This is a genomic window from Pantoea sp. NGS-ED-1003, assembly GCF_000738765.1.
GTDB classification, from domain to species: Bacteria; Pseudomonadota; Gammaproteobacteria; order Enterobacterales; family Enterobacteriaceae; genus Pantoea; species Pantoea septica.
The window spans coordinates 457,082-508,566 of record NZ_JPQA01000003.1; the positions used below are offsets into that span (position 1 = coordinate 457,082).

General features: G+C 59.0%; 47 protein-coding genes (1 of these 47 cut by a window edge). 31 read left to right on the plus strand and 16 right to left on the minus strand.

Translation table 11 applies throughout. The annotated features are described in order from the left end of the window. The 4 genes in view from fhuA to fhuB are tightly spaced (at most 41 nt apart) and all read left to right on the plus strand, a layout consistent with a single transcriptional unit that may run on beyond the window. Positions 1-2,060 carry the 3' portion of a ferrichrome porin FhuA gene (gene fhuA, locus JS46_RS08310; protein WP_033749560.1) on the plus strand. It extends 139 nt beyond the left edge of the window, so 2,060 of the gene's 2,199 nt are visible here — the last part of the coding sequence; the start codon falls outside the window, past its left edge; it ends in the stop codon at positions 2,058-2,060. Between the two features lie 41 nt (positions 2,061-2,101). Further along, on the plus strand, positions 2,102-2,893 hold the full coding sequence (fhuC, locus tag JS46_RS08315; protein ID WP_033749661.1) for a Fe3+-hydroxamate ABC transporter ATP-binding protein FhuC: 792 nt from the start codon (positions 2,102-2,104) through the stop codon (positions 2,891-2,893). Between the two features lie 10 nt (positions 2,894-2,903). Next, entirely contained in the window at positions 2,904-3,779 is an 876-nt protein-coding gene (gene fhuD, locus JS46_RS08320; protein ID WP_033749562.1) for a Fe(3+)-hydroxamate ABC transporter substrate-binding protein FhuD, read from the plus strand. After that, the gene (fhuB, locus tag JS46_RS08325) at positions 3,779-5,758 is read left to right on the plus strand and encodes a Fe(3+)-hydroxamate ABC transporter permease FhuB (RefSeq protein ID WP_033749563.1); all 1,980 of its coding nucleotides are present in this window, start codon (positions 3,779-3,781) and stop codon (positions 5,756-5,758) included. Before fhuD ends, fhuB begins: the two co-directional genes overlap by 1 nt. 189 nt (positions 5,759-5,947) lie before the next feature. Here the strand turns inward: fhuB and hemL are convergent, their stop codons facing one another. After that, a complete protein-coding gene (gene hemL, locus JS46_RS08330) occupies positions 5,948-7,228 on the minus strand; it encodes a glutamate-1-semialdehyde 2,1-aminomutase (RefSeq protein ID WP_033749564.1) in 1,281 nt (426 codons plus the stop codon). A 211-nt stretch (positions 7,229-7,439) separates the two neighbouring features. Here hemL and erpA point away from each other — a divergent pair, with 211 nt between their 5' ends. Beyond that, positions 7,440-7,787: an iron-sulfur cluster insertion protein ErpA gene (gene erpA, locus JS46_RS08335; RefSeq protein ID WP_033749565.1), complete on the plus strand. Its 348-nt coding sequence runs from the start codon at positions 7,440-7,442 to the stop codon at positions 7,785-7,787. Between the two features lie 32 nt (positions 7,788-7,819). Here the strand turns inward: erpA and JS46_RS08340 are convergent, their stop codons facing one another. The 3 genes from JS46_RS08340 to mtnN all read right to left on the minus strand — a co-directional run bounded on the left by JS46_RS08340 (position 7,820) and on the right by mtnN (position 9,680). Beyond that, positions 7,820-8,071: a hypothetical protein gene (locus tag JS46_RS08340; RefSeq protein WP_033749566.1), complete on the minus strand. Its 252-nt coding sequence runs from the start codon at positions 8,069-8,071 to the stop codon at positions 7,820-7,822. Between the two features lie 123 nt (positions 8,072-8,194). Continuing rightward, positions 8,195-8,989, minus strand: a complete 795-nt coding sequence (btuF, locus tag JS46_RS08345; protein WP_033749567.1) for a vitamin B12 ABC transporter substrate-binding protein BtuF — start codon at positions 8,987-8,989, stop codon at positions 8,195-8,197. Continuing rightward, on the minus strand, positions 8,982-9,680 hold the full coding sequence (mtnN, locus tag JS46_RS08350; RefSeq protein WP_033749569.1) for a 5'-methylthioadenosine/S-adenosylhomocysteine nucleosidase: 699 nt from the start codon (positions 9,678-9,680) through the stop codon (positions 8,982-8,984). The genes btuF and mtnN overlap by 8 nt, the downstream gene beginning before the upstream one ends. A 99-nt stretch (positions 9,681-9,779) precedes the next feature. Here mtnN and dgt point away from each other — a divergent pair, with 99 nt between their 5' ends. From dgt to JS46_RS08365, 3 genes are all read left to right on the plus strand, one after another. Continuing rightward, positions 9,780-11,270, plus strand: coding sequence for a dGTPase (gene dgt, locus JS46_RS08355; protein ID WP_033749571.1), 1,491 nt, complete (start codon positions 9,780-9,782; stop codon positions 11,268-11,270). A gap of 135 nt (positions 11,271-11,405) precedes the next feature. Beyond that, complete coding sequence (degP, locus tag JS46_RS08360; RefSeq protein ID WP_033749572.1) at positions 11,406-12,833, plus strand: serine endoprotease DegP; 1,428 nt, start codon at positions 11,406-11,408, stop codon at positions 12,831-12,833. A 172-nt stretch (positions 12,834-13,005) separates the two neighbouring features. Then, positions 13,006-14,163, plus strand: a complete 1,158-nt coding sequence (locus JS46_RS08365; protein ID WP_033749573.1) for a CdaR family transcriptional regulator — start codon at positions 13,006-13,008, stop codon at positions 14,161-14,163. A 55-nt stretch (positions 14,164-14,218) separates the two neighbouring features. Here JS46_RS08365 and JS46_RS08370 read toward each other — a convergent pair whose 3' ends face one another. From JS46_RS08370 to map, 4 genes are all read right to left on the minus strand, one after another. Next, the gene (locus tag JS46_RS08370) at positions 14,219-14,611 is read right to left on the minus strand and encodes a DUF3461 family protein (protein ID WP_033749575.1); all 393 of its coding nucleotides are present in this window, start codon (positions 14,609-14,611) and stop codon (positions 14,219-14,221) included. 223 nt (positions 14,612-14,834) lie between these two features. Beyond that, entirely contained in the window at positions 14,835-15,659 is an 825-nt protein-coding gene (dapD, locus tag JS46_RS08375) for a 2,3,4,5-tetrahydropyridine-2,6-dicarboxylate N-succinyltransferase (RefSeq protein ID WP_033749576.1), read from the minus strand. A 76-nt stretch (positions 15,660-15,735) separates the two neighbouring features. Continuing rightward, a complete protein-coding gene (gene glnD / locus JS46_RS08380) occupies positions 15,736-18,390 on the minus strand; it encodes a bifunctional uridylyltransferase/uridylyl-removing protein GlnD (protein WP_033749577.1) in 2,655 nt (884 codons plus the stop codon). Between the two features lie 67 nt (positions 18,391-18,457). Further along, on the minus strand, positions 18,458-19,252 hold the full coding sequence (gene map, locus JS46_RS08385) for a type I methionyl aminopeptidase (RefSeq protein WP_033749578.1): 795 nt from the start codon (positions 19,250-19,252) through the stop codon (positions 18,458-18,460). 316 nt (positions 19,253-19,568) lie between these two features. On the opposite strand from map, the gene rpsB reads away from it, so the two are divergent. From rpsB to JS46_RS08490, 21 genes are all read left to right on the plus strand, one after another. Then, positions 19,569-20,294 (plus strand): 30S ribosomal protein S2, encoded by a 726-nt coding sequence (gene rpsB / locus JS46_RS08390; protein ID WP_033749579.1) that lies wholly within the window; start codon positions 19,569-19,571, stop codon positions 20,292-20,294. Positions 20,295-20,475: 181 nt separating this feature from the next. After that, positions 20,476-21,327 (plus strand): translation elongation factor Ts, encoded by an 852-nt coding sequence (gene tsf / locus JS46_RS08395; RefSeq protein WP_033749580.1) that lies wholly within the window; start codon positions 20,476-20,478, stop codon positions 21,325-21,327. 154 nt (positions 21,328-21,481) lie between these two features. Continuing rightward, positions 21,482-22,207 carry a UMP kinase gene (gene pyrH, locus JS46_RS08400; protein ID WP_033749581.1) on the plus strand — a complete coding sequence of 242 codons (726 nt, stop codon included), beginning with the start codon at positions 21,482-21,484 and terminating at the stop codon, positions 22,205-22,207. 141 nt (positions 22,208-22,348) lie between these two features. Beyond that, positions 22,349-22,906 carry a ribosome recycling factor gene (gene frr, locus JS46_RS08405; protein WP_033749583.1) on the plus strand — a complete coding sequence of 186 codons (558 nt, stop codon included), beginning with the start codon at positions 22,349-22,351 and terminating at the stop codon, positions 22,904-22,906. 145 nt (positions 22,907-23,051) lie between these two features. After that, the gene (ispC, locus tag JS46_RS08410) at positions 23,052-24,254 is read left to right on the plus strand and encodes a 1-deoxy-D-xylulose-5-phosphate reductoisomerase (RefSeq protein ID WP_033749584.1); all 1,203 of its coding nucleotides are present in this window, start codon (positions 23,052-23,054) and stop codon (positions 24,252-24,254) included. Positions 24,255-24,422: 168 nt separating this feature from the next. Further along, positions 24,423-25,175 (plus strand): (2E,6E)-farnesyl-diphosphate-specific ditrans,polycis-undecaprenyl-diphosphate synthase, encoded by a 753-nt coding sequence (gene ispU, locus JS46_RS08415; RefSeq protein WP_033749586.1) that lies wholly within the window; start codon positions 24,423-24,425, stop codon positions 25,173-25,175. Between the two features lie 18 nt (positions 25,176-25,193). After that, positions 25,194-26,051 (plus strand): phosphatidate cytidylyltransferase, encoded by an 858-nt coding sequence (gene cdsA, locus JS46_RS08420; protein ID WP_033749587.1) that lies wholly within the window; start codon positions 25,194-25,196, stop codon positions 26,049-26,051. 12 nt (positions 26,052-26,063) lie between these two features. Then, a complete protein-coding gene (gene rseP / locus JS46_RS08425; protein WP_033749588.1) occupies positions 26,064-27,413 on the plus strand; it encodes a sigma E protease regulator RseP in 1,350 nt (449 codons plus the stop codon). 51 nt (positions 27,414-27,464) lie between these two features. Next, positions 27,465-29,876: an outer membrane protein assembly factor BamA gene (gene bamA, locus JS46_RS08430; protein ID WP_033749589.1), complete on the plus strand. Its 2,412-nt coding sequence runs from the start codon at positions 27,465-27,467 to the stop codon at positions 29,874-29,876. A gap of 113 nt (positions 29,877-29,989) precedes the next feature. Further along, positions 29,990-30,487 (plus strand): molecular chaperone Skp, encoded by a 498-nt coding sequence (gene skp / locus JS46_RS08435; RefSeq protein WP_033749591.1) that lies wholly within the window; start codon positions 29,990-29,992, stop codon positions 30,485-30,487. 3 nt (positions 30,488-30,490) lie between these two features. Next, positions 30,491-31,516 (plus strand): UDP-3-O-(3-hydroxymyristoyl)glucosamine N-acyltransferase, encoded by a 1,026-nt coding sequence (gene lpxD, locus JS46_RS08440; protein ID WP_033749592.1) that lies wholly within the window; start codon positions 30,491-30,493, stop codon positions 31,514-31,516. Positions 31,517-31,667: 151 nt separating this feature from the next. After that, on the plus strand, positions 31,668-32,123 hold the full coding sequence (fabZ, locus tag JS46_RS08445; RefSeq protein ID WP_013507953.1) for a 3-hydroxyacyl-ACP dehydratase FabZ: 456 nt from the start codon (positions 31,668-31,670) through the stop codon (positions 32,121-32,123). A 3-nt stretch (positions 32,124-32,126) separates the two neighbouring features. Next, positions 32,127-32,915: an acyl-ACP--UDP-N-acetylglucosamine O-acyltransferase gene (lpxA, locus tag JS46_RS08450; RefSeq protein WP_033749595.1), complete on the plus strand. Its 789-nt coding sequence runs from the start codon at positions 32,127-32,129 to the stop codon at positions 32,913-32,915. A 3-nt stretch (positions 32,916-32,918) separates the two neighbouring features. After that, positions 32,919-34,067 carry a lipid-A-disaccharide synthase gene (gene lpxB, locus JS46_RS08455; RefSeq protein WP_033749596.1) on the plus strand — a complete coding sequence of 383 codons (1,149 nt, stop codon included), beginning with the start codon at positions 32,919-32,921 and terminating at the stop codon, positions 34,065-34,067. Next, complete coding sequence (rnhB, locus tag JS46_RS08460; protein WP_033749598.1) at positions 34,060-34,686, plus strand: ribonuclease HII; 627 nt, start codon at positions 34,060-34,062, stop codon at positions 34,684-34,686. Before lpxB ends, rnhB begins: the two co-directional genes overlap by 8 nt. Before the next feature lie 31 nt (positions 34,687-34,717). Beyond that, positions 34,718-38,200, plus strand: coding sequence for a DNA polymerase III subunit alpha (gene dnaE, locus JS46_RS08465; RefSeq protein WP_033749599.1), 3,483 nt, complete (start codon positions 34,718-34,720; stop codon positions 38,198-38,200). 12 nt (positions 38,201-38,212) lie between these two features. Beyond that, positions 38,213-39,169 (plus strand): acetyl-CoA carboxylase carboxyl transferase subunit alpha, encoded by a 957-nt coding sequence (gene accA, locus JS46_RS08470; RefSeq protein WP_033749600.1) that lies wholly within the window; start codon positions 38,213-38,215, stop codon positions 39,167-39,169. A gap of 147 nt (positions 39,170-39,316) precedes the next feature. Continuing rightward, positions 39,317-41,455 carry a lysine decarboxylase LdcC gene (locus JS46_RS08475; protein ID WP_033749602.1) on the plus strand — a complete coding sequence of 713 codons (2,139 nt, stop codon included), beginning with the start codon at positions 39,317-39,319 and terminating at the stop codon, positions 41,453-41,455. Between the two features lie 88 nt (positions 41,456-41,543). Continuing rightward, positions 41,544-41,933, plus strand: a complete 390-nt coding sequence (locus tag JS46_RS08480) for a VOC family protein (protein ID WP_033749603.1) — start codon at positions 41,544-41,546, stop codon at positions 41,931-41,933. 50 nt (positions 41,934-41,983) lie between these two features. Continuing rightward, complete coding sequence (gene tilS / locus JS46_RS08485) at positions 41,984-43,303, plus strand: tRNA lysidine(34) synthetase TilS (protein ID WP_033749604.1); 1,320 nt, start codon at positions 41,984-41,986, stop codon at positions 43,301-43,303. After that, positions 43,300-43,608 (plus strand): cytochrome c, encoded by a 309-nt coding sequence (locus JS46_RS08490; protein WP_033749605.1) that lies wholly within the window; start codon positions 43,300-43,302, stop codon positions 43,606-43,608. Before tilS ends, JS46_RS08490 begins: the two co-directional genes overlap by 4 nt. 37 nt (positions 43,609-43,645) lie before the next feature. On the opposite strand, the gene rof is transcribed toward JS46_RS08490, so the two are convergent. After that, entirely contained in the window at positions 43,646-43,906 is a 261-nt protein-coding gene (gene rof / locus JS46_RS08495) for a Rho-binding antiterminator (protein WP_033749607.1), read from the minus strand. Further along, positions 43,893-44,093 (minus strand): YaeP family protein, encoded by a 201-nt coding sequence (locus tag JS46_RS08500; RefSeq protein ID WP_033749608.1) that lies wholly within the window; start codon positions 44,091-44,093, stop codon positions 43,893-43,895. The genes rof and JS46_RS08500 overlap by 14 nt, the downstream gene beginning before the upstream one ends. Before the next feature lie 208 nt (positions 44,094-44,301). Between JS46_RS08500 and arfB the strand changes: the two genes are divergently transcribed. After that, positions 44,302-44,712 (plus strand): alternative ribosome rescue aminoacyl-tRNA hydrolase ArfB, encoded by a 411-nt coding sequence (gene arfB, locus JS46_RS08505; RefSeq protein WP_033749609.1) that lies wholly within the window; start codon positions 44,302-44,304, stop codon positions 44,710-44,712. 34 nt (positions 44,713-44,746) lie between these two features. Here arfB and proS read toward each other — a convergent pair whose 3' ends face one another. The 6 genes from proS to metN form a co-directional block, all read right to left on the minus strand. Next, complete coding sequence (proS, locus tag JS46_RS08510) at positions 44,747-46,465, minus strand: proline--tRNA ligase (RefSeq protein ID WP_033749610.1); 1,719 nt, start codon at positions 46,463-46,465, stop codon at positions 44,747-44,749. A 69-nt stretch (positions 46,466-46,534) separates the two neighbouring features. Next, positions 46,535-47,263, minus strand: a complete 729-nt coding sequence (gene tsaA / locus JS46_RS08515) for a tRNA (N6-threonylcarbamoyladenosine(37)-N6)-methyltransferase TrmO (protein ID WP_033749611.1) — start codon at positions 47,261-47,263, stop codon at positions 46,535-46,537. Continuing rightward, positions 47,260-47,655, minus strand: coding sequence for an Rcs stress response system protein RcsF (rcsF, locus tag JS46_RS08520; RefSeq protein ID WP_033749612.1), 396 nt, complete (start codon positions 47,653-47,655; stop codon positions 47,260-47,262). The genes tsaA and rcsF overlap by 4 nt, the downstream gene beginning before the upstream one ends. A 132-nt stretch (positions 47,656-47,787) precedes the next feature. Then, the gene (locus tag JS46_RS08525) at positions 47,788-48,603 is read right to left on the minus strand and encodes a MetQ/NlpA family lipoprotein (RefSeq protein WP_033749614.1); all 816 of its coding nucleotides are present in this window, start codon (positions 48,601-48,603) and stop codon (positions 47,788-47,790) included. Between the two features lie 37 nt (positions 48,604-48,640). After that, the gene (locus JS46_RS08530) at positions 48,641-49,294 is read right to left on the minus strand and encodes a methionine ABC transporter permease MetI (RefSeq protein ID WP_033749615.1); all 654 of its coding nucleotides are present in this window, start codon (positions 49,292-49,294) and stop codon (positions 48,641-48,643) included. Further along, positions 49,287-50,318 carry a methionine ABC transporter ATP-binding protein MetN gene (gene metN / locus JS46_RS08535; protein ID WP_033749616.1) on the minus strand — a complete coding sequence of 344 codons (1,032 nt, stop codon included), beginning with the start codon at positions 50,316-50,318 and terminating at the stop codon, positions 49,287-49,289. The genes JS46_RS08530 and metN overlap by 8 nt, the downstream gene beginning before the upstream one ends. Before the next feature lie 200 nt (positions 50,319-50,518). On the opposite strand from metN, the gene gmhB reads away from it, so the two are divergent. Beyond that, on the plus strand, positions 50,519-51,079 hold the full coding sequence (gene gmhB / locus JS46_RS08540; RefSeq protein WP_033749617.1) for a D-glycero-beta-D-manno-heptose 1,7-bisphosphate 7-phosphatase: 561 nt from the start codon (positions 50,519-50,521) through the stop codon (positions 51,077-51,079). The last annotated feature ends 406 nt before the right edge of the window (positions 51,080-51,485 follow it).

The window sequence follows — 51,485 nt, forward strand, 5'->3', positions numbered from 1 at the left end:
CCGCCTCCGGCGCGGCGCAGGAGAGCGCGTGGGGCCCGGCGCCGACCATCGCCGCGAAACAGAGCGCCACCGGCACCAAAACTGACACCCCGATCGAGAAAAACCCGCAGTCGGTTTCGGTGGTCACGCGCGAAGAGATGGAAAAGCGGCAGATAACCACGGTAAAAGAGGCATTCAACTACACGCCGGGCGTACTGACCGGCAACCGCGGCAGCTCGCAGGTGATCGACGCGCTGTCGATTCGTGGCTTCAGCGAGACCAACACCAACCAGTATCTTGACGGCCTGAAGCTGCAGGGCGACAACTATTCCGAATTCGCCATCGATCCTTACTTCCTTGAGCGCGCCGAGCTGCTGCGCGGCCCGGTTTCTGTGCTCTACGGCAAGAGCAATCCCGGCGGCGTGGTGGCGCTGGTGAGCAAGCGCCCGACTCAGGAAACGCTGCGCGAAGTGCAGTTTCAGATGGGCAGCGACAACCTCTTCTCGACCGGATTCGATTTCGGCGGCGCGCTGGATGACGACGGCGTCTACAGCTACCGTCTGACCGGCCTCGCGCGCAGCGCCGATGCGCAGCAGGAGAGCAACAAAGAGAAGCGCTATACCATTGCGCCCGCGTTTAGCTGGCGCCCGGACGCGAATACCCGTTTCGACCTGCTGACCTATTTCCAGAATGAGCCGGAGACCGGCTATTACGGCTGGCTGCCGCGTCAGGGCACGGTGGTGCCGATTACGCGCGCGGACGGCAGCGAGTACAAACTGCCGACCAATTTCGACGAAGGCGAGCAGAGCAATAAAATTTCGCGCAACACCAAAATGGTGGGCTACAACGCTGAGCACAGCTTCAACGACACCTGGACGGTGCGCCAGAACCTGCGCTACGCCGATCTGCGCACCGACTACCGCAGCATTTACGGCAACGGGTTCGACGCCGCTACACAGTCGATTACGCGTGCTTCCGCAGTGTCGCAGGAGAGGCTGAATCAGTTCGCCGTCGATACCCAGGCGCAGGCGAAATTCGCCACCGGCGCGCTGGATCATACCCTGCTGCTGGGCGTGGATTTCCAGCGCACGCGCAACGATATTGATGCGCAGTTTGGCACCGCCAGCAGCCTGAACGCCGTTAATCCGCAGTATGGCGATGAGAGCAGTATCCCGTTCGATCCCTATCAGCATCTTAATAAACAGCGTCAGACCGGCCTGTATGCGCAGGATCAGATGGAGTGGAATCGCTGGGTGCTGACGCTGGGCGGCCGCTACGATTACGCCATGACGTCGGTATACGATCGTTATAAAGGAACAACCGATCGCCAGAACGATCAGGCCTTTACCTGGCGCAGCGGTTTGAACTACGTATTCGATAACGGCATCGCGCCTTACTTCAGCTACAGCGAAGCCTTTATTCCCAACTCCGGTTCTACCTATGAAGGGCAGGCCTTCGATCCGTCGCGCGCGAAACAGTATGAGGCGGGCGTGAAGTATGTGCCGAAGGATCGCCCGATTACGTTAACCGCCGCGCTTTATCAGCTGACCAAGACCAAAAACCTGACGGCGGATCCGGTAAATTCATCCTTCAGCGTGCAGAGCGGCGAAATCCGTTCGCGCGGCGTTGAGCTGGAAGCCAAAGCGGCGCTAAACGCCAATATCGACCTGACGGCCGCCTACACCTATACCGACGCGGAATATACCGAAGACAATAAATTACGCGGCCGTACGCCGGTGCAGGTGCCTAAGCATATGGCGTCGCTCTGGGCCGATTATACCTTCCATGAGACCGCGCTTTCCGGCGTTACCGTCGGCGCAGGCGTGCGTTACGTCGGCGAAAGCAAAGGGCTTTACAGCACCGGCACGCAAAACAACCAGAACTTCGACGTCGCCGGATACACCACGGTGGATGCGATGCTGAAATATGACCTTGACCGCTTCGGTCTGCCTGGCTCGTCGGTGGGCGTCAACGTGAAAAATCTGTTCGACCGCGACTATGTCGCCAGCTGTTACCGCGACTCCGCCTGCTACTGGGGCGCAGAGCGTCAAATCGTCGGCACCGCCACTTTCCGTTTCTGATACAACCGGGCGCCGCGGCGCCCGTTTAACCTGGGATGATCATGCAGCCTCCGCACGACGCAGCCACTTTTACGCTGGATAATGTCAGCTTTCACGTGCCCGGCCGCACGCTGCTGCATCCGCTCTCGTTAACCTTTGCGCCGGGCAAAGTGACCGCGCTTATCGGCCATAACGGCTCCGGCAAATCCACCTTGCTGAAAATGCTGGGACGGCATCAGAGCCCCAGCGAGGGGCGCGTGCTGCTTAACGCGACGCCGGTCGAGGCGTGGAACGGCAAAGCCTTCGCGCGCGAAGTCGCCTATCTGCCGCAGCAGCTGCCCGCCGCCGAAGGTATGACGGTGCGCGAGCTGGTGGCGATAGGCCGCTATCCGTGGCACGGCGCGCTGGGCCGCTTCAGCCACGAAGATCGCGCGCGGGTCGAAGAGGCGATTGCGCAGGTGGGGCTGAAGCCGCTGGCGGCGCGCCTGGTGGACAGCCTCTCCGGCGGCGAGCGTCAGCGCGCCTGGCTGGCGATGCTGGTGGCGCAAAACAGCCGCTGTCTGCTACTGGACGAACCGACCTCGGCGCTGGATATCGCGCATCAGGTGGAGGTGCTGGCGCTGATCCAGCGGCTCAGCCGCGAGCGCGGCCTGACGGTGATCGCCGTGCTGCACGATATCAATATGGCGGCGCGCTACTGCGACCATCTGGTGGCGCTGCGCGATGGCAAGATGATTGCCGAAGGCGCGCCGGACGTCATTATGCAGGCCGAGGTGCTGGGTGCGATTTACGGCATTCCTATGGGCATCCTGGCGCATCCGCAGGGCGGCGCGCCGGTCAGCTTTGTCTACTGAGGGCCTGAGCATGGAGATCACTCGTCGTCGCCTGCTGGCGGCGCTGGCGCTGACGCCGTGGCTGAATGCACTGCCGCTGCGGGCCGCCCTGCCTGAGCAGCAGCGTATTATTGCGCTGGAGTGGCTGCCGACCGAGCTGCTGCTGGCGCTCGGCGTCGCGCCTCTGGCGGTCGCCGATACGCGCAACTACAACATCTGGGTCGGCGAGCCGCCGCTGCCGCCACAGACTGTGGACGTCGGGCTGCGCACCGAACCCAATCTGGAGCTGATGACCCAGCTACAGCCCTCGCTGATCCTCTGCTCGAACGGCTACGGTCCGCCGCCGGAAAAACTCAAGCGCATCGCGCCGATCATGGGCTTCGACCTCAACCGCGGCGACGGCAAACCGCTCTCCGCTGCGCGCGATTCGCTGCGCGCACTGGCGACGCGTATCGGCCGCGAAGCCGAAGCAGAGGCGCATCTGCAGCTGCTGGATCGTGAACTGGCCGCCGCGCGCCAGCGTCTGGCACCCTATGCCGCGCGTCCGGTGCTGCTGATGTCGCTGATGGACAGCCGGCATGCGCTGGCATTCGGCAAAAACAGCCTGTTTCTGGAGGTGATGGAGCAGCTGGGGCTGACCAACGCGTGGCAGGGCGAAACCAACTTCTGGGGCAGCGCGGTGATCGGCATTGAGCGGCTGGCGCATCTGCGCGACGTCGAGGCGATTTGCTTCGATCACGCTAACGACGCCGATATGGCGCAGCTCAGCCGCAGCCCGCTGTGGCAGGCGCTGCCGTTTGTTCGTGCCGGACGCTTTCAGCGTGTTCCGGCGGTGTGGTACTACGGCGCGACCCTGTCGGCGCTGCACTTTGTTCGCGTGCTGGAACGCGCGCTGGAGACGCGCTGATGCGCCATCGTTATTTCCCCGCCGCGCTGCTGAGCCTGCTCTTCCTGCTGGCGCTGCTGTTGAGCGTTATCAACCTGCGCGCGGCGCTGCCGTCGGCGCAGTGGGCGCAGGCGCTACTGTCGCCGGATCTCAATAACATCGATCAGATGCTGTTTCACTACAGCCTGCTGCCGCGGCTCGGGCTGGCGCTGCTGGTCGGCGCCGGACTGGGGCTGGCGGGCCTGCTGTTCCAGCAGGCGCTGCGCAATCCGCTGGCGGAGCCGACCACGCTGGGCGTCTCTTCCGGCGCACAGCTCGGCATTACCGTCGCCACGCTGTGGCAGCTGCCGGGCGGCGCGGCCACTACGCAGCTGGCGGCGCTGATCGGCGCGCTGGCGGTTGGGGCGGTAGTGTTCGGCGTCGCCTGGGGCAAACGGCTGTCGCCGGTCACGCTGATCCTCTCGGGGCTGGTGCTGAGCCTCTACAGCGGGGCGGTAAACCAGATCTTCGCCATTTTCAATCACGACCAGCTGCAGACAATGTTTCTGTGGAGCACCGGCACGCTCAACCAGATGGGCTGGGAGAACGTCAGCCTGTTGTGGCCGCGTCTGCTGCTCGCCTTCGCGCTGGCGCTGGCGCTGCTGCGTCCGCTCACGCTGATGGGGCTGGATGACGGCGTGGCGAAAAATCTCGGCCTGGCGCTGGCGCTGGCGCGTGTCGGCACGCTGGCGCTGGCGATCCTGCTCAGCGCGCAGCTGGTGAGCGTGGCGGGCATTATCGGCTTCATCGGTCTCTTCGCGCCGCTGCTGGCGAAGCTGCTGGGCGCGCGTCGGCTGCTGAGCCGCATGCTGCTGGCGCCGCTGATCGGCGCGCTGCTGCTGTGGCTGGCGGATGCCTGCGTGCTGTGGCTCACCGCCCACTGGCGCGAAGTTTCTACCGGCACCCTGACCGCGCTGACGGGCGTGCCGCTGCTGCTCTGGCTGCTGCCGCGCCTGCGCACCGGCTCGGCGCCGCCCCCGCTCGATATGGGGGATAAGGTGCCGGCGGAGCGGCATGCGGTGCGGCGCTGGTCGCTGGTCGGTCTGGCGCTGCTCGGGTTACTGGCGTGGATCGCGCTCGCCTTCGGCCGCGACGCGCACGGCTGGGTATGGTCAGGCGGCGAACTGTTCCATCAGCTGCTGCCGTGGCGCGCCCCGCGTCTGCTGGCGGCGCTGGCGGTCGGGCTAATGCTCGGCGTCGCGGGCTGCTTGATTCAGCGACTGACCGGCAATCCGATGGCCAGCCCGGAAGTGCTGGGCATCAGCTCCGGCGCAGCGTTCGGCGTGGTGGTGATGCTGTTTTTCGTGCCGGGCGACGCGCTGGCGTTTCTGCTGCCGGCGGGCGCGCTGGGCGCGGCGGGAACGCTGATGATTATTATGCTGGTGGCGAGCCGCGGCGGTTTTTCGCCGGAGCGTATGCTGCTGGCGGGCATGGCGCTGAACAGCGCGTTCGTCACGCTGCTGATGCTGCTGCTGGCGAGCGGCGATCCGCGTATGGGCGGCTTGCTGAGCTGGATTTCCGGCTCCACCTACAATATCAGCGCAAAGGCGGCGATGCAGAGCGCCATGCTGGCGCTGGTGTTGACCGCGCTGGCGCCGCTCGCCAGCCGCTGGCTGACGCTGCTGCCGCTGGGCTCCGCTACGGCGCGTTCGGCGGGCATGGCGCTCAACGCCTCGCGTCTGGCGCTGATGCTGCTGGCGGCCGCGCTGACCGCCGCGGCGACGCTGACCATCGGGCCGCTGAGTTTTGTCGGTTTGATGGCGCCGCATATCGCGCGCATGCTCGGCTTCCGCCGCGCGCTGCCGCAGATGGCGATGGCGGGGCTGTTCGGCGCAGGGCTGATGCTGCTGGCTGACTGGTGCGGACGCATGCTGGCGTTTCCGGATCAGCTGCCGGCGGGACTAATGGCGACCTTTATCGGCGCGCCTTATTTTATCTGGCTATTGAGACGCTCGCGGTAAAAAAAGACGGGCAATATGCCGGTCTGACGTTGTTGACTGCGTGCTCACGCGGATGACAGGGTCTGATCGCAAAGTCGCTCAAGGCATCCCTGCTCGCTCGGCCCGCGACATCCTTGTCGCGGGACGCTTTGCTCTTCAGCCCCTGTCATCCGCTTTTTGACAGGCTAGCCGTCTGAGCGAATAACGCGTTTACAATTTTGCAAAACAGCGACGCGCGGCGTCGACGGTGCGGTCAATGTCCTCGGCGCTGTGCGCCAGCGACATAAAGCCCGCTTCGAAGGCGGAAGGCGCAAGGTAAACGCCTTCTTCCAGCATCAGGTGGAAGAAGTGCTTAAAGCGCTCAACGTCGCACTTCGTCACGTCGGCGTAGCAGGTCACGCTGTCGGCGTCGGTGAAGAAAATGCCGAACATGCCGCCGACGTGATTCACCACCAGCGGAATATTTTCCGCCTCTGCCGCCGCCAGCAGACCCTGCGCCAGCTGCGTGGTGCGCTCGGTCAGCGTTTGATGGGTGCCTGGCTGGGCGATCTGCGTCAGGCAGGCGAAACCAGCCGCCATCGCAATCGGGTTGCCGGAAAGGGTGCCCGCCTGATAAACCGGCCCGGTCGGCGCCAGCGCATCCATCACTTCGCGGCGTCCGCCGAAGGCGCCCACCGGCATACCGCCGCCGATGATTTTGCCGAGGCAGGTCAGATCCGGCTTCACGTTGTAATATTCCTGGGCACCGCCCAGCGCCACGCGGAAACCGGTCATCACTTCATCGATAATCAGCAGCGCGCCGAATTCGTCGCACAGCGCGCGCAGGCCCGGCAGGAAGTCCGGCTGTGGCGGAATACAGTTCATATTGCCCGCGACCGGCTCGACGATAATACAGGCGATCTCTTCCGGATACTGCTCGAACGCGGCGCGCACCGAGTCGAGATCGTTATAGGTGCAGGTCAGGGTATGGCGGGCGAAATCGGCCGGCACGCCAGGGGAGTTCGGCTGGCCCAGCGTCAGCGCGCCGGAGCCCGCTTTCACCAGCAGACAGTCGGCATGGCCGTGATAGCAGCCTTCGAACTTTACGATCTTGTCGCGGCCGGTAAAGCCGCGCGCCAGGCGAATAGCGCTCATGGTCGCTTCGGTGCCGGAATTCACCATGCGCACCATATCCATGCTCGGTACCAGCTCGCACACCAGCTGCGCCATCTTTACTTCCATCTCGGTGGGCGCACCGAAGCTCAGGCCGCGCGTGGCGGCTTCGATCACCGCGTTGCGGATCGCGACGTTGTTGTGGCCCAGCACCATCGGTCCCCATGAACCGACATAGTCGATATAGGCTTTGCCGTCGGCATCATACAGCCAGGCGCCGTCGGCGCGCTCGATGAACAGCGGCGTGCCGCCTACGCCGTTAAACGCGCGCACCGGCGAGTTAACGCCGCCGGGGATCAGGCGTTGCGCTTCGGCAAACAGGTTTTCGGACTTACTCATTTATTCGGCTCCAGCGGTTCATAAAAAATCTCGCGCCATTCTACGGGAAGAGTACGGCAGGACGAAAGGCCGGAAAGGGCGCGCTATACTTACCTTAGCTGAAGGCCGGCGGCACAGAGTGCGAAGGGCAAAACTTGATTGCGCTATCGCGCTGGCGGATAATACGGCAATTGAGGTCGTTTTATGGCCTGGACCTTTACCGGAGTATAAGATGAGTGATGATGTTGCAGCACTGCCGTTACAGTTTACCGATGCGGCGGCCAGCAAGGTAAAGAACCTGATTGCCGACGAAGAGAATCCCGATCTGAAACTGCGCGTCTATATTACCGGCGGCGGTTGCAGCGGCTTTCAGTATGGTTTCACCTTTGACGACAAAATGAACGACGGCGACATGACCATTGAGAAACAGGGCGTGGCGCTGGTGGTGGATCCGATGAGCCTGCAGTACCTGGTCGGCGGCTCGGTTGACTACACCGAGGGTCTGGAAGGATCGCGATTTATCGTTACCAATCCAAACGCCAAAACCACCTGCGGCTGCGGCTCCTCTTTCAGTATCTGATGCAAAAAGGCCGTCTTGCGACGGCCTTTTTCTTACCATTCAACGGTTACCAGCTTCGCCGTTTCCTTACGCATACTATCCTTCTTTAGCACGCTTTCCGTTACGCGCGGCTGCGCGTTGATGCGGCGACCGCAATCGATCTGCGGCATTGCCCGTTGCGGCTGGCTGTTAACTTCACAGCGCGAATAGATAATCAGCTGAACGCCTATCGTTCCCGTGGTCGACGCTGCCGCAAAGGGCGCGGCGAGTGCGAGCGCGAAGGCCAGCAGCAAGGCTCTGGTCATGTTTGATTCCTGGTGTGCAAAATGCGCGGTGCGCATAAAAGGACGCTGAGCTTACGTGGCGTCGGCGTCTCGTTTATTGATTAACGGCAAAAGTAGCGGGATCTTTAATCGCTTTCTGCTGATTTATTGTTCTGGGTGCAGGGCGGCGCAGAGCTGTTTTGCCGCCAGCAGCATACGCGGGCCGGGGCGACTGATCCAGTCATCCTCGATGGCGATGACCGGCACGGTGAGTTGAGGCTGCCAGAAGCGCGCCACGCTCTGCGCCTGTGCGGCATCGCCAGCCACCACAATCGCCTGCGGATGACGCATCAAAACCTGCTCGCGGCTGACCTGCGGCCAGCTGACGCGACTGTCGGCGAAAATATTCTTTCCGGCGCACAGCGTGATGATGTCGTTTTGCAGAGTATCGCGCGCGGCGGTAAACAAGGGTTGCTGACCGAACTGCAGAAAAAGCGGCACGGCGGGCAGGGCGACATAGCGCGCGCGCAGGGAATTTTCCTGCTGCTTCAGCTGTTGCGCGCTCTCCAGCGCCTGCTGCGGATGCGGGCTCCAGCGCTGCAGCGCCGCGACGGCGTCCGCCATCTCGTCCAGCGAGCCGGGATCGAGCCACTCGACCTTAACGCCGAGCCGCTGCAGCTGATCGATCTGGCGCTGCGGATTGCCGCCGCGCCAGGCAAGCACCACATCCGGCTTCAGCGCCAGAATGCGCTCGACCTTGACGCCTTGCCAGTTGGCGACCTGTTCCAGCGCTTTCGCGGCGGGCGGATAGTCGGACCAGGCGCTGACCGCGACCGGCGTGATGCCGGCGGCGAACGCCATTTCGGTGAGATGGGGGGCGAGCGAGATAACGCGCGGAGCGGCGGCGAACAGGCTGCCGCAAAACAGCAGCAGCCCGATCGGCCAGAGCGATTTAGCCACGCGCCAGGCGCGCCAGCAGCTTCTCCACCATCAGCGACGACTGCTGCGCCGCGACGCTGAGAAACTCTTCAAAGCTCAGATGCGACGCTTTGTCGGCCACGTCGGAAATGGCGCGCACCACCACGAAAGGCACCTTGAACTGATGACAGACATGGCCGATGGCGGTGGCTTCCATCTCCACGGCGATCGCCTGCGGGAAGGTAGCGCGAATGCGCGCCAGCGGTTCGGCGCCGTTGATAAAGGCGTCGCCGCTGACCACCAGGCCGCGCACCGCGTTCAGGTTCAGCTCGCTGATGCAGGCTTCCGCGGCGGCAATCAGCTGCGCATCGGCGGTAAAGGCCGCCGGACAACCCGCCATCTGGCCTGGCTCGTAGCCGAAGGCGGTAACGTCGGCGTCGTGATAGCGCACCTCGTCCGAGACCACAATATCGCCGACCGAGAGCGTCGGCGCCAGGCCGCCGGCCGATCCGGTGTTGATCACCAGGTCCGGCTTGCACAGTTCAAGCAGCAGAGTAGTACCCAGCGCCGCCGAGGTTTTACCGATACCCGATTTCAGCAAAGCGACCTCAACGCCGTTCAGCGTGCCGGTGTAAATTTCGCAGCCGGCCAGCGTCAGGGTCTGGCGGTTCTCGATTTTGTCACGCAGCAGGGTCACTTCCTGCTCCATCGCGCCAATAATGCCTGCTTTCATAAAAGAGTCTCGCTAATGTGGTGGAAGTGGTCGTAAAAAGTGAGGCATAGTCTAGCATGGCTGGCAGGGGATTGATTCACGAAGGTATAAGGGGAAACGATGGCGACGGTTAATTTCAGGAAGAAGATCAGTTTTACTCGCCCTTATAACACGCGCAAAGAGCCGGAAGGGGAATACTATATTACCCGCCACTTTGAGAGCGATCGCGGCCGTATTATCAACTCGGCGGCGATTCGCCGACTGCAGCAAAAAACGCAGGTTTTTCCGCTGGAGCGCAACGCCGCGGTACGCTCGCGCCTCACCCATTCGCTGGAAGTACAGCAGACGGGACGTTACATCGCCAAAGAGATCCTGCAAACCCTGAAAAATCAGGGCGGTCTGGCGCAGTACGGGCTGGACGAAATGGAGGGCGCGTTCGAAAGTCTGGTGGAGATGGCCTGCCTGCTGCACGACGTCGGCAATCCGCCGTTCGGCCATTTCGGCGAGGCGGCCATTAACGACTGGTTTGAAGAGCACCTTCCGCTGGAGCTGGTGGACCCGCTGGTGGCCGGCGTCGAAGGCGAGCAGCAGCATGCCGATTTCAGCCAGCTCAACGCCATGATCCGCCAGGATCTGTGCCACTTCGAAGGCAATGCGCAGGCGATCCGCATGGTGCATACCCTTCTACAGCTAAATCTCAGCTATTCGCAGGTCGCCTGCATCCTGAAATATACCGCGCCCGCCTGGTGGCAGGGCGAGAAGCCCGAGCAGTTCAGCGCACTAATGAAAAAGCCGGGCTTTTACCTCTCCGAACGCGACTATATCGCCGATCTGCGCGCAGCGACCCATATGGACGAGCATCATCGTTTTCCGCTGACCTATATTATGGAAGCGGCGGATGATATCTCTTACTGCATCGCCGATCTGGACGACGCCGTCGAAAAAGATATATTTAACATTGATGCGCTTTATGACTATTTATGTAAGAACTGGGGGCCGATTAAAAATAATGACGCCTTCAGCCGAACGGTCGGCGATGCCTGGCGCGAAGCCTGTAACAAAAAGCGTCGCAGCAGAAGCGATCAGTTCTTTATGTCATTGCGCGTTAACGTACAGAACGTCCTGGTCAGCCATGCGGTAAAGCGTTTCGTCGATAATCTACCTGCTATTTTCAACGGCGATTTTAATCATGCGCTATTAGAAGACGATGGCGAAGAGGGCAGGTTATTACAGATGTTTAAAACGGTGGCGCGCCGCCACGTATTTAACCATGCCGAAGTTGAACAGCTGGAATTACAAGGTTATCGTGTCATTAAGGGATTGTTAGAAATATATCAGCCTTTGATGACGCTAACGTACGAAGCCTTTACTACGCTGATTAACGAGGACTTTCTGCGACAGCACCCAATTGAAACGCGGCTATTCCATAAACTTTCCGGAAAACACCGTAAAGCCTATCAGCAAAAAATGCGCACGCTGGTGGTCGAGCATAAATATCAGCGACTGTTATGGGAAAGATATTATCGCTTTCGCCTGATTCAGGATTATATTAGCGGCATGACCGATCTTTATGCGTGGGATGAGTATCGCCGTCTGATGGCGGTAGAATAACTGGACTTTTGTAAAGCGCGTGCATAAATTTTTACCTTTGCCGCAAACTTTTGCTGGAACTTCGCGTTAAAAGATTAATCTCATAACTGACCACAGCAAGGGTCTGGCGTTTATTACTGGATGAGACTAATACGAATGAAAAAAAACACCCTAACGTTGAGCGCGCTGGCGCTCAGTCTTGGCCTGGCGTTAAGCCCTGCCGCCGTTTTCGCCGCTGAATCGGCTTCTTCTACCAGTCAGCAGCTGCCGAGCCTGGCGCCGATGCTGGAAAAAGTGATGCCGTCAGTGGTCAGCATCAGCGTCGAAGGCAGCACCACGGTAAAAACGCCGCGTCTGCCGCCGCAATTTCAGCAGTTCTTTGGCGATAATTCGCCGTTCTGCCAGGAGGGCTCGCCTTTCCAGAGCTCGCCGATGTGTCAGGGCGGCGCGGGCGGTGCTGGCCCCAACACTCAACAGGAAAAATTCCGCGCGCTTGGCTCCGGCGTCGTGATCAACGCCGAAAAAGGCTATGTGGTGACCAACAACCACGTTGTCGACAACGCGACCAAAATTCAGGTGCAGCTCAGCGACGGCCGTCGCTATGACGGTAAAGTGATTGGCAAAGATCCGCGTTCCGATATCGCGCTGGTGCAGCTGATCGACGCGAAAAACCTGACGGCGATTAAAATCGCCGACTCCGACAACCTGCGCGTCGGCGACTACACCGTCGCCATCGGCAACCCGTACGGCCTGGGCGAAACCGTCACTTCAGGCATCGTTTCTGCGCTGGGACGCAGTGGGCTTAACGTCGAAAACTATGAAAACTTTATTCAGACCGATGCGGCGATTAACCGCGGCAACTCCGGCGGCGCGCTGGTGAACCTTAACGGCGAGCTGATCGGCATCAACACCGCGATCCTCGCGCCGGACGGCGGCAATATCGGCATCGGCTTTGCTATCCCGAGTAATATGGTGAAAAACCTCACCGGACAGATGGTGGAGTTCGGTCAGGTGAAACGCGGCGAGCTGGGTATTCTGGGCGCTGAACTGAACTCCGAGCTGGCGAAAGCGATGAAGGTCGACGCGCAGCGTGGCGCCTTCGTCAGCCAGGTGCTGCCGAACTCCGCCGCGGCGAAAGCGGGCGTGAAGGCGGGCGACGTGGTGGTGTCGATGAACGGCAAGCCGCTGAGCAGCTTTGCCGCCCTGCGCGCCGAAGTCGGTTCGCTGCCGATCGGCACCAAACTGCAGCTCGGCCTGCTGCGCGACGGCAAACCGGTGAGCGTGACCGTCGAGCTGCAGCAGAGCACGCAGGATAAAGTGCAGTCTGCCACCATCTACACCGGCATCGAGGGCGCCGATCTGAGCAACGACAGCGGCAGCGATAAAGGGGTGCGCGTAGACAACGTGAAGCCTAACAGCGCCGCAGCGCGTATCGGCCTGAAAAAAGGCGACATCATTCTTGGCGTCAACCAGCAGCGCGTCGCCAACCTGGGCGAACTGCGTAAAATCCTCGACACCAAACCGTCGGTGCTGGCGCTGAACGTTAAGCGCGGCGACAGCAGCATCTATCTGCTGATGCAGTAACGCTATTTAGCTTATCAGGCGGACTTCGGTCCGCCTTTTTTATGGGCGCGGTTCAGAGTGTGACCAGAGCCGCAAAACCTGTAAATCCCCGTCTGGCTCTGTGCATTTGCACAATGCCTGGCCTCGCCGCCATGCGTATGCTGTAGCATCCACTCTCTGTCAGGATTTACAGATGGCAACCTATCATCTCGATGCGCGCCTTGCGCAGGATATCGTGGCGCGCACCATGAAGATTATTGACAGCAATGTCAACGTGATGGATGCGCGCGGCCGTATCATCGGCAGCGGCGATCGCGAGCGTATTGGCGAATTGCACGAAGGTGCGCTGCTGGTGCTCTCCCAGGGGCGCGTAGTGGACATCGACGAGGCGGTGGCGAAACATCTGCACGGCGTGCGGCCAGGCATCAATCTGCCGCTGCGCATCGACGGCGAGATCGTAGGGGTGATCGGGCTGACCGGCGATCCGGTCGCGCTGCGCCACTACGGCGAGCTGGTCTGCATGACGGCGGAGATGATGCTGGAGCAGACCCGACTGCTGCATATGCTGGCGCAGGACAGCCGTTTGCGCGAGGAGCTGGTGCTGAACCTTATCCGCAGCGAAAGCCTGACGCCGCAGCTAACCGAATGGGCGCAGCGTCTCGGTATCGATCTCAATCAGCCGCGCGTGGTGGCGGTGGTAGAGGTCGACAGCGGCCAGCTCGGCGTCGACAGCGCTATGTCGGAGCTTCAGCAGTTGCAAACGCTGCTGACTACCCCGGAGCGCGATAACTTGATCGCCATTGTTTCCCTGACGGAGATGGTGGTGCTGAAGCCGGCGTTGAATACGCATGGGCGCTACGATCAGGACGATCATCGCAAGCGCGTTGAACAGCTGCTGCAGCGTATGAAAGAGAGCGGCCAGGTGCGGATGCGTATCGCGCTCGGCAACTATTTTACCGGGCCGGGCAGCATAGCGCGCTCGTATCGCACCGCGCGCACCACCATGATGGTGGGCAAGCAGCGTATGCCGGAGCTGCGCAGCTATTTCTATCAGGATTTAGTCTTGCCGGTGCTGCTCGACAGCCTGCGCGGCGGCTGGCAGGCGAACGAGCTGGCGCGTCCGCTGGCACGGCTGAAAAGCATGGATAATAACGGTCTGCTGCGGCGCACGCTGGTCGCCTGGTTTACTCATAACGTGCAGCCCAGCGCTACGGCACGCGCGCTTTTTATCCACCGCAATACGCTGGAGTATCGGCTGAACCGCATTTCTGAGCTAACCGGGCTGAATCTTAGCCAGTTTGACGATCGTCTGCTGCTCTATGTGGCGCTGCAGTTGGACGAGCAGAGCTGAGACGACAAAAAGGCCAGCGTTGGCTGGCCTTCTGTAGCAAGCAACAGCAGGCGCGTTACCGGTTATTGCGCGTCAGCTTGTCCAGATCGCCTTCAATCTCAGCAATTTTGTTGGTCACCACGCTCTCCAGATGGCGCAGATCCGCCAGGATCTTACGCTTCAGATCCACTTCCACCTGATCGCGCTGGCAGATCTGATCCAGTTCGTCGATCACATAGCGCAGGTTCGGGCTGATCTCCTGAACCTCTTTGTAACCTTGATTGATATTGTCTGCGACCACGGTTTTGCGCTGGCGCGGATATTTAAACTTCACGCTCTTGGCGAAGAACTCGCCTTTGTCTTTGCGAAAGTAAATTTTAAGAATGTCGTTGTTGGCTTCCTGACGCAGGCTATAGCGATCGATATCGTCCGGGTTATTAATGCCTAAGCTTTTAAGGTTGTCATACATAGCGATTTTTCCACCAAAAAGAGAGAAGCGCGCATCTGTGTTCATGGCACAAAAATAACTGTAGACAAAAAACGGATTGAACACTGCGCGACGGGAGATAACTGGCGCGGATTATGACCTGGGTAAAAAGTAAACGCACCTGTTAATTCGTTTCGCGAATCAGGTTGTAAGAGAGAGAAGTGTAAAGAAAAAATGACGGGCCGGATGGGCCCGTCACAGAGGCTTAGTCGATGGTGCGCAGCAGTTCGTTGATGCCTACTTTACCGCGCGTTTTCGCGTCGACTTTCTTCACGATAACCGCGCAGTAGAGGCTGTAGCTGCCATCTTTAGAGGGCAGGTTGCCGGACACCACCACGGAACCCGCCGGTACGCGGCCGTAGTGCACTTCACCGGTTTCGCGATCGTAGATTTTGGTGCTCTGGCCGATGTAAACGCCCATCGAAATCACCGCGCCTTCTTCCACGATCACGCCTTCGACGATCTCGGAGCGCGCGCCGATAAAGCAGTTATCTTCGATGATGGTCGGGTTCGCCTGCAGCGGCTCCAGCACGCCGCCGATGCCGACGCCGCCGGAGAGATGAACGTTTTTACCAATCTGCGCGCAGGAGCCTACGGTCGCCCAGGTATCGACCATGCTGCCTTCGTCGACATAAGCACCGATGTTGACGTAGGACGGCATCAGCACGGTATTGCGTGCGATATAGGCGCCCTGGCGAACCGCCGCCGGCGGCACGACGCGGAAACCAGCCGCTTTAAAGCGCGCATCGTCCCAGCCGGCGAACTTCATCGGCACCTTGTCGTAAAAGCGGGTTTCTGCGCCTTCCATCACCTGGTTTTCGTTAATGCGGAACGACAGCAGAACCGCCATCTTCAGCCACTGATGCGTTACCCACTGACCGTCGATCTTTTCTGCTACGCGCAGCGCGCCGCTGTCCAGCTGAGCGATCACCTGGTTGATAGCTTCACGGGTCACCGGATCGACGCTTGTCGGAGTAATCTCGGCGCGACGCTCGAAGGCCGTTTCAATAACGCTCTGTAACTGTTGCATAATTTTTTTCCTGATCTGTCTGGTGCATGCCGGACCACGTCCCGGCACAAAGAGTAAATAAGTAAATCGATTGCGGTCACACTTTATCGTTTGGATTAAGGGCTTCTGTCAACCGTTGTTGCAACGCTTTGCGCATTTCCGCGTCAAGCGCGCGCCGCTCGCTGTTGGCGAGAATAAACAAATCCTCGACGCGCTCGCCGATAGTGCTGATGCGTGCGCCGTGCAGCGAGACGCCCATATCGGCGAAGACTTCACCCACGCGCGCCAGCAGGCCGGGCTGATCGAGCGCCACCAGCTCCAGATAGCTGCGACGATCGGTATGGGTCGGCAAAAAGTTGACTTCGGTATCGACGCTGAAGTGGCGCAGCTTCGCCGATGGACGGCGCGTGCGCGGCGGATTCCAGCTGGTCTGAGCGATCGCCTGCTCCAGCGCCTGGCGGATCATCAGGTGGCGATCGGGCGCCAGCGGACTGCCGTCCGGCTCCAGCACGATAAAGGTATCCATCGCCATGCCGTCGCGGCTGGTGAAAATCTGCGCGTCGTGCACGCTGAGATTGCGACGGTCCAGCTCGCCCGCCACGGTCGCAAAGAGATAAGGGCGGTCGGGACTCCAGATAAAAATCTCGGTGCCGCCGCGCGTCGCCTGCGGGCTGACCAGCACCAGCGGCTGGCGCAGATCGTGCTCCATTAAATGACGCGCATGCCACGCGAGCTGGTTCGGCGTGTGGCGCAGGAAATAGTCGGCGCGGCAGCGGTTCCAGATATTGTGCAGCCGCTCTTCGTCGATATTGTCCATGCGCAGCAGCGCCAGCGCCTGCAGCCGGTGATGACGCACGCGCTCGCGCAGATCCGGGCTGTTCTCCATGCCGCGCCGCAGCTGCTTCTCGGTGGCGAAGAAGAGCTCGCGCAGCAGACTCTGCTTCCAGCTGTTCCACAGCGTTTCGTTGGTGGCGCAGATATCGGCCACGGTCAGGCAGACCAGATAGCGCAGCCGGTTCTCATTCTGCATCACTTCAGCGAACTGCTGGATCACGGTGGGATCCTGAATATCGCGGCGCTGCGCCGTCACCGACATCAGCAGATGATGGCGCACCAGCCAGGCGACCAGCTGGGTCTCGCGCGAATTGAGGCCGTGCAGCTCGGCGAACTCCAGCGCGTCCTGCGCGCCGAGAATCGAGTGATCGCCGTTGCGGCCTTTGGCGATGTCGTGCAGCAGCGCCGCCATCAGCAGCAGCTCCTGCTGCGGCAGACGCGGCCAGAGCTCGACGCAGAGCGGATGCATCGGGCGCGTCGTCTCGCTGGCGAAGCTCTCCAGCTTTTGCAGCACGCGGATGGTGTGCTCATCGACGGTGTAAGCGTGGAACAGGTCGAACTGCATCTGTCCGACGATATGTCCCCACAGCGGCGTGTAGGCCCAGAGCACGCTGTGGCGGTGCATCGGCAGCAGCGCGCGCTTGACCGCGCCCGGATGACGCAGAATCGACATAAAAAGCTGGCGCGCCTCCGGAATCTGACACAGCGGCTGTTTGAGATGACGACGCGCGTAGCGCAGCTGGCGCAGCGTGGTGGAGTAGATGCCGCGAATGTTTTCGTTGCGCACCATCACGTAGAACATGCGCAGGATCGCCTGCGGTTCGCGCTCGAACAGCGTTTCGTCGCGCAGGTCGATCAGGTTGCCGCGCAGCTGAAAGGTGTCGTCCAGCGGACGCGGCTTTTCGGTGGTGGAGAGCGCCAGGATCGCTTCGTCGAACAGCTGCAGCAGCATCTGGTTCAGCTCGCCGATGCGGCGCGTGACGCGGAAGAAATCCTTCATCATGCGTTCCACCGGCTCGTTGCCTTCGCCCTGATAGTTAAGGCGCTGTGCGACGTTGAGCTGACGGTCGAACAGCAGCCGGTTGTCGTAGCGCGTCAGCGTCAGATGCAGCGCGAAGCGGATGCGCCAGAGAAAGGCCTGACATTCGTTAAGCTCGTTGCGCTCCGCTTCGGTGAGGAAGCCGAATCCCACCATTTCATCCAGCGTGGTGGCGCCGAAGTGACGGCGCGCCACCCACTGCAGCGTATGGATATCGCGCAGGCCGCCTGGGCTGCTTTTGATGTCAGGTTCAAGGTTATAGCTGGTGCCGTGATAGCGCTGATGGCGCGCCTGCTGCTCTTCGATCTTGGCGGCGTAAAAGGTCGCCGACGGCCAGAAGCCTTCGCTGAAGATGTTCTTCTGCATCTCCAGAAACAGGGCGACATCGCCGGTCAGCATGCGCGACTCGATAAGGTTGGTGGCGACGGTCAGGTCGGCCAACCCTTCCAGCAGACACTCTTCCAGCGTGCGCACGCTGTGGCCTACCTCTAGCTTGAGATCCCACAGCAGCGTCAACAGTTCGCTGGTTTGCTGCGCGCTCGCGTCGTCGAGCGGATCGCGGCTGAGGATCAGGATATCGACGTCGGAAAGGGGATGCAGCTCGCCGCGGCCGTAGCCGCCGACCGCCACCAGCGCGATAGCGGGCAGGGCGTCGAAGCCGTAAAAGCGCCACAGGCGGCGCAGCAGACGGTCGATAAACAGGGTGCGCGCGTCAATCAGCGTTTCTGCCGATTCGCCGGCGTCGAACGCCGTGGAGAGAAAGGCGTTAAAGGTTTCCAGCTTCTGCTTCAGGGTGTCGCGGGTCAGCACCGCGTCATCCCAGTGCGCCGGGGAGTCTTGCAGGCCGTCAATGACCTCATCCGTCAGGATAGCGCTCATACCGCTTCTCTCTTCTTGAGCCATAAAAAAACCGGCGCAGGGCCGGCTTTTTATCTGTGGGGGACGATTACCCTTCGTTGACCAGCATCGCGTCGATGGTGTCGTCGCTACGCAGGGTCAGGATTTCGCAGCCGTTATCGGTCACCACAATAGTATGCTCGTACTGCGCGGACAAGCTGCGATCTTTGGTTTTTACCGTCCAGCCGTCTTTCATGGTGCGGATGCGGTAGTCGCCGGCGTTGACCATCGGCTCCACGGTAAAGGTCATGCCCGCCTGCAGCACCACGCCGCCGTCGTCTGCATCGTAGTGCAGCACCTGCGGCTCTTCGTGAAAGCCTTTGCCGATGCCGTGGCCGCAGTACTCGCGCACGACGGAGAAGTCGTGCGATTCGACATATTTCTGAATGGCGCGGCCCAGCTCGCGCAGACGAATGCCCGGCTTCACCAGACGCAGCGCCAGGTAGAGGCTCTGCTGGGTGATGTGGCACAGACGCTCGCCCTGGATGGTCGGCTTGCCGACGATAAACATCTTCGAGGTGTCGCCGTGGTACTCGTCTTTAATCACGGTCACGTCGATGTTGATGATGTCGCCATCTTTCAGCAGGCGATCGTCGCTGGGAATGCCGTGACACACCACTTCGTTAACCGAGATGCAGACCGATTTCGGGAAGCCGTGATAGCCAAGGCAGGCGGAGACGGCGTGCTGCTCGTTGGTGATGTAATCGTGGCAGATACGGTCCAGTTCGCCGGTAGAGACGCCGGGTTTGACGTGCGGGGCGATCATCTCCAGCACCTCGGCGGCCAGTCGGCCGGCGACGCGCATTTTTTCGATTTCTTCAGGGGTTTTAATTGAAATTGCCATTAAATTAATCCGCAGTTGCCGAAAATTTCAGCAATAATGAACGATGTGCTGTCATGTTAGCAGCCGAAAACAAGGCCGCCAAACAGTTCGCGTCGCGCGGCCGCGCGCTGAACAAATTCTGGCTTCAGCAGCGTGGTTGTGATATAAAGCGCGCCGACGATTCTCTGTCAGGCCGTTATGGTCGACGAGAAACGCGAAAAACTCACTTTGTGTACTAAAACACACATGTATCGACACATACGCCGGGGTGCTTCGAAAGAGGTCGGTCGTATGGGATACATGGAGGCCCAACCCCAAACTTAATCTAGAGGTAATCATGGCAACTGTTTCCATGCGCGACATGCTCAAGGCTGGTGTTCACTTCGGTCACCAGACCCGTTACTGGAACCCGAAAATGAAGCCGTTCATCTTCGGTGCGCGTAACAAAGTTCACATCATCAACCTTGAGCAGACTGTACCGATGTTCAACCACGCTCTGGCTGAGCTGAACAAAATCTCTGCCCGTAAAGGCAAGATCCTGTTCGTCGGTACCAAGCGCGCTGCCAGCGAAGCGATTAAAGAGTCTGCACTGAGCTGCGACCAGTTCTTTGTAAACCACCGCTGGCTGGGTGGTATGCTGACCAACTGGAAAACCGTTCGTCAGTCTATCAAACGTCTGAAAGATCTTGAGACTCAGTCTCAGGACGGCACCTTCGACAAACTGACCAAGAAAGAAGCGCTGATGCGCGGTCGCGAACTGGCCAAGCTGGAAAACAGCCTGGGCGGTATCAAAGACATGGGCGGTCTGCCGGACGCGCTGTTCGTTATCGACGCCGATCACGAGCACATCGCGATCAAAGAAGCGAACAACCTGGGCATCCCGGTATTCGCGATCGTTGATACCAACTCTGATCCAGACGGCGTTGACTTCGTTATCCCGGGTAACGACGATGCGATCCGTGCTGTTAGCCTGTACCTGACTGCCGTTGCCACTACCGTGCGCGAAGGCCGTTCACAGGACCTGGCTGAGCAGGCTGAAGAAGCGTCTTTAGAAAACGCTTAATAAGGTTCGCTCTGACAAAGAGCCCTTAGTCATCAGATGTAATCTGTTAAGGGGCCAGTCTTGGCCCCTTTATTTTATCTCCGTCTGTCACGCCTCCTTATCAGGCGGGCGGGACAGAGTAAATTTTCCGCAACAGGTGCCTTAGTGCGTAAGCACAGGGGTACGAACCGAGGATTCTGGAATGGCTGAAATTACCGCTGCACTGGTAAAAGAACTGCGCGAGCGTACTGGCGCGGGCATGATGGACTGCAAAAAAGCGCTGACCGAAGCGAATGGCGACATCGAGCTGGCGATTGAGAACATGCGTAAGTCCGGCGCGATCAAAGCGGCGAAAAAAGCAGGCAACGTGGCTGCTGACGGCGTGATCAAAACCAAAATCGACGGCAACTACGGCGTGATCCTGGAAGTTAACTGCCAGACTGACTTCGTTGCGAAAGACGCTGGTTTCCAGGCCTTCGCTGACAAAGTGCTGGACGCGGCGACCGCAGAACGCATCACCGACGTTGAAGCGCTGAAAGCGAAATTCGAAGAAGAGCGCGTTGCGCTGGTAGCGAAAATCGGCGAAAACATCAACATCCGTCGTATCGCAGTGCTGGAAGGCGAGCAGCTGGGTTCATACCTGCACGGCGCGCGTATCGGCGTACTGATCTCCGCTAAAGGCGCTGACGAAGAGCTGATCAAGCAGATCGCTATGCACGTTGCAGCCAGCAAGCCGGAATTCGTTAAGCCGGAAGACGTCTCTGCCGACGTGGTTGAGAAAGAGTACCAGGTTCAGCTGGACATCGCGATGCAGTCTGGCAAGCCGAAAGAGATCGCAGAGAAGATGGTTGAAGGCCGCATGAAGAAATTCACCGGCGAAGTCTCTCTGACCGGTCAGGCTTTCGTTATCGATCCGAGCAAAACCGTTGGCCAGGCGCTGAAAGAGCAGGGCGCTGACGTCATCAACTTCATCCGCTTCGAAGTGGGCGAAGGCATTGAGAAAGTCGAAAGCGACTTCGCTGCTGAAGTAGCGGCAATGTCCAAACAGTCTTAATGCTGTGAAAGGAACCGCCAGAAGGCGGTTCTTTTTTGTCTGCTACGCTAAGCAGACGCTTTTCAGTCTCATCCCAATAGTAATTTACGCGCGCTAAGCGGATGATCGATCAGATTTAACTTCTCCTTTTCAACTCTTCCAGGAAGAACCGACCATGGCGACCAACGCAAAACCTGTATATCAACGTATCCTGCTGAAACTGAGTGGCGAAGCACTGCAAGGTGCCGAAGGTTTTGGTATCGACGCGAGCGTGCTTGACCGCATGGCGCAAGAGGTGAAAGAACTGGTCGAGCTGGGCATTCAGGTAGGCGTGGTGATTGGCGGCGGCAACCTGTTCCGCGGCGCAGGACTGGCGCAGGCGGGAATGAACCGCGTCGTAGGCGACCATATGGGCATGCTGGCGACCGTAATGAACGGCCTGGCGATGCGCGATGCGCTGCATCGTGCCTATGTCAACGCGCGCCTGATGTCCGCTATTCCCCTCAACGGCGTGTGCGACAACTACAGCTGGGCCGAAGCGATCAGCCTGCTGCGCAACAACCGCGTGGTGATTTTCTCCGCCGGCACCGGCAACCCGTTCTTCACTACCGACTCGGCGGCCTGCCTGCGCGGCATCGAGATCGAAGCGGACGTGGTGCTGAAGGCGACCAAAGTCGACGGCGTTTACTCCGCCGATCCGGTGAAAAATCCGGATGCGACGCTCTACGATCAGCTCTCCTACGCCGAAGTGCTGGAACGCGAGCTGAAAGTAATGGATCTGGCGGCCTTTACGCTGGCGCGTGACCACCAGCTGCCGATCCGCGTATTTAATATGAACAAACCTGGCGCGCTGCGTCGCGTAGTCATGGGCGAAAAAGAAGGCACCCTGATTACGCATTAATACCCGACGCAAGATAAAATAAGGTATATTCTGTCGGCGCGGTGAACGTCACCGCGCACCATTCAGGATTATCGCTCAACAGCGATACCGCTTCCGGCGCCGCCGGAATGGCCAGGTCAAACCGAATCCAAGGGTTTCAACGTGATTAACGACATCAAAAAAGATGCTGAAACGCGCATGGACAAATGCGTCGAAGCGTTTAAAAACACCATCAGCAAAGTGCGCACCGGTCGCGCTTCACCTTCACTGCTCGACGGTATCGTGGTCGAATACTACGGTACGCCGACGCCGCTGCGTCAGCTCGCTTCCGTCACCGTAGAAGACTCACGCACGCTGAAAATCAACGTGTTCGATCGCTCTATGGGTCCGGCAGTGGAAAAAGCCATTATGGCTTCTGACCTCGGCCTGAACCCGAACTCAGCCGGTAGCGACATTCGCGTTCCGCTGCCTGCGCTGACCGAAGAGCGTCGTAAAGATCTGATCAAGATCGTACGCGGCGAAGCCGAGCAGGGCCGCGTTTCCGTGCGCAACGTGCGCCGCGACGCCAACGACAAAATCAAAGCCTTGCTGAAAGATAAAGAGATCAGCGAAGACGATGAGCGTCGTACTCAGGAAGAGATCCAGAAAATGACCGATGCGCGCATCAAGAACGTCGATGCGGCGCTGGCCGAAAAAGAGAAGGAGCTGATGGAGTTCTAATCCCATCGGTTGCTCTCTATACCCGATATCCTTGGGTATAAAACGCCGTTCAGGGCTGTGTTCATTGCGAATGCGCTCTGGCGGCGTTTTACATTATACCTTCCGCGCTTGCGGAGTTATTCGACGTCTTCACAGGGATAGCTTAATGAAGCGATTAACCTTGCTGGGTTCTACCGGATCAATCGGCGCCAGCACGCTGGCGGTGGTTCGCGCCAATCCTGAGCTCTATCAAATCACCGCGCTGGTGGCCGGACAGAACGTTGCGCTGATGGCGGAACAGTGTCAGGCCTTTCAGCCGCGCTATGCGGCAATGGCGGATGAAGCTTCCGCGCAGGCGCTGCGTGAACGACTGAAAGCACTCAACGTCTCTACCGAAGTGCTCTCCGGCGTTCAGGCCGCGTGTGAGCTGGCGGCGCTCGACGAGGTCGACCAGGTGATGGCGGCGATCGTCGGCGCCTCGGGTTTGCTGCCGACGCTGGCGGCGATCCGCGCCGGGAAAAGCGTGCTGCTCGCCAATAAAGAGTCTCTTGTCACCTGCGGCCGTTTGTTTATGGAGGCTGTACGCCATCATCAGGCGCAGCTGCTGCCCGTCGACAGCGAGCATAACGCGATTTTTCAGAGTTTGCCCGCTTCCATCCAGCATCAGTTAGGATACGCTGACCTGCGAGAAAATGGCATTGAGTCCATTATCCTTACGGGATCGGGTGGTCCTTTTCGTGACACGCCGCTGGCTGACCTCGCGACCATGTCGCCAGAGCAGGCCTGCGCGCATCCGAACTGGTCGATGGGACGTAAAATCTCCGTCGACTCGGCCACCATGATGAATAAAGGTCTCGAATACATTGAAGCCCGCTGGTTATTTAACGCCAGCGCAGCGCAAATGGAGGTGATCCTGCATCCGCAGTCGATGATCCACTCCATGGTGCGCTACTGCGACGGCAGCGTGCTGGCTCAGCTCGGTTCACCGGATATGCGCACCCCCATTGCACACTGCATGGCCTGGCCCGCGCGTATTTCGGCAGGCGTCACGCCGCTGGACTTCACCCGCATGTCCGCGCTGACGTTCGCTGAACCTGACTTTGCCCGCTACCCTTGCCTGAAACTGGCGATAGATGCCTGCGAGGCAGGGCAGGCGGCGACCACGACGCTGAACGCGGCCAATGAGGTTGCGGTGGCGGCCTTTCTGGATAACCAGATCCGCTTTACCGACATCGCGGCGATCAACAGCGAAGCGCTGGCGGCGCAGACGTTTGCGGAGCCGGACTCGGTGGACGCCGTACTGGATATCGACCGCGCCGCGCGCGCCAGCGCCACAGAGATGCTGCCGCGTTTCGCGACCTCGCGTTAACGCGCGCCGCTATTTGTTCGCCTGTAGCGAAAATGGTATAGTCGCTCGCTCGCGTTTCCGGGTATGGCATCGCATCTGATGCGCCTCGCCCCTTTTGGGTGAGAGAAGACCGGGCGCAATGTATTCAGAAACCACAGCATTTCTGACAACAGGAATTAATTACGCGTTATGTCGTCCAATAATCACAACAAAACCGATGACCAACAGGGAATAGGCCCGCGTCACGTGGCTATCATTATGGATGGCAATGGTCGTTGGGCTAAAAATCAGGGAAAACTGCGTATTTCCGGCCATAAAGCGGGCGTTAAAGCGGTACGCCGCTCCGTCAGCTTCGCCGTCAGCAATAATCTTGAAGCGCTGACGCTCTATGCCTTCAGCAGTGAAAACTGGAGCCGACCGGCTTCGGAAGTCACGGCGCTGATGGAGCTGTTTGTCTGGGCGCTCGACAGCGAAGTGAAGAGCCTGCACAAGCACAACGTGCGTCTGCGCGTTATCGGCGACGTAAGCCGTTTCAGTAACCGTATTCAGGAGCGTATTCGTCGCGCCGAGGAACTGACTCAGCAAAATAGTGGACTGACTCTCAATATTGCCGCGAACTATGGCGGACGTTGGGATATTATCCAGGGAGTGAAAAAACTCGCTGAGCAGGTTCAGGAAGGTTTGCTGCGTCCTGACCAGATCACCGAGGAAAACCTGTCTGCCCATCTGTGCATGCAGGGACTGGCTCCAGTGGATCTAGTGATAAGGACCGGGGGAGAGCATCGGATTAGCAACTTCCTGCTGTGGCAGATCGCCTATGCTGAGTTTTATTTCACCGATGTTCTCTGGCCTGATTTTGATGAACACGTTTTTGAAGGTGCACTGAATGCATTCTCTCTGCGGGAGCGTCGTTTTGGCGGCGCTGCACCAGGCGGCGCCTGAGCAAACAGGGGGTAACCTTTGCTGAAGTCTCGTCTGATTACCGCGCTTATTCTCATTCCGCTGGTGATTGCTGCGCTTTTCTGGTTACCGCCCGTTGGTTTTGCGATTACGACGATTATCATCTGCATGCTCGGCGCCTGGGAATGGGGCCAGCTTGCGGGCATGGCGTCGCGCCAACAGCGCATCTGGCTTTCTCTGCTGTGTGGGCTGCTGCTGGCGGGGATGCTCTTTACTCTTCCTCCCTATCAGCGTGACGTACATCTGCCGCAGGTCGCCACGTCGCTCTGGGCGTCGCTGGCGTGGTGGATTGTGGCGCTGTTCCTGGTTCTCTCTTATCCCGCCTCGGCCTCTCTGTGGCGCCATTCGCGCCCCTTGCGCCTGGTATTCGGCATTCTCACGCTTATCCCCTTTTTCTGGGGCATGATGGCGCTGCGTCAGTATCACTACGAGAGCGATCATTACGCCGGCTCATGGTGGCTGCTGTTCGTGATGTTCCTGGTGTGGGGCGCGGATTCCGGCGCCTACATGTTCGGCAGGCTGTTCGGCAAACATAAGCTGGCGCCTAAGGTCTCGCCCGGTAAAACCTGGGAAGGCTTTTTCGGCGGCCTGGTTTCTTCCGCGCTGATCGCCTGGCTGTTCGCCAGCTTAGCGCCGCTGACCGTTTCCGCCGGTACGCTGATCGTCTGCGCCGTGCTGGCGACGCTCGCCTCGGTGCTGGGCGATTTAACGGAAAGCATGTTCAAACGTGAAGCGGGCATTAAAGACAGCGGCAGCCTGATCCCGGGTCACGGCGGCATACTCGATCGCATCGACAGCCTCACCGCGGCGGTGCCGGTTTTCGCCTGTTTACTGCTGCTGGTGTTCCGCACTCTCTGAGGACAGGCGTAGATGTTGAGTATATTGTGGAGTTTTGTCGCCTTTATCATCGCCCTTGGCGTGCTGATCACCGTTCACGAGTTCGGCCATTTTTGGGTAGCGCGCCGCTGCGGCGTGCGCGTTGAACGCTTCTCTATCGGCTTCGGCAAGGCGCTCTGGCAGCGTCGCGATAAGCAGGGCACCGAATACGTTATCGCGCTGATCCCGCTCGGAGGCTATGTCAAAATGCTCGACGAGCGCGTGGAAAGCGTGCCCGCCGAACTGCGTCATCAGGCTTTCAACAATAAAGCCATCTGGCAGCGCGCCTCGATTATCGCCGCCGGTCCCGTCGCCAATTTCATCTTCGCCGTGTTCGCCTACTGGGTCGTGTTTATTCACGGCGTTCCGGGTGTGCGCCCGGTCGTTGGCGAAATTGTGAACGGATCGGTGGCGGCGCAGGCGCAAATTGTCAGCGGGATGGAACTTAAAGCAGTCGACGGTATCGAAACGCCTGACTGGGATGCCGTGCGTATGGCGCTGATCGGCAAAATCGGCGACGCGCAAACGGTGCTGACCGTCTCGCGCTTCGGCGAAGAAGCGACGCAACAGAAAGCGGTCGATCTGCGCAACTGGCAGTTCGAGCCAGACAAAGAGGATCCGGTTGTGGCGCTGGGCATTCGTCCGCGCGGGCCGCAAATCGAAACCACGCTGGCGGAGGTGCAGGCTGACTCGCCCGCAAGCGTCGCCGGTTTGCAAGCGGGCGACAGGATCGTTAAAGTCGATGGTCAGCCGTTAACGCAATGGCAAAGTTTTGTCATGCAGGTGCGGGATAATCCTGGCAAAGAGATGGTCCTGGACGTGAATCGCAACGGCGAAACGGTGCAGCTGCACCTGACGCCGGAAGCCAGGCCGGGCGCGAAGGCAGAGGGTTTCGCCGGGGTTATCCCGCGCGTAGTCCCGCTGCCGGAAGCCTACAAAACGGTAAGGCAGTATGGCGCGTTTGACGCTGTCGGTGAAGCCAGCGCGAAAACCTGGCAACTGATGAAGCTGACGGTCTCCATGCTGGGCAAGTTAATTACCGGCGATGTAAAGCTGAACAACCTGAGCGGGCCGATTTCGATTGCGCAGGGCGCAGGATTGTCAGCGGAATACGGGATGATTTACTACCTGATGTTTCTGGCGTTGATTAGCGTCAACCTTGGAATCATCAATCTCTTCCCACTGCCGGTGTTAGATGGTGGGCATTTGCTCTTCCTGGCGATCGAAAAGATCAAAGGTGGACCGGTGTCCGAGCGAGTTCAGGACTTCAGTTATCGCATTGGCTCAATCCTGCTGGTGTTGTTAATGGGGCTTGCACTTTTCAATGATTTCTCACGTCTGTAATCGCTGGAACGCAGACAGACGCGGGATGTGTTAGGAAAACGCATAATAACGATGGCGATGAAAAAGTTGCTCATAGCGTCGCTGCTGTTTAGCAGCGCCACCGTTTACGGTGCAGACGATTTCGTGGTGAAGGATATTCATTTCGAAGGGCTGCAGCGAGTCGCCGTCGGCGCGGCTCTGCTGAGCATGCCGGTACGAGTTGGCGATACGGTTAATGACGAAGATGTCAAAAATACCATTCGTTCACTGTTCGCTACCGGCAACTTTGAGGATGTTCAGGTCCTGCGCGACGGAACTACGCTGATTGTTCAGGTAAAAGAACGTCCTACCATTGCCAGCATTACCTTTACCGGCAACAAAGCGGTGAAAGAGGAGCAGCTCAAGCAGAACCTTGAGGCCTCTGGCGTACGCGTAGGCGAAGCCCTGGATCGCACCACCATCTCTTCGATTGAAAAGGGACTGGAGGATTTCTACTACAGCGTCGGTAAATACACCGCCAACGTGAAGGCCGTAGTGACGCCGCTGCCGCGCAACCGCGTCGACCTGAAACTGGTCTTCACCGAGGGCGTCTCCGCCAAGATTCAGCAGATTAACATCGTCGGCAATAAGGCGTTTAGCTCTGACGAGCTGATCTCTCGTTTCCAGCTGCGCGACGAAGTGCCGTGGTGGAACGTGGTCGGCGATCGCAAATATCAGAAGCAAAAACTGGCGGGTGACCTTGAGACGCTGCGCAGCTTCTATCTCGATCGCGGCTATGCGCGCTTTAACATCGATTCGACGCAGGTCAGCCTGACGCCGGATAAAAAAGGCATCTACATCACCGTTAACATCACCGAGGGCGATCAGTACAAAATCGCCGGCGTGATCGTCAATGGCAGCATGGCGGGCCACTCGGCAGAAATCGAACATCTGACGCAGATTCCATCGGGCGAGCTCTATAACGGCACCAAAGTCACCCAGATGGAAGATGATATCAAGAAGCTGCTGGGCCGTTACGGCTACGCCTATCCGCGCGTTATGACGCAGCCGGAAATCAACGACGCCGATAAAACGGTGAAGCTGCATATCAGCGTCGATGCCGGCAACCGTTACTACGTGCGCAAAGTGCGCTTCGAAGGCAACGACACCTCGAAAGATGCGGTGCTGCGTCGCGAAATGCGCCAGATGGAAGGCGCATGGCTGGGCAGCGACCTGGTGGAGCAGGGTAAAGAGCGCCTGAACCGCACCGGCTACTTTGAAACCGTTGATGTGGACACCCAGCGCGTGCCGGGCGCGCCCGATCAGGTAGACGTGGTCTACAAGGTGAAAGAGCGCAACACCGGCACCTTTAACTTCGGCGTCGGCTACGGCACCGAAAGCGGCGTCAGCTTCCAGGTTGGCGTCACCCAGGACAACTGGCTGGGCACCGGCAACACGGTGAGCATCAGCGGTACCAAAAATGACTATCAGACCTATGCCGAATTCTCGCTGACCGATCCGTACTTTACGGTCGACGGCGTGAGCCTGGGCGGCCGCGTCTTCTATAACGACTTTAAAGCAGACGATGCCGACCTGTCCGACTACACCAACAAAAGTTACGGCGTAGACGGCACCCTGGGCTTCCCGGTCAACGAAAACAACACGCTGCGTGTGGGCCTGGGCTATGTGCACAACGACCTTTCCAACATGCAGCCGCAGGTGGCGATGTGGCGCTATCTCGATTCGGTCGGCAAGCCGCAGGAGCTGAACGACAAAGGCGATTTCTCGGCAGATGACTTCACCTTCAACTACGGCTGGACGTACAACACCCTGGATCGCGGCTTCTTCCCGACCTCGGGTAACCGTACCAACCTGAACGGCAAGGTCACCATCCCGGGATCGGACAACAGCTTCTACAAAGCGACGCTCGATACCCAGCAGTACGTGCCGCTTAACCGCGATCGCACCTGGGTGGTGTTAGGCCGCGGCCGCGTCGGTTACGGCGATGGTTTGGGCGGTAAAGAGATGCCGTTCTATGAGAACTTCTATGCGGGTGGCTCGAGCACGGTGCGCGGTTTCCGCTCTAACACCATCGGTCCGAAAGCGGCTTACCTGAACGACCGTTCGTCTACCTGTACGCTGAGCGATCCGAACGGCATTTGTAAGTCGGACGACGCGGTCGGCGGCAACGCGATGGCGGTGGCCAGCCTGGAGCTGATTACGCCGACGCCGTTCCTGAGCGAGAAATACGCCAACTCGGTACGCACCTCGCTGTTCGTGGATGCGGGTACCGTCTGGGATACCAAGTGGGAGAATACGGCTGAAACCCGTGCCGCCGGCATCCCGGACTATAGCGATCCAAACAATATCCGCGTTTCAAGCGGTATTGCGCTGCAGTGGATGTCCCCGCTGGGGCCGCTGGTCTTCTCTTATGCCCAGCCGGTCAAAAAAGTGGAAGGGGACAAATCAGAACAGTTCCAGTTTAACATTGGTAAAACCTGGTAGGGTTCTGAGCAAGGAAGCATAAGCTGAAGTCTTGCTACCGAACCGCGGTTTTTAGTGCGGTTCGGAGCAAACACTGTGTCGCTGACACAAACGTTGATGGTAAGGAGTTTATAGTGAAAAAGTTGTTGTGTGCCGCAGGACTGGGTCTTGCTTTAGCTGTATCCGCAGGCGCTCAGGCTGCTGACAAAATCGCAGTGGTAAACGTGTCCAGCATTTTCCAACAGTTACCGCAGCGTGCGACCGTTGCTAAACAGCTGGAAAACGAATTCAAAGGCCGCGCAACCGAGCTGCAGAGCCAGGAACGCGATCTGCAAACCAAAATGCAGCGCCTGCAGCGCGACGGTTCAACCATGAAGGCCAGCGATCGCAGCCGCATGGAAAAAGACGTCATGTCGCAGCGCGAAGCCTTCTCTTCTAAAGCCCAGGCTTTCGAGCAGGATAACCGCCGCCGTCAGATGGAAGAGCGTAACAAACTGCTGAGCCGCATTCAGGACGCCGTGAAGAAAGTCGCGAGCGACGAAGGTTATGACGTGGTGATCGACGCCAACGCGGTGGCTTACGCGGCAAACGCGAAAGACATTACTGCTGACGTGCTGAAACAGGTTAAATAATCGATGTCATCAATTCGACTGGCTGATTTAGCCCAGCAGTTGGATGCAGAATTGCACGGAGATGGCGACCTCGCCATCTCCGGCATTGCTTCTATGCAATCCGCCCAAACCGGCCAAATCACATTTCTCAGCAACAGCCGCTACCGCGAGCAGCTCGCCCAGTGTCAGGCTTCGGCCGTGGTGCTGACGGAAGCGGATCTGGAGTGGTGCCACTCGGCCGCGCTGGTAGTAAAGAATCCCTATCTGACCTATGCGCGCATGGCTCAGCTGCTGGATACCACGCCGCAGCCTGCGCAGAATATCGCGCCCAGCGCGGTAATCGATCCCAGCGCGAAGCTGGGGCAGAACGTCTCTGTCGGCGCCAACGCGGTGATTGAATCGGACGTGGTGCTTGGCGATAACGTCGTCATCGGCGCAGGCTGCTTCGTTGGCAAAAAGACGCGCATCGGCAACAATAGCCGCCTGTGGGCCAACGTCACCGTCTACCATGAAATCGAAATCGGTCAGGATTGTCTGATTCAGTCCGGCACCGTGATCGGCGCGGACGGTTTCGGCTACGCCAACGATCGCGGCAATTGGGTGAAAATCCCGCAGCTTGGCGCTGTAATTATCGGCGATCGGGTAGAAATCGGCGCCTGTACCACTATCGATCGTGGCGCGCTGGATAACACTCTGATCGGCAATGGTGTTATCATAGACAACCAGTGTCAGATCGCACACAACGTGGTTATTGGCGACAATACCGCGGTTGCGGGTGGTGTGATCATGGCGGGTAGTTTGAAAATTGGACGTTACTGTATGATTGGCGGCGCCAGCGTCATTAACGGCCATATGGAAATCTGTGACAAGGTGACTGTTACCGGTATGGGCATGGTTATGCGTCCTATCACAGAGCCTGGGGTATACTCCTCCGGCATTCCGCTACAACCCAATAAAACCTGGCGCAAAACTGCAGCGCTGGTGATGAACATCGATGACATGAGCAAGCGCTTAAAAGCCATCGAGCGGAAGGTCGGCAAAGACGACTAAACGCCATCCCACATGCGACCGGCTTGCTAATAAAAACTGTTAAGCAGGCAAGCCAGGCGCCATTGAACCGATTTCGGCCTGCGGAGGATCATATTGATCTGTGCAGGCCGTGTTATTGATGTCATCAGATTTTTAGGACAGGAAGAGTATTTTGACTACTGAAACTCATACTCTGAAAATTGAAGAAATTTTAGAGCTGCTGCCGCACCGCTACCCGTTTCTGCTGGTTGATCGCGTGCTGGAGTTTGAAGAGCACAAGTATCTGCGCGCGGTAAAGAACGTCTCTGTTAACGAACCGTTTTTCCAGGGGCATTTCCCTGGTAAACCGATTTTCCCTGGCGTTCTGATCCTCGAAGCGATGGCGCAGGCTACCGGTATCCTGGCGTTTAAAAGCGTGGGTAAACTGGAGCCGGGTGAGCTCTACTATTTCGCCGGCATCGACGAAGCCCGTTTCAAGCGTCCGGTCGTACCGGGCGATCAAATGATCATGGAAGTGACTTTCGAGAAAACCCGCCGCGGTTTGACGCGTTTTAAAGGCGTTGCTACCGTTGACGGCAAGATCGTCTGTGAAGCGACCATGATGTGTGCCCGTAGCCGGGAGGCATAATCTGTGATTGATCCAACCGCCACCATCCATGCCAGTTCCGTCATCGAAGATGGGGCCATCATCGGCCCCAACGTCCACATCGGCCCGTTCTGCTTTATCGGCGCGCATGTGGAAATCGGTGAAGGGACGGTCCTGAAGTCGCATGTGGTCATCAATGGCCACACGCGTATCGGGAAAGATAACCAGATCTATCAGTTCGCCTCTATCGGCGAAGTGAACCAGGATCTGAAATATGCCGGCGAGCCGACGCGCGTTGAAGTAGGCGACCGCAACCGCATCCGCGAAAGCGTGACCATTCACCGCGGCACCGCGCAGGGCGGTGGCGTCACCACTATCGGCAGCGATAACCTGCTGATGGTGAATGCGCACATCGCGCACGACTGCGTGATCGGCAACCGCTGCATTTTCGCCAACAACGCCACGCTGGGCGGTCACGTCACCGTGGACGATTTTGCGATTATCGGCGGAATGACGGCGGTGCATCAGTGGTGCACCATCGGCGCGCATGTGATGGTCGGCGGGTGTTCAGGCGTCGCGCAGGATGTGCCGCCGTACGTTATCGCGCAGGGCAACCACGCGACGCCGTTCGGTATCAATATCGAAGGCCTGAAGCGCCGCGGCTTCAGCAAAGAGGCGCTGCACGCTATTCGCAACGCCTATAAAGTGCTGTACCGCAGCAACAAAACGCTGGAAGAAGCCAAGCCGGAAATCGAAGCGCTGGCGAAGCAGCATAGCGAAGTGCAGCCTTTCTACGACTTCTTCGCTCGTTCTACGCGTGGGTTGATTCGTTAATTCATGTCAGTGCGTCCCCTTACGATAGCCCTGGTCGCCGGAGAAACTTCCGGCGATATTCTTGGTGCCGGTCTGATCCGCGCGCTCAAAGCGCGTCATCCTGATGCCCGTTTCGTCGGCGTAGCTGGCCCGCGCATGCAGGCCGAAGGCTGCGAAACCTGGTATGAGATGGAAGAGCTGGCGGTGATGGGCATCGTGGAAGTGCTCGGCCGTCTGCCGCGCCTGATGAAAATCGGCCGCGACCTGACGCAGCGCTTTACCGAGCTCAAGCCGGATGTCTTTGTCGGCATTGATGCGCCCGATTTTAATATCCGGCTGGAAGGGCGACTGAAGCGCAACGGCATTCGCACCATTCACTACGTCAGCCCCTCGGTCTGGGCGTGGCGACAAAAGCGCGTATTTAAAATTGGTCGTAATACCAATCTGGTGCTCGCTTTCCTGCCGTTTGAAAAAGCCTTTTACGATCGCTTCAACGTGCCGTGCCGCTTTATCGGCCACACCATGGCGGATGCGATGCCGCTGCAGCCGGATAAATCTGCCGCACGCCGCACGCTAGGCATTAGCGACGAGGCGCTCTGCCTCGCACTGCTGCCCGGCAGCCGACATGCGGAAGTCGAGATGCTCAGCGCCGATTTTCTGCGGGCGGCCCAGCTGCTGCGGGTACGCTATCCGGCGCTGGAAATCGTCGTGCCGCTGGTCAACGCGAAACGTCGCGCGCAGTTCGAACAGATCAAAGCCGACGTCGCTCCTGAAGTACCGATGCATCTGCTGGACGGCCAGGGACGCGAGGCGATGATTGCGAGCGACGCCGCGATTCTGGCATCAGGCACCGCCGCGCTGGAGTGTATGCTGGCAAAATGCCCGATGGTGGTCGGCTATCGTATGAAGCCTTCGACCTTCTGGCTGGCGAAGCGGCTGGTGAAGACGCCTTACGTCTCGCTGCCCAATCTGCTGGCGGGGCGCGAGCTGGTGAAAGAGCTGCTGCAGGAGGAGTGCGAACCGCACGCGCTGGCGGCGGCGCTCGAGCCGCTGCTGCATGCCGGTGCGCAACGCGATGCGCTGCTCGCGACCTTCACCGAACTGCATCAGCAGATCCGCTGGAACGCAGACGAACAGGCAGCGGACGCCGTACTGGAGATCGCCAATGGCTGATTTTATCTATCCCAATGCCCGCCTGATTGCGGGCGTTGACGAAGTGGGCCGCGGCCCGCTGGTCGGCGCGGTCGTCACGGCGGCGGTGATTCTCGATCCGGCCAACCCGATTCAGGGTCTGGCTGACTCGAAGAAACTGTCGGAAAAGCGCCGTCTCGCTCTGTTCGACGAGATCAAAGAAAAAGCGCTGGCATGGAGCCTGGGCCGCGCCGAGCCGGAGGAGATTGACCGGCTCAATATTCTGCACGCCACCATGCTGGCGATGCAGCGCGCGGTCGCCGGCCTGGCCATCGCGCCCGATTTCGTGCTGGTGGATGGCAACCGCTGCCCGGCGCTGCCGATGCCTTCGCAGGCGGTAGTGAAAGGCGATAGCCTGGTCGCGGAGATCAGCGCGGCGTCGATTATCGCCAAGGTGTCGCGCGATAGCGAAATGGCAGAGCTGGATCGGCTCTTTCCCCAGTATGGCTTCGCGCAGCACAAAGGCTATCCTACCGCGCTGCATATGGAAAAACTGACGCAGCACGGCGCCACGCCGCACCATCGCCGCAGCTTTGCGCCGGTGCGCAACGCCCTGATCGACGCTGAAGTTCTGGCCGCAGGCCAGCCAGCTACGCTTTAATAGCCTGACGCTGTTTTAACCGGAAACCGATATGGCTGAACCCCGTTTTATACATCTGCGTGTCCACAGTGACTACTCTATGGTCGATGGCCTGGCGAAAACCGGGCCGCTGGTCAAAAAGGCGGCTGCGCTTGGCATGCCGGCCCTCGCTATCACGGACTTTATGAACCTGTGCGGGCTGGTGCGTTTCTACGGCAGCGCGCACGGCGCGGGGATCAAACCGATTATCGGCGCGGACTTCAAGGTCGCCAGCGAACTCATGGGCGACGAGCTGACCCAGCTGACGGTGCTGGCCGCCAACAATACCGGCTATCAGAATCTGACGCTGCTCATCTCGCGCGCCTATCAGCGCGGTTACGGCATCGCCGGTCCGGTTATCGATCGCGACTGGCTGCCAGAGCTGGGCGAAGGATTGATTCTGCTCTCCGGCGGACGCTGCGGCGACGTGGGCCGCAGCCTGCTGCGCGGCAACAGCGCCCTGGTGGCGCAGTGCCTCGACTTCTATCAGACCCATTTTCCCGATCGCTACTACCTTGAACTGACGCGCACCGGCCGCGCCGACGAGGAGAGCTATCTGCACGCCGCGGTTGAGCTCGCCATCGCCGAAGGCGTGCCGGTGGTCGCCACCAATGAAGTCTGCTTCCTGAATGAAGAGGACTTCGACGCCCATGAAATCCGCGTGGCGATCCACGACGGTTATACGCTGGACGATCCCAAACGCCCGCGCAACTACAGCCCTCAGCAATATATGCGCAGCGAAGAGGAGATGTGCGAGCTGTTCTCGGACATCCCGGAAGCGCTGGAAAACAGCGTAGAGATTGCTAAGCGCTGCAACGTCACGGTCCGCCTCGGCGAGTACTTCCTGCCGCAGTTCCCGACAGGCGATATGTCCACCGAAGATTTTCTGGTGATGAAGTCGCGGGAAGGGCTGGAAGAGCGCCTTGAGTTTCTCTTTCCCGATCCGGCCGTGCGCGCGGAGAAGCGGCCGGAATATGACGAGCGTCTGGAAATCGAGCTCAACGTTATCAACCAGATGGGCTTCCCTGGCTACTTCCTGATCGTGATGGAGTTTATCCAGTGGTCGAAAGATAACGGCATTCCGGTCGGTCCGGGACGCGGCTCCGGCGCCGGTTCGCTGGTCGCCTACGCGCTGAAGATCACCGACCTCGATCCGCTGGAGTTCGATCTGCTGTTCGAACGATTCCTTAACCCGGAACGCGTCTCGATGCCTGACTTCGACGTCGACTTCTGTATGGAGAAGCGCGATCAGGTGATCGATCACGTCGCCGAGATGTACGGGCGCGAGGCGGTATCGCAGATCATTACCTTCGGCACCATGGCGGCGAAAGCGGTTATCCGCGACGTCGGCCGCGTGCTGGGTCATCCGTACGGCTTCGTCGATCGCATCTCCAAGCTGATCCCGCCGGATCCCGGCATGACGCTGGAAAAAGCCTTCGCCGTCGAGCCGCAGCTGCCGGAAATGTACGACGCGGACGAAGAGGTCAAAGCGCTGATCGATATGGCGCGCAAGCTGGAAGGCGTCACGCGTAACGCCGGCAAGCACGCCGGCGGCGTGGTGATCGCCCCGACGCAGATTACCGACTTCGCGCCGCTCTACTGCGACGAGAACGGCAACCATCCGGTCACGCAGTTCGATAAGAATGACGTCGAATACGCCGGTCTGGTGAAGTTCGACTTCCTCGGTCTGCGCACGCTTACCATCATCGACTGGGCGCTGAAGATGATCAACCCGCGCCGGGAGAAGCAGGGGCTGCCGCCGATCGATATCGCCGCTATCCCGCTGGAGGATAAAAAAAGCTTCGACATGCTGCAGCGCGCGGAAACCACGGCGGTGTTCCAGCTTGAATCGCGCGGCATGAAAGACCTGATCAAACGTCTGAAGCCGGACTGCTTTGAAGATATGATCGCGCTGGTGGCGCTGTTCCGTCCCGGTCCGCTGCAGTCGGGCATGGTGGATAACTTTATCGACCGTAAGCACGGGCGCGAGGCGATCTCCTATCCCGATATTCAGTGGCAGCATGAAAGCCTGAAGCCGGTGCTCGAACCCACCTACGGCATTATCCTCTATCAGGAACAGGTGATGCAGATCGCCCAGGTGCTTTCCGGCTATACCCTGGGCGGCGCGGATATGCTGCGCCGCGCGATGGGTAAAAAGAAACCGGAAGAGATGGCCAAGCAGCGCTCGGTGTTTAAAGAGGGCGCGGAGCGCATGGGCATCGACGGCGAGCTGTCGATGAAGATTTTCGACCTGGTGGAGAAATTCGCCGGCTACGGCTTTAACAAATCGCACTCCGCCGCCTATGCGCTGGTTTCCTATCAGACGCTGTGGCTGAAGGCGCACTATCCGGCCGAGTTTATGGCGGCGGTGATGACCGCCGATATGGACAACACCGAGAAGGTGGTTGGCCTGGTGGACGAGTGCTGGCGCATGGGGCTGAAGGTGCTGCCGCCCGATATCAACTCCGGTCTCTATCAGTTCCACGTCAATGACGACGGCGAGATCGTCTACGGCATCGGCGCGATCAAAGGCGTCGGCGAAGGTCCGATCGAGGCGATCCTCGAAGCGCGCAACCAGGATGGCTATTTCCGCGAACTGTTCGATCTCTGCGCGCGCACCGACACCAAAAAGATCAATCGTCGCGTGATGGAGAAGCTGATCATGTCCGGCGCCTTCGATCGTCTCGGGCCGCATCGCGCGGCGCTGATGAGTTCGCTCGGCGACGCGCTGAAGGCAGCGGATCAGCATGCAAAAGCAGAGGCGATCGGCCAGGCCGACATGTTCGGCGTGCTGGCGGAAGAGCCGGAGCAGGTAGAGAAATCCTACGCCAGCGTGGCGCCCTGGCCGGAGCAGGTGCAGCTCGACGGCGAGCGGGAAACGCTCGGCCTCTATCTCACCGGCCATCCGATCAATCAGTATCTGAAAGAGATTGAACGCTACGTAGGCGGCATGCGCCTCAAGGACATGCATCCTACCGAGCGTGGCAAAATTACCGTCGCCGCCGGTCTGGTGGTGGCGGCCCGCGTGATGGTGACCAAGCGCGGCAACCGAATTGGTATCTGTACTCTGGACGATCGTTCCGGTCGTCTTGAGGTGATGTTATTTACCGATGCGTTAGATAAATACCAGCAGTTGCTGGAGAAAGACCGTATCCTGATCGTCAGCGGACAGGTCAGCTTTGATGACTTCAGCGGCGGCCTTAAAATGACCGCTCGTGAAGTCATGGACATTGACGAAGCGCGCGAAAAATACGCGCGCGGACTTGCTATCTCGCTGACGGACAGGCAAATTGATGACCAGCTATTAAACCGGCTCCGCCAGTCTCTTGAGCCCCATCGCTCGGGGACGATACCGGTGAATCTCTACTATCAGAGAGCCGACGCGCGAGCGAAGCTACGCTTTGGTGCAGCGTGGCGTATTTCGCCCAGCGATCGCCTGCTCAACGAACTGCGTTCGTTGATAGGGTCGGAGCAGGTTGAACTGGAGTTTGACTAAAACAGGAACATTATGAGTCTTAATTACCTGGATTTTGAACAGCCGATCGCGGAACTTGAAGCGAAAATTGATTCGCTTACGTCGATTGGTCGTCAGGATGATAAACATATTAATCTGGACGAAGAGGTGCAGCGCCTGCGCGAAAAAAGCGTCGAGCTGACCCGTAAAATCTTCGCCGATTTGGGCGCATGGCAGGTCGCGCAGCTGGCGCGCCATCCGCTGCGTCCTTATACGCTTGACTACGTTCGCAACGCTTTTGACGACTTTGACGAGCTGGCTGGCGATCGCGCCTATGCCGACGACAAAGCGATTGTCGGCGGTATCGCCCGTCTCGACGGCCGCCCGGTCATGATCATTGGTCATCAAAAAGGTCGCGAAACCAAAGAGAAAATCCGCCGCAACTTCGGTATGCCGGCGCCGGAGGGCTACCGCAAAGCGCTGCGCCTGATGGAGATGGCCGAGCGCTTCAAGATGCCGCTGATCACCTTTATCGACACGCCGGGCGCCTATCCGGGCGTGGGCGCGGAAGAGCGCGGCCAGTCGGAAGCAATCGCCCGCAACCTGCGTGAAATGTCCGGCCTGAAAATCCCGGTGATCTGCACCGTGATCGGCGAAGGCGGTTCAGGCGGCGCGCTGGCCATCGGCGTGGGCGACAAAGTGAATATGCTGCAGTACAGCACCTATTCGGTAATCTCGCCGGAAGGCTGCGCCTCGATTCTGTGGAAAAGCGCGGATAAAGCCCCGCTGGCGGCAGAAGCGATGGGCATCACGGCCAACCGTCTGAAAGAGCTGAAGCTGATCGACTCGATCATTCCTGAACCGCTGGGCGGCGCGCATCGTCAGCCGGTGGATATGGCGCTGTCGCTGAAAAACCAGCTGCTGGCGGATCTGGCCGATCTCGACACCCTGAGCACCGAAGAGCTGCTCGATCGTCGCTATCAGCGTCTGATGAGCTACGGCTACGCTTAAGGGCGTACAGCGGTGAAAAAGCGGACTCCGGTCCGCTTTTTTTATGCCTCTGATTTGCCGATCGGCAACAGAGTAGAGCATTCCGACAGCACCCGACCGCTATCCTTCGCTATGATTAGCCCTGCCACACTAAAAGGGAGGTGCGCATTGAATATTCTGGCGATCATGGGTTCACACGGCATGTTCTACAAAGACGAGCCGCTGCGCGAACTGAATACCGCGCTGACGCAGCAGGGCTTTCAGCTGATTTATCCGACGAACATCGACGACCTGCTGAAGCTGATAGAGCACAACCCGCGTATCTGCGGCGTGATCTTTGACTGGGACGCGCACAACAGTCCGGCGCTCTGCGCCGATATCAATCAGCTCAATGAACACCTGCCGCTCTACGCCTTTATCAACACCCATTCCCAGATGGATGTCAGCATCAATGAGATGCGCATGGCGCTGCACTTCTTTGAATATGCGCTGAGCGCCGCGGACGATATCGCGCTGCATATCCGTCAGTACACCGACGACTATATCGACCACATTACTCCGCCGCTGACCAAAGCGCTGTTCACCTACGTGAAAGAGGGGAAATACACCTTCTGTACGCCCGGTCATATGGGCGGCACCGCTTTTCAAAAAAGCCCGGTCGGCAGCCTCTTTTACGACTTCTTCGGCGCTAATACGCTGAAGGCGGATATTTCGATCTCCGTGACCGAGCTCGGTTCGCTGCTCGATCATACCGGCCCGCACCTGGAGGCCGAAGAGTACGTCGCCAGAACTTTCGGCGCCGAACAGAGCTATATGGTGACCAACGGCACCTCGACCTCGAATAAAATCGTCGGCATGTATGCGGCGCCGACCGGCAGCACGGTATTGATCGACCGCAACTGCCATAAGTCGCTGACGCATCTGCTGATGATGAGCGATATTGTGCCGATCTGGCTAAAGCCGACGCGCAACGCGCTGGGCATTCTCGGCGGCATCCCTAAGCGGGAGTTCACCCGCGCCAGCATTGAGGAGAAGGTGGCGAACACCGCGCGCGCCAGCTGGCCGGTGCACGCCGTGATCACCAACTCCACCTACGACGGTCTGCTCTATAACACCCAGTACATCAAGGAGACGCTGGAGGTGCCGTCGATACACTTCGATTCCGCCTGGGTGCCCTATACCAACTTCCATCCTATCTATGCCGGCAAAAGCGGCATGAGCGGCGAGCGTACGCCTGGCAAAGTGATCTATGAGACCCAGTCGACCCACAAGCTGCTGGCGGCCTTCTCGCAGGCGTCGCTGATCCATATTAAAGGCGATTACGACGAGCACACCTTCAATGAAGCCTACATGATGCACACCACCACATCGCCCAACTACGCGATTGTGTCGTCGATTGAAACGGCGGCGGCGATGCTGCGCGGCAATCCCGGCAAGCGGCTGATCAATCGCTCGGTCGAGCGCGCGCTGCATTTTCGCCGGGAGATTCAGCGCCTGCGGGAGGAGTCCGACAGCTGGTTCTTCGATATCTGGCAGCCGGAGCATATCGACGAAGCGGCGTGCTGGCCAATTCAGCCGGGCGAGGAAGAGTGGCACGGCTTTACCCAGGCGGACGCCGACCATATGTATCTCGATCCCATTAAGGTCACCATTCTGACGCCCGGTATGAGCGAGCTGGGCGAGATGGCGGAAGAGGGGATTCCGGCGGCGCTGGTGGCGAAATTCCTCGACGAGCGCGGCATTGTGGTAGAGAAAACCGGGCCTTATAACCTGCTGTTTCTGTTCAGCATCGGCATCGACAAGACCCGTGCGATGAGCGTGCTGCGCGGCCTGACCGAGTTCAAGCGCGCCTACGATCTCAATTTGCGGGTGAAAAACATGCTGCCGGATCTCTACGCCGAAGATCCCGACTTCTACCGCAATATGCGCATCCAGACGCTGGCGCAGGGGATCCACCAGCTGATCCGCCAGCACGATCTGCCGCGCCTGATGCTCAAGGCGTTCGACGTGCTGCCGGAAATGAAGATGACGCCGCATCAGGCGTTCCAGCAGCAGGTGCAGGGCAGAGTAGAGACGGTGGATCTGAAGCAGCTGGTGGGACGCGTCTCCGCCAATATGATCCTGCCCTATCCGCCAGGCGTGCCGCTGGTGATGCCAGGGGAGATGATCACCGAAGAGAGTCGCGCGGTGCTCGACTTCCTGCTGATGCTCTGCACTATCGGACGCCACTATCCCGGTTTTGAGACCGATATTCACGGCGCGACGCTGACGGAAGAGGGCGATTATCGCGTTCGGGTGCTGAAATAATGGAAAAAGGCTGCGGCTTCAGACAATTGCGCATTGCAAGCCGCCGCCGCACGTCTCAGGATAGACAAAACAGTTACGGAGTCTTTTCATGTTGCAGTTATCTTCTGTTCACCATATCGCCATCATCGCCACCGATTATGCGCGCAGTAAGGCTTTTTACTGCGATGTGCTCGGCTTTAGCCTGATGGGCGAGGTTTACCGCGAAGCGCGCGATTCGTGGAAAGGCGATCTGGCGCTGAACGGCCAGTACACCATTGAGCTTTTCTCCTTTCCTTCGCCGCCGGCGCGCGTCAGTCACCCTGAAGCCTGCGGCCTGCGTCATCTGGCCTTTACCGTGCCGGACGTGGGCGCAGCGGTTGCAACGCTGGCGGAAAAAGGCGTAGTGTGCGAACCGATCCGCATCGACGATCTGACCGGCAAGCAGTGCACCTTCTTTGCCGATCCGGATGGTTTGCCGCTGGAGCTCTATCAGGCGTAAAATAGCGCGCGCAGGGGCCGCATCCGGCGGCCCTGATTCTGGAACGCGTCATGCCTTTGTCTCATCTCGCTTCGCTGTTGCCCGACGATGCCGCGCTGGTGGTGGCGTTTAGCGGCGGTCTCGATTCCACCGTGCTGCTGCATCAGCTGGTTAGCTGGCAACAGGCGCACCCACAAGCGCGCCTGCGCGCCCTGCATGTCCACCACGGATTAAGCCCCAACGCCGACAGCTGGGCCGCGCACTGCGTGGCGATCTGCGAATCCTGGCAGCTGCGTTGCGAAGTGCTGCGCGTGCAGGTCGACGCGCGCGAGCAGGGCGTCGAGGGCGCAGCGCGCACGGCGCGCTATCAGGCGCTGACGACGGCGATGCAGCCTGACGAGTGGCTGCTGACCGCACAGCATCTCGACGACCAGTGCGAGACGCTGCTGCTGGCGCTGAAGCGCGGCAGCGGACCGGCCGGGCTGGCGGCGATGCCGGTGCGGCATCAGCGCCACGGCCGCGTGCTGCTGCGTCCGCTGCTCGGGCAGTCGCGTCAGCAGCTTGAAGCCTACGCGCGGCAGCATCAGCTGCGCTGGATCGAAGATGAAAGCAATCAGGACGCGCGCTACGATCGCAATTTCCTGCGCCAGCATCTGCTGCCGACGCTGCAGGCGCGCTGGCCGCACTTCGCTGCCGCGTGCGCGCGCAGCGCGGCGCTGTGCGGCGATCAGGAGCAGCTGCTGGACGAACTGCTGGCGGAGCAGCTGGCCGGTCTGATGCATCCAGACGGCAGCCTGCATTTCCCGCCGCTTTTACAGATGAGCGAGACGCGAGCGAACGCGCTGCTGCGACGCTGGATCGGCTGGCAGGGCGCGCCGATGGTGTCGCGCGCCGCGCTGACGCGTCTGCGCGAGGAGGTGATGCTGAGCCGCGAAGACGCGCAGCCGCGTTTACGCTTTGGCGAGGCCGAGGCGCGCCGCTATCGCGATCGGCTCTACTGGGTGCCGCGCTGCGCGTCGCTAAAGGATCGGCTGCTGCCGTGGCCCGATCGCCGCGCGCCGCTGGTGCTGCCGCAGCGGCTCGGCGTGCTGCATGCCTACCGCGCGCCTTCGGCGCTGCGTCAGCCCGACGCGCACGAAGAGGTGAGCGTACGTTTTCATGCGCAGGGCTATTTTCATCTGGCGGGCCGCGCTGGCGGCCGCGAAATCAAAAAGCTGTGGCAGGAGCTGGCGATCCCGCCGTGGCAGCGCGGACGTATTCCGCTGATCTACTACAATCAGACGCTTGTCTGCGCGCCCGGTCTGTTCGTCACCCGGGAAGGCGCCGCCGTTGACGACAGCGGCTGGCAGGCGATCTGGCAAAATAACGAGAGTGCTGGAGAGCAACCATGAAGAGATTACTGGCCGCCTTACTGCTGGCGGCGGCGCTGCCGACGCTGGCCGACGGCGACGTCAACGCGGGGGCGCAGAAGTCGGCCGCCTGCGCCGCCTGCCATGGCGCGCAGGGAAAAAGCAGTATGCCGCTCTATCCCAACCTTGCGGGACAGAATGCCGCTTACCTCAACCATGCGCTGCAGGCTTATAAAAAGGGCGAGCGCAGCGGCGGGCAGGCGGAAGTCATGAAAGCGTTTGTGGCTGGATTAAGCGATGAGGATATGTCGGATCTGTCGGCTTACTATGGGTCGCTGAAACCTTAGGGAAGGGGGCGGGAATATCCCGCCCGAGGCGCTGTCGTTATTCTTCGCTGACGACAACGGTGCCCAGCTCAGGATGGCTGAAGCTGGCGATGTGATCGAGGCGCAACTCGCGCGTTTCGCCGGAGAGATCGATAGAAAGGTATTCGACGTTTTTACGTGAAACCATATCCGTCGCTTTCGCCTTCAGCGCTTCCCCGTTTTTCAGAGTCAGCTCAAGCGTCCAGCGTTTCGTGCAGGCGAGTTCCAGGTTGTCGTAATCATCGCAGTTGATGGGTCTATAAGCTTCATTCGTCAACATAGTCGCTCACCAGTAAGTTTGCAGCGGCATAGGCTGCCTGTTCCCTGACAGAAGAGTTTAGCGCAGAATTTGCGGCAATATCATCGAGTGCCTTTAAAACGCATCCGATCGCATCGGGCACATATCCCAGTTCGCCGCTGCCGATCTCGGCATACTTCTGACGAACCAATTCACAATATTTTTGCACTTTCACCTCCTCAGCAGAGCAAGAATACTCTGGTTGCCTGAGGAACTATATCACAGGCATTTCCAGGATTTCAGCCAGACCAAAGCAGGATCGTAGCGTCGAAAGAGGCTAAAGTGACAGAATCCGCTGGCTACGCGCCACAAACAGCAAGCACAAAAGGTTAAGTTGATGAACAGGTTAAACGAGACGACGTTGTCTCAGGTGACAGATGATTAAAGTTTCACATACGGTTGAGCTGCCTGACAGCGAAGTCGAGCTAAGCGCCATTCGCGCCCAGGGCGCAGGTGGGCAGCATGTGAATAAAACCAGCACCGCTATCCATCTGCGTTTCGATATCGCCGCGTCGTCACTGCCGCCGTTTCACAAACAGCGCATGCTGGCGGCGAAGCATCATCTGATTACGCCGGAAGGCATAGTGATTATCAAAGCGCAGGAGTATCGCAGCCAGGAGATGAACCGCGAGGCGGCAGTGCAGCGGCTGGTCAATTTGATTCAGGAGCTGACGCGGGTAGAGAAGGCGCGGCGCGCCACGCGGCCGACGCGCGCGTCGAAAGAGCGGCGGCTGGAAGGGAAAGCGCGGCGCAGTTCGACCAAATCGATGCGGGGAAAGGTGCTGTAAAAAAACGCCCCCGAAAACGGGGGCGGGAAGGATCTTACTTGTTAAGCGCTTTCAGCAGGAAGTCGACGATTTCGCTCTGCTTGATCATCTCTTTCTCGCCGGCGCGGCGCGCTTTGTACTCAATCTCTTCGTTATCGAGATTGCGGTCGCCGATGACGATAGTGTGCGGCACGCCAATCAGCTCCATATCGGCGAACATCACGCCCGGGCGCTCTTTACGGTCGTCGAGGATCACTTCGACGCCTTTGGCGCGCAGGGTGTGGTAAAGCTCTTCCGCCAGCTCTTTCACGCGGAAAGATTTGTGCATGTTCATCGGCAGAATCGCAACGTCGAACGGCGCCAGCGCCGCAGGCCAGATAATGCCGCGCTCGTCATGGTTCTGCTCGATGGCTGCCGCGACGACGCGCGTAATGCCGATACCGTAGCAGCCCATGGTCAACACCTGATTGCGGCCATCTTCGCCCTGAACCGCCGCTTTCATCGCTTCCGAGTATTTGGTGCCGAGCTGGAAAATATGGCCGACTTCGATGCCGCGTTTGATCTGCAGCGTGCCTTTACCGTCCGGGCTCGCATCGCCTTCTACCACGTTGCGGATATCGGCCACGATCGCCTGCGGCAGATCGCGTTCCCAGTTAATCCCGACATAGTGTTTGCCGTCGACGTTGGCGCCGGCGCTGAAGTCGCTCATCTTGTCGACGCTGCGATCGGCGATAATCGGCATCGCCAGACCCACCGGGCCAAGCGAGCCTGGACCAGCGCCTACTGCGGCGCGGATCTCTTCTTCGGTGGCGAACGCCAGCGGCGAGGCGACGATGTCGAGCTTCTCCGCTTTAATCTCGTTCAGCTCGTGATCGCCGCGCACCAGCAGCGCAACCAGCGTATGGCCGCTCTCTTCGCTGGCTTTCACCATCAGCGTCTTCACGGTTTTCTCAATCGGCAGCTGGAACTGCTCTACCAGCTCGGCGATGGTTTTCGCGTTCGGCGTGTCGATCTGCGCCAGCGCCTGAGTCGGCTGCGGGCGATCGCCAGCCGGCGCCACCGCTTCGGCCATTTCGATATTGGCGGCGTAGTCCGATTCGGTAGAGAAGATCACATCATCTTCGCCGCTCTGCGCCAGCACCTGGAATTCGTGCGACGCGCTGCCGCCGATCGAGCCGGTGTCCGCCTGAACCGCGCGGAAGTCGAGGCCCATACGGCTAAAGCTGTTGCTGTAGGCGCGGTACATCGCGTCGTAGGTTTCCTGCAGCGACTCCTGCGAGATGTGGAAGGAGTAGGCGTCTTTCATGATGAACTCGCGCGAGCGCATCACGCCGAAGCGCGGACGCACTTCATCGCGGAATTTAGTCTGGATCTGATAGAGGTTCAGCGGCAGCTGCTTATAGGAGCTGAGCTCGTTGCGGATCAGATCGGTGATCACTTCTTCATGCGTCGGACCGAGCACGAACGGGCGCTCGTGGCGATCGGCCACGCGCAGCAGTTCCGGACCGTACTGTTCCCAGCGACCGCTCTCCTGCCACAAATCGGCAGGCTGAACCACCGGCATAGAGATCTCAATCGCGCCCGCGTTGTTCATCTCTTCGCGCACGATGTTTTCGACTTTTTTCAGCACGCGTAAACCGGTCGGCAGCCAGGTGTAGAGACCTGAAGCCAGTTTGCGGATCATCCCGGCGCGCAGCATCAGCTGGTGGCTGATCACTTCCGCGTCGGAGGGCGTCTCCTTAAGGGTGGAGAGCAAATATTGAGTAGTACGCATTGATTAAGGTTCCAGTTGAACGGAGAGTCACTGACAAAAGTTTTGTTGGCGGCTAGTGTACCAGCGAGATCACGGGCTCAAAAGCGCGTTTTCGCGCGGCTCGATGCCGGTTACCTCGGTACCGCTTTCATCGACGCGCCAGCGCACATTGAAATCGAGCAGCCAGACGGCATATTCGCGCGACTGCGCTTCGCCTTTGCGGTAGGCGGGACGCGGATCCTGCGCCAGCACGTCGCGGATAAAACGCGCCAGATAGGGATAGCGCTGCTGCTGCTGCGCCAGCTGCTGTTCCGCCTGCGGCGAGAAGCGCACCGGCATATCGGCCGCGGGCGCTTCCTGCGCGAAACCGGCCCTTGCCTGCGGCAGCGCCTCGGCGAAGGGGAGGTAGGGCTTGATATCCACGACCGGCGTGCCGTCCACCAGATCCAGGCTGCCGAGCTGCAGGATCACCTGATTCTTCTCGCAGCGTATGGCTTTCAGCTCAACCAGCGACATGCCGATAGAGTTTGGGCGAAAGGTCGAGCGCGTCGCGAACACGCCCATGCGGGCATTGCCGCCCAGGCGCGGCGGGCGCACCGTGGGCCGCCAGCCGCCTGCCATGGTCTGATGAAACACGAACAGCACCCAGAGATGGCTGAAACTCTCCAGGCCGCGTACCGCCTCCGGCTGGTTATAGGGCGCCATCAGATGTAGCTCGCCGCGACCATCCTGCACCAGGCCAGGCTGGCGCGGAACGGCGAATTTTTCTTTCCACGGTGAACGGATTACGCCGATCTGCTCGAAGGCGAAAGCGCTCATTGATTCACTTTCAGCGCGGAGCCCTGACAGATCGCCTGACGATAGCAGCCTGGCGTGCTGCTGACGATTTCACATTTATGCAGCAGAACGGCATTGGCTTTCAGATAAGAGGCTTTAATCTGCAGACGCTTGCGCGCGGTGGCGATATTCGGCGGCGAATCCTGGCGGCTGCTCTGACAGTCATCGCCGGCGACTTCGCCCAGATCGCGGAACGGCTTGCTGACCAGATCGGCGGCGTCGGTATAGACTTTGACCGGCGCGGGACGCGGCGCGGGCTTGCGCGCGGGCTCGCGGGATGGCTGCGAATGAGCGGGTGCGCTGCTTATCGGGTGATATTCGTGAACGCACCCGGTCAGCATCAATGCTAACAAGCAGAGCGGTAATAAACGCATGGCAACATCCTCAAGGTTGTAAAAAGTGGCGTTATTGAAACAAGGACCAGGCGAAATAACAAGTCGCGCCGGATGCGGCGCAAAAGAAAGGGCGGCTAAGCGCCGCCCTGGTCAGAAGTGTCAGGAAAGAGATTACCAGCCTTTCACTGCGCCGCCGTTAAAGATCTTGTTCGCAGCTTCCGCGACTTCGTCAGACTGATAAGCCTGAACGAATTTTTTCACGTTTTCAGCATCTTTGTTATCTTCGCGGCTGACGAGCAGGTTCACGTACGGCGAATCTTTATCTTCAACGAAGATGCCGTCTTTGGCCGGCGTCAGGCCGATCTGGCTGGCGTAGGTGGTGTTGATTACCGCCAGCGCGATCTGCTGGTCATCCAGCGAACGCGGCAGCTGCGGCGCTTCCAGCTCGACGATCTTCAGGTTTTTCGGGTTCTCGACGATATCCAGCGAGGTCGGCAGCAGGCCGACGCCATCCTTCAGCTTGATCAGGCCCACTTTCTGCAGCAGCAGCAGAGAACGGCCAAGGTTGGTCGGATCGTTAGGGATAGCGACCTGCGCGCCGTTCTGCAGCTCGTCCAGCGATTTGATTTTTTTCGAGTAGCCAGCAATCGGATAAACGAAAGAGTTGCCGACCGGCACCAGCTTGTAGCCGCGATCTTTGATCTGCTGATCCAGATAAGGTTTGTGCTGGAAGGCGTTGACGTCGATATCGCCCTTGCTCAGCGCTTCGTTCGGCAGCACGTAGTCGTTAAAGGTCACCAGCTCGACGTCGAGGCCATATTTATCCTTCGCGACTTTCTGCGCCGCTTCGGCGACCTGCTGCTCTGCGCCGACAATCACGCCCACTTTGATGTGGTTCGGATCTTTGGCTTTCTGATCGCATCCTGCCAGCGCAATCGCGCCAATCAGTGCACCCACAGCGGCAATCTTTTTAAATGTAGAAGTCATATCTCTTCCTTAATGGAGACGTAATGATATTGCTGACTTATTTATGGGACACGGCACGCACGATGCGGTCGCCACAAAACTGAATTAAATACACCAGAACGACCAGTAACACGAGCACCGTATTCATCACCGTCGCGTTATAGCCGATATAGCCGTACTGATAGCCAATCTGCCCCAGCCCGCCCGCGCCGACGGCGCCGCCCATGGCGGAGTAGCCGACCAGCGTAATCAGCGTGATGGTCGCGGCGTTCACCAGGCCCGGCAGCGCTTCCGGCAGCAGCACCTTGCGCACAATTTGCAGCGGCGTGGCGCCCATGGCGCGCGACGCTTCGATCAGTCCAGTCGGCAGCTCAAGCAGCGCGTTCTCAACCATACGCGCGATAAAAGGCGCGGCGCCGACGGTCAGCGGCACGATAGCCGCCTGCAGGCCGATAGAGGTGCCGACGATGGCGCGAGTAAAGGGAATCATCCAGACCAGCAGAATGATAAAGGGAATAGAACGGAAAATATTCACCAGCGCGGAGAGGATGCGATAGAGCGTCCGGTTTTCCCGAATCTGTCCCGGACGAGTGACGTAGAGCAGCACGCCGACCGGCAGACCCAGCACGAAGCCAAAGAAGCCGGAGACAAAGGTCATCATCAGCGTTTCCCAGACGCCGCGCGCCAGTAAAGCCATCATCGCCTCAGACATAACCCAGTACCTCTACTTTTACATGATTTTCCTGCAGCCACGCGATAGCGGCGTTGGCGTCGCTCTCAGCGCCGTCCATTTCGGCCAGCATAATGCCGAACTTCACGCCGCCGGCGTAATCCATCTGCGCGCTGATAATATTGTTATTGACGTTAAAGCGTCGCGCGGCTTCAGAGAGCAGCGGCGCGTCGACCGACTTGCCGGTGAATTCAAGACGCAGCAGCGGCACGCGCTCGGCAGCAGGCTGCGACACCATGCGCTGCTGATAATCCTCAGGGATATCGAGGTGCAGCGTCGACTGGATAAACTGCTGCGCCAGCGGCGTTTTCGGATGCGAGAAGACTTCGCTGACGCTGTCTTTTTCAATCAGCTCGCCCTGGCTGATTACTGCAACCTGATCGCAGATGCGCTTCACCACGTCCATCTCATGCGTAATCAGCAGAATGGTCAGGCCGAGGCGACGGTTAATGTCTTTCAGCAGCTCGAGAATAGATCGGGTGGTAGCGGGATCGAGCGCGCTGGTGGCTTCGTCGCACAGCAGCACTTTGGGATTGCTGGCCAGCGCGCGGGCGATGGCGACGCGCTGTTTCTGACCGCCGGAAAGATTGGCGGGCCAGGCGTCATGCTTATCAGCCAGGCCGACCAGCTCCAGCAGTTCCGTTACGCGCTGTTTAATCGCTTCGCGCGACAGACTGCCCAGCTCAAGCGGCAGCGCCACGTTGCCGAAGACGGTACGCGAGTTCATTAAATTAAAGTGCTGGAAGATCATGCCGATTTGACGGCGCGCCTGAGTCAGCTGACGTTCGCTCAGGGCGGTTAACTCCTGGCCGTCAACCAGTACGCGGCCTGACGTCGGGCGTTCCAGCAGGTTAACGCAGCGGATAAGCGTACTTTTACCGGCGCCGGACGAGCCGATAACGCCATAAATCTGTCCTGCAGGCACATGCAGGCTCACATCAGAGAGCGCCTGAATAGTGCGTGAGCCTTGCTGGAACACTTTGGTAATATTTTCGAGTTTAATCATTAGGTTATTTATTATCGTCTTGCGTTGTCCGTGGTGTGGAACCTTTCGCGCTGAACTCCGGTGCGAAAGCTGAACGGATGGTAAGGCATCCAGACGTCTAAATCAATCAAAGTCATCTCATCTGCCATTCTCTCTTTTATTGCAATCATGCAATACTAGGCGGCAATTTTAGTAGCATCTTTAGTAGCAGGAGTTTCTCAGTGGCGAATAAAGTCCCGGCTGTATTTCTCGATCGTGATGGCACCTTGAACGTGGATCACGGCTATGTCCATGAAATCGACAACTTCCAGTTTATCGACGGCGCCATCGAGGCGTTGCAGGAGCTGAAGAAGATGGGATTCGCGCTGGTGCTGATCACCAATCAGTCCGGCATCGCCCGCGGCATGTTCAGCGAAGACCAGTTCATGCAGCTGACGGAATGGATGGACTGGTCGCTGGCGGACCGCGATGTCGATCTCGACGGCATCTATTTCTGTCCGCATCTGCCGGACGCGCCGGTGGAAGCCTATCGTCAGGAGTGCGACTGCCGCAAGCCGCATCCTGGCATGCTGCTCTCAGCGCAGAAGCATCTCGATATCGACATGGCGGCTTCTTATATGGTGGGTGACAAAACAGAAGACGTGCTGGCCGGCAAAGCGGCGGGCGTAGGCATAAACGTGCTGGTGCGTAGCGGCAAACCCGTCACGGCGGAAGGGGAAGCGGCCGCAGATTGGGTACTTAATAGTATCGCCGAGCTGCCTCAGGCGATTAAAAAGCGCTAAAAACACGCGTTTTGCGCATTAATCAGACGAACGACACAAAACTTTAAAAAAGGGTCTTGCGCTCTCTGAACGACTCCCTATAATGCGCCTCCATCGACACGGCACAACGGCTTACGGAATGCGGTGTTGAGGTGATGAAAGTCACCGTCGGTCAGAGCGAAAATAAACGCTTGACTGACACAGAGAGTAGCGTAATATACGCCACCTCGCAGCAGCAGGCTCCGCCGCTGACTGCACCGCTCTTTAACAATTTATCAGACAATCTGTGTGGGCACTCGAGAGCAGATATCAAAGCCTTCGGGCTTAAAAAATATCAAGCCTCACGAGTGGACACATAATGACATTCATTATGACGTTTTACAGATGAGCACCGCTTAACTGGTTTAAGCAAATCAAACTTAAATTG

What these genes read in the sequence shown, in the direction of transcription:
- fhuC (WP_033749661.1), top strand. Translation starts at nt 2,102, where the DNA reads ATGCAGCCTCCGCACGACGCAGCCACTTTTACGCTGGATAATGTCAGC.
- fhuD (WP_033749562.1), top strand. Translation starts at nt 2,904, where the DNA reads ATGGAGATCACTCGTCGTCGCCTGCTGGCGGCGCTGGCGCTGACGCCG.
- fhuB (WP_033749563.1), top strand. Translation starts at nt 3,779, where the DNA reads ATGCGCCATCGTTATTTCCCCGCCGCGCTGCTGAGCCTGCTCTTCCTG.
- hemL (WP_033749564.1), bottom strand. Translation starts at nt 7,228, where the DNA reads ATGAGTAAGTCCGAAAACCTGTTTGCCGAAGCGCAACGCCTGATCCCC.
- erpA (WP_033749565.1), top strand. Translation starts at nt 7,440, where the DNA reads ATGAGTGATGATGTTGCAGCACTGCCGTTACAGTTTACCGATGCGGCG.
- JS46_RS08340 (WP_033749566.1), bottom strand. Translation starts at nt 8,071, where the DNA reads ATGACCAGAGCCTTGCTGCTGGCCTTCGCGCTCGCACTCGCCGCGCCC.
- mtnN (WP_033749569.1), bottom strand. Translation starts at nt 9,680, where the DNA reads ATGAAAGCAGGCATTATTGGCGCGATGGAGCAGGAAGTGACCCTGCTG.
- dgt (WP_033749571.1), top strand. Translation starts at nt 9,780, where the DNA reads ATGGCGACGGTTAATTTCAGGAAGAAGATCAGTTTTACTCGCCCTTAT.
- degP (WP_033749572.1), top strand. Translation starts at nt 11,406, where the DNA reads ATGAAAAAAAACACCCTAACGTTGAGCGCGCTGGCGCTCAGTCTTGGC.
- JS46_RS08365 (WP_033749573.1), top strand. Translation starts at nt 13,006, where the DNA reads ATGGCAACCTATCATCTCGATGCGCGCCTTGCGCAGGATATCGTGGCG.
- JS46_RS08370 (WP_033749575.1), bottom strand. Translation starts at nt 14,611, where the DNA reads ATGTATGACAACCTTAAAAGCTTAGGCATTAATAACCCGGACGATATC.
- dapD (WP_033749576.1), bottom strand. Translation starts at nt 15,659, where the DNA reads ATGCAACAGTTACAGAGCGTTATTGAAACGGCCTTCGAGCGTCGCGCC.
- glnD (WP_033749577.1), bottom strand. Translation starts at nt 18,390, where the DNA reads ATGAGCGCTATCCTGACGGATGAGGTCATTGACGGCCTGCAAGACTCC.
- map (WP_033749578.1), bottom strand. Translation starts at nt 19,252, where the DNA reads ATGGCAATTTCAATTAAAACCCCTGAAGAAATCGAAAAAATGCGCGTC.
- rpsB (WP_033749579.1), top strand. Translation starts at nt 19,569, where the DNA reads ATGGCAACTGTTTCCATGCGCGACATGCTCAAGGCTGGTGTTCACTTC.
- tsf (WP_033749580.1), top strand. Translation starts at nt 20,476, where the DNA reads ATGGCTGAAATTACCGCTGCACTGGTAAAAGAACTGCGCGAGCGTACT.
- pyrH (WP_033749581.1), top strand. Translation starts at nt 21,482, where the DNA reads ATGGCGACCAACGCAAAACCTGTATATCAACGTATCCTGCTGAAACTG.
- ispC (WP_033749584.1), top strand. Translation starts at nt 23,052, where the DNA reads ATGAAGCGATTAACCTTGCTGGGTTCTACCGGATCAATCGGCGCCAGC.
- ispU (WP_033749586.1), top strand. Translation starts at nt 24,423, where the DNA reads ATGTCGTCCAATAATCACAACAAAACCGATGACCAACAGGGAATAGGC.
- rseP (WP_033749588.1), top strand. Translation starts at nt 26,064, where the DNA reads ATGTTGAGTATATTGTGGAGTTTTGTCGCCTTTATCATCGCCCTTGGC.
- bamA (WP_033749589.1), top strand. Translation starts at nt 27,465, where the DNA reads ATGGCGATGAAAAAGTTGCTCATAGCGTCGCTGCTGTTTAGCAGCGCC.
- lpxD (WP_033749592.1), top strand. Translation starts at nt 30,491, where the DNA reads ATGTCATCAATTCGACTGGCTGATTTAGCCCAGCAGTTGGATGCAGAA.
- lpxB (WP_033749596.1), top strand. Translation starts at nt 32,919, where the DNA reads ATGTCAGTGCGTCCCCTTACGATAGCCCTGGTCGCCGGAGAAACTTCC.
- rnhB (WP_033749598.1), top strand. Translation starts at nt 34,060, where the DNA reads ATGGCTGATTTTATCTATCCCAATGCCCGCCTGATTGCGGGCGTTGAC.
- dnaE (WP_033749599.1), top strand. Translation starts at nt 34,718, where the DNA reads ATGGCTGAACCCCGTTTTATACATCTGCGTGTCCACAGTGACTACTCT.
- accA (WP_033749600.1), top strand. Translation starts at nt 38,213, where the DNA reads ATGAGTCTTAATTACCTGGATTTTGAACAGCCGATCGCGGAACTTGAA.
- JS46_RS08480 (WP_033749603.1), top strand. Translation starts at nt 41,544, where the DNA reads ATGTTGCAGTTATCTTCTGTTCACCATATCGCCATCATCGCCACCGAT.
- tilS (WP_033749604.1), top strand. Translation starts at nt 41,984, where the DNA reads ATGCCTTTGTCTCATCTCGCTTCGCTGTTGCCCGACGATGCCGCGCTG.
- JS46_RS08490 (WP_033749605.1), top strand. Translation starts at nt 43,300, where the DNA reads ATGAAGAGATTACTGGCCGCCTTACTGCTGGCGGCGGCGCTGCCGACG.
- rof (WP_033749607.1), bottom strand. Translation starts at nt 43,906, where the DNA reads ATGTTGACGAATGAAGCTTATAGACCCATCAACTGCGATGATTACGAC.
- arfB (WP_033749609.1), top strand. Translation starts at nt 44,302, where the DNA reads ATGATTAAAGTTTCACATACGGTTGAGCTGCCTGACAGCGAAGTCGAG.
- proS (WP_033749610.1), bottom strand. Translation starts at nt 46,465, where the DNA reads ATGCGTACTACTCAATATTTGCTCTCCACCCTTAAGGAGACGCCCTCC.
- tsaA (WP_033749611.1), bottom strand. Translation starts at nt 47,263, where the DNA reads ATGAGCGCTTTCGCCTTCGAGCAGATCGGCGTAATCCGTTCACCGTGG.
- rcsF (WP_033749612.1), bottom strand. Translation starts at nt 47,655, where the DNA reads ATGCGTTTATTACCGCTCTGCTTGTTAGCATTGATGCTGACCGGGTGC.
- JS46_RS08525 (WP_033749614.1), bottom strand. Translation starts at nt 48,603, where the DNA reads ATGACTTCTACATTTAAAAAGATTGCCGCTGTGGGTGCACTGATTGGC.
- JS46_RS08530 (WP_033749615.1), bottom strand. Translation starts at nt 49,294, where the DNA reads ATGTCTGAGGCGATGATGGCTTTACTGGCGCGCGGCGTCTGGGAAACG.
- metN (WP_033749616.1), bottom strand. Translation starts at nt 50,318, where the DNA reads ATGATTAAACTCGAAAATATTACCAAAGTGTTCCAGCAAGGCTCACGC.